Source organism: Flavobacterium pedocola (assembly GCF_053764385.1).
In genome coordinates this window covers 519043-575376 of record NZ_JBSNCR010000002.1, presented here as the reverse complement: position 1 = coordinate 575376, position 56334 = coordinate 519043, and the positions used below count along the sequence as shown (strand labels likewise).

59 protein-coding genes and 2 tRNA genes (1 of these 61 only partly in view) are annotated in these 56334 nt (G+C 41.6%); 31 read left to right on the top strand and 30 right to left on the bottom strand.

The features are described 5' to 3' along the window. The 4 genes from ACWPKD_RS06645 to ACWPKD_RS06630 all read right to left on the bottom strand — a co-directional run. Positions 1-138, bottom strand: partial view of a nuclear transport factor 2 family protein gene (locus ACWPKD_RS06645; RefSeq protein ID WP_455411882.1) — the 5' portion only. 363 nt of this gene lie to the left of the window's left edge; 138 of the gene's 501 nt are visible here — the first part of the coding sequence; the start codon lies at positions 136-138; the stop codon falls past the left edge of the window. A gap of 13 nt (positions 139-151) precedes the next feature. After that, positions 152-1438 (bottom strand): NAD-dependent succinate-semialdehyde dehydrogenase, encoded by a 1287-nt coding sequence (locus ACWPKD_RS06640; RefSeq protein ID WP_455411881.1) that lies wholly within the window; start codon positions 1436-1438, stop codon positions 152-154. Between the two features lie 176 nt (positions 1439-1614). Further along, on the bottom strand, positions 1615-1914 hold the full coding sequence (gene trxA / locus ACWPKD_RS06635; protein WP_455411880.1) for a thioredoxin: 300 nt from the start codon (positions 1912-1914) through the stop codon (positions 1615-1617). A gap of 3 nt (positions 1915-1917) precedes the next feature. Continuing rightward, positions 1918-2109 carry a hypothetical protein gene (locus ACWPKD_RS06630; RefSeq protein ID WP_455411879.1) on the bottom strand — a complete coding sequence of 64 codons (192 nt, stop codon included), beginning with the start codon at positions 2107-2109 and terminating at the stop codon, positions 1918-1920. A gap of 274 nt (positions 2110-2383) precedes the next feature. On the opposite strand from ACWPKD_RS06630, the gene ACWPKD_RS06625 reads away from it, so the two are divergent. The 4 genes from ACWPKD_RS06625 to ACWPKD_RS06610 all read left to right on the top strand — a co-directional run bounded on the left by ACWPKD_RS06625 (position 2384) and on the right by ACWPKD_RS06610 (position 5173). Further along, a complete protein-coding gene (locus ACWPKD_RS06625) occupies positions 2384-2605 on the top strand; it encodes a lmo0937 family membrane protein (protein ID WP_455411878.1) in 222 nt (73 codons plus the stop codon). A 71-nt stretch (positions 2606-2676) separates the two neighbouring features. Beyond that, the gene (locus tag ACWPKD_RS06620) at positions 2677-3114 is read left to right on the top strand and encodes a hypothetical protein (RefSeq protein ID WP_455411877.1); all 438 of its coding nucleotides are present in this window, start codon (positions 2677-2679) and stop codon (positions 3112-3114) included. 583 nt (positions 3115-3697) lie between these two features. Continuing rightward, complete coding sequence (locus tag ACWPKD_RS06615; RefSeq protein ID WP_455411876.1) at positions 3698-4813, top strand: DEAD/DEAH box helicase; 1116 nt, start codon at positions 3698-3700, stop codon at positions 4811-4813. A gap of 114 nt (positions 4814-4927) precedes the next feature. Then, positions 4928-5173, top strand: a complete 246-nt coding sequence (locus ACWPKD_RS06610; RefSeq protein WP_455411875.1) for a hypothetical protein — start codon at positions 4928-4930, stop codon at positions 5171-5173. A 67-nt stretch (positions 5174-5240) separates the two neighbouring features. Here the strand turns inward: ACWPKD_RS06610 and ACWPKD_RS06605 are convergent. From ACWPKD_RS06605 to ACWPKD_RS06590, 4 genes are all read right to left on the bottom strand, one after another. Beyond that, positions 5241-5314 (bottom strand) — tRNA-Asn (locus tag ACWPKD_RS06605). Positions 5315-5351: 37 nt separating this feature from the next. Then, positions 5352-5425, bottom strand: a tRNA-Asn gene (locus tag ACWPKD_RS06600). Positions 5426-5497: 72 nt separating this feature from the next. After that, the gene (locus ACWPKD_RS06595) at positions 5498-7090 is read right to left on the bottom strand and encodes a site-2 protease family protein (RefSeq protein WP_455411874.1); all 1593 of its coding nucleotides are present in this window, start codon (positions 7088-7090) and stop codon (positions 5498-5500) included. A gap of 75 nt (positions 7091-7165) precedes the next feature. Next, on the bottom strand, positions 7166-9088 hold the full coding sequence (locus tag ACWPKD_RS06590; RefSeq protein ID WP_455411873.1) for a M1 family aminopeptidase: 1923 nt from the start codon (positions 9086-9088) through the stop codon (positions 7166-7168). 175 nt (positions 9089-9263) lie between these two features. On the opposite strand from ACWPKD_RS06590, the gene serS reads away from it, so the two are divergent. From serS to mgtE, 6 genes are all read left to right on the top strand, one after another. Continuing rightward, entirely contained in the window at positions 9264-10535 is a 1272-nt protein-coding gene (serS, locus tag ACWPKD_RS06585) for a serine--tRNA ligase (protein WP_455411872.1), read from the top strand. A gap of 76 nt (positions 10536-10611) precedes the next feature. Next, positions 10612-12390 carry a tetratricopeptide repeat protein gene (locus ACWPKD_RS06580; protein ID WP_455411871.1) on the top strand — a complete coding sequence of 593 codons (1779 nt, stop codon included), beginning with the start codon at positions 10612-10614 and terminating at the stop codon, positions 12388-12390. A 79-nt stretch (positions 12391-12469) separates the two neighbouring features. Continuing rightward, positions 12470-12781, top strand: a complete 312-nt coding sequence (locus ACWPKD_RS06575; protein ID WP_455411870.1) for a DUF4286 family protein — start codon at positions 12470-12472, stop codon at positions 12779-12781. Between the two features lie 24 nt (positions 12782-12805). Beyond that, positions 12806-13108: a hypothetical protein gene (locus ACWPKD_RS06570; protein ID WP_455411869.1), complete on the top strand. Its 303-nt coding sequence runs from the start codon at positions 12806-12808 to the stop codon at positions 13106-13108. A 5-nt stretch (positions 13109-13113) separates the two neighbouring features. Beyond that, a complete protein-coding gene (gene rsmA / locus ACWPKD_RS06565) occupies positions 13114-13893 on the top strand; it encodes a 16S rRNA (adenine(1518)-N(6)/adenine(1519)-N(6))-dimethyltransferase RsmA (protein WP_455411868.1) in 780 nt (259 codons plus the stop codon). Then, positions 13883-15235 carry a magnesium transporter gene (gene mgtE / locus ACWPKD_RS06560; RefSeq protein ID WP_455411867.1) on the top strand — a complete coding sequence of 451 codons (1353 nt, stop codon included), beginning with the start codon at positions 13883-13885 and terminating at the stop codon, positions 15233-15235. Before rsmA ends, mgtE begins: the two co-directional genes overlap by 11 nt. Before the next feature lie 15 nt (positions 15236-15250). Here mgtE and ACWPKD_RS06555 read toward each other — a convergent pair whose 3' ends face one another. From ACWPKD_RS06555 to ACWPKD_RS06545, 3 genes are read right to left on the bottom strand one after another with little or no spacing between them, the layout of a single operon-like run. Next, positions 15251-16504, bottom strand: a complete 1254-nt coding sequence (locus ACWPKD_RS06555; protein WP_455411866.1) for an aspartate kinase — start codon at positions 16502-16504, stop codon at positions 15251-15253. A gap of 45 nt (positions 16505-16549) precedes the next feature. Further along, positions 16550-17023 (bottom strand): N-acetyltransferase family protein, encoded by a 474-nt coding sequence (locus ACWPKD_RS06550; protein ID WP_455411865.1) that lies wholly within the window; start codon positions 17021-17023, stop codon positions 16550-16552. A 4-nt stretch (positions 17024-17027) separates the two neighbouring features. After that, the gene (locus ACWPKD_RS06545; RefSeq protein WP_455411864.1) at positions 17028-17867 is read right to left on the bottom strand and encodes a M48 family metalloprotease; all 840 of its coding nucleotides are present in this window, start codon (positions 17865-17867) and stop codon (positions 17028-17030) included. A gap of 132 nt (positions 17868-17999) precedes the next feature. Between ACWPKD_RS06545 and fbp the strand changes: the two genes are divergently transcribed. After that, on the top strand, positions 18000-19007 hold the full coding sequence (fbp, locus tag ACWPKD_RS06540; protein ID WP_455411967.1) for a class 1 fructose-bisphosphatase: 1008 nt from the start codon (positions 18000-18002) through the stop codon (positions 19005-19007). An 89-nt stretch (positions 19008-19096) separates the two neighbouring features. Here fbp and ACWPKD_RS06535 read toward each other — a convergent pair whose 3' ends face one another. Continuing rightward, the gene (locus ACWPKD_RS06535) at positions 19097-19528 is read right to left on the bottom strand and encodes a TerB family tellurite resistance protein (RefSeq protein ID WP_455411863.1); all 432 of its coding nucleotides are present in this window, start codon (positions 19526-19528) and stop codon (positions 19097-19099) included. Positions 19529-19753: 225 nt separating this feature from the next. On the opposite strand from ACWPKD_RS06535, the gene ACWPKD_RS06530 reads away from it, so the two are divergent. Genes ACWPKD_RS06530 through ACWPKD_RS06520 form a run of 3 tightly spaced genes read left to right on the top strand, consistent with a single transcriptional unit; the run spans position 19754 to position 22384 of the window. Next, positions 19754-20347 (top strand): HupE/UreJ family protein, encoded by a 594-nt coding sequence (locus ACWPKD_RS06530; RefSeq protein ID WP_455411862.1) that lies wholly within the window; start codon positions 19754-19756, stop codon positions 20345-20347. A 6-nt stretch (positions 20348-20353) separates the two neighbouring features. Then, positions 20354-20782 carry a deoxycytidylate deaminase gene (locus ACWPKD_RS06525; RefSeq protein ID WP_455411861.1) on the top strand — a complete coding sequence of 143 codons (429 nt, stop codon included), beginning with the start codon at positions 20354-20356 and terminating at the stop codon, positions 20780-20782. After that, positions 20783-22384 (top strand): S41 family peptidase, encoded by a 1602-nt coding sequence (locus ACWPKD_RS06520; RefSeq protein WP_455411860.1) that lies wholly within the window; start codon positions 20783-20785, stop codon positions 22382-22384. It begins immediately after the preceding gene. Positions 22385-22393: 9 nt separating this feature from the next. Here ACWPKD_RS06520 and ACWPKD_RS06515 read toward each other — a convergent pair whose 3' ends face one another. From ACWPKD_RS06515 to ACWPKD_RS06505, 3 genes are all read right to left on the bottom strand, one after another. Next, the gene (locus ACWPKD_RS06515; protein WP_455411859.1) at positions 22394-23002 is read right to left on the bottom strand and encodes an FAD-dependent oxidoreductase; all 609 of its coding nucleotides are present in this window, start codon (positions 23000-23002) and stop codon (positions 22394-22396) included. A gap of 82 nt (positions 23003-23084) precedes the next feature. Continuing rightward, positions 23085-23282 (bottom strand): hypothetical protein, encoded by a 198-nt coding sequence (locus ACWPKD_RS06510; RefSeq protein ID WP_455411858.1) that lies wholly within the window; start codon positions 23280-23282, stop codon positions 23085-23087. Positions 23283-23417: 135 nt separating this feature from the next. Next, a complete protein-coding gene (locus tag ACWPKD_RS06505; protein WP_455411857.1) occupies positions 23418-23993 on the bottom strand; it encodes a MarC family protein in 576 nt (191 codons plus the stop codon). A 176-nt stretch (positions 23994-24169) separates the two neighbouring features. Here ACWPKD_RS06505 and ACWPKD_RS06500 point away from each other — a divergent pair, with 176 nt between their 5' ends. The 9 genes from ACWPKD_RS06500 (at position 24170) to ACWPKD_RS06460 (ending at position 34844) form a co-directional block, all read left to right on the top strand. Continuing rightward, entirely contained in the window at positions 24170-24874 is a 705-nt protein-coding gene (locus ACWPKD_RS06500; RefSeq protein ID WP_455411856.1) for a DUF4412 domain-containing protein, read from the top strand. A gap of 62 nt (positions 24875-24936) precedes the next feature. Further along, complete coding sequence (locus ACWPKD_RS06495) at positions 24937-25503, top strand: DUF3109 family protein (protein ID WP_455411855.1); 567 nt, start codon at positions 24937-24939, stop codon at positions 25501-25503. 267 nt (positions 25504-25770) lie between these two features. Further along, on the top strand, positions 25771-26748 hold the full coding sequence (locus ACWPKD_RS06490; protein WP_455411854.1) for a ribonucleotide-diphosphate reductase subunit beta: 978 nt from the start codon (positions 25771-25773) through the stop codon (positions 26746-26748). Positions 26749-26818: 70 nt separating this feature from the next. Beyond that, entirely contained in the window at positions 26819-29221 is a 2403-nt protein-coding gene (locus ACWPKD_RS06485) for a ribonucleoside-diphosphate reductase subunit alpha (protein WP_455411853.1), read from the top strand. Between the two features lie 117 nt (positions 29222-29338). Next, positions 29339-29563 carry a hypothetical protein gene (locus ACWPKD_RS06480; RefSeq protein ID WP_455411852.1) on the top strand — a complete coding sequence of 75 codons (225 nt, stop codon included), beginning with the start codon at positions 29339-29341 and terminating at the stop codon, positions 29561-29563. Positions 29564-29578: 15 nt separating this feature from the next. Further along, the gene (locus ACWPKD_RS06475) at positions 29579-30283 is read left to right on the top strand and encodes an AAA family ATPase (protein WP_455411851.1); all 705 of its coding nucleotides are present in this window, start codon (positions 29579-29581) and stop codon (positions 30281-30283) included. Between the two features lies 1 nt (position 30284). Next, positions 30285-30731 (top strand): GNAT family N-acetyltransferase, encoded by a 447-nt coding sequence (locus ACWPKD_RS06470; protein ID WP_455411850.1) that lies wholly within the window; start codon positions 30285-30287, stop codon positions 30729-30731. Between the two features lie 16 nt (positions 30732-30747). Further along, entirely contained in the window at positions 30748-32088 is a 1341-nt protein-coding gene (locus ACWPKD_RS06465) for a deoxyguanosinetriphosphate triphosphohydrolase (RefSeq protein ID WP_455411966.1), read from the top strand. Positions 32089-32165: 77 nt separating this feature from the next. Beyond that, positions 32166-34844 carry a T9SS-dependent M36 family metallopeptidase gene (locus tag ACWPKD_RS06460; RefSeq protein WP_455411849.1) on the top strand — a complete coding sequence of 893 codons (2679 nt, stop codon included), beginning with the start codon at positions 32166-32168 and terminating at the stop codon, positions 34842-34844. A gap of 69 nt (positions 34845-34913) precedes the next feature. Here ACWPKD_RS06460 and ACWPKD_RS06455 read toward each other — a convergent pair whose 3' ends face one another. Together ACWPKD_RS06455 and greA are read right to left on the bottom strand one after the other, a co-directional pair. Further along, positions 34914-35303 carry an HIT family protein gene (locus ACWPKD_RS06455; RefSeq protein WP_455411848.1) on the bottom strand — a complete coding sequence of 130 codons (390 nt, stop codon included), beginning with the start codon at positions 35301-35303 and terminating at the stop codon, positions 34914-34916. A gap of 32 nt (positions 35304-35335) precedes the next feature. Continuing rightward, a complete protein-coding gene (greA, locus tag ACWPKD_RS06450; RefSeq protein ID WP_455411847.1) occupies positions 35336-35812 on the bottom strand; it encodes a transcription elongation factor GreA in 477 nt (158 codons plus the stop codon). Between the two features lie 164 nt (positions 35813-35976). On the opposite strand from greA, the gene ACWPKD_RS06445 reads away from it, so the two are divergent. Then, a complete protein-coding gene (locus ACWPKD_RS06445; protein WP_455411846.1) occupies positions 35977-36402 on the top strand; it encodes a hypothetical protein in 426 nt (141 codons plus the stop codon). Between the two features lie 60 nt (positions 36403-36462). Here the strand turns inward: ACWPKD_RS06445 and ACWPKD_RS06440 are convergent, their stop codons facing one another. The 5 genes from ACWPKD_RS06440 to ACWPKD_RS06420 form a co-directional block, all read right to left on the bottom strand. Next, entirely contained in the window at positions 36463-38691 is a 2229-nt protein-coding gene (locus ACWPKD_RS06440) for a TonB-dependent receptor (RefSeq protein ID WP_455411845.1), read from the bottom strand. Between the two features lie 277 nt (positions 38692-38968). Next, positions 38969-39370, bottom strand: coding sequence for an alternative ribosome rescue aminoacyl-tRNA hydrolase ArfB (arfB, locus tag ACWPKD_RS06435; RefSeq protein WP_455411844.1), 402 nt, complete (start codon positions 39368-39370; stop codon positions 38969-38971). Between the two features lie 2 nt (positions 39371-39372). Beyond that, entirely contained in the window at positions 39373-40935 is a 1563-nt protein-coding gene (locus ACWPKD_RS06430; RefSeq protein WP_455411843.1) for a DUF4301 family protein, read from the bottom strand. Further along, positions 40902-41519 (bottom strand): nicotinamide riboside transporter PnuC, encoded by a 618-nt coding sequence (gene pnuC, locus ACWPKD_RS06425; RefSeq protein ID WP_455411842.1) that lies wholly within the window; start codon positions 41517-41519, stop codon positions 40902-40904. Before pnuC ends, ACWPKD_RS06430 begins: the two co-directional genes overlap by 34 nt. 9 nt (positions 41520-41528) lie before the next feature. Next, positions 41529-42239, bottom strand: a complete 711-nt coding sequence (locus ACWPKD_RS06420) for a geranylgeranylglyceryl/heptaprenylglyceryl phosphate synthase (RefSeq protein ID WP_455411841.1) — start codon at positions 42237-42239, stop codon at positions 41529-41531. A gap of 161 nt (positions 42240-42400) precedes the next feature. Here ACWPKD_RS06420 and ACWPKD_RS06415 point away from each other — a divergent pair, with 161 nt between their 5' ends. Beyond that, complete coding sequence (locus ACWPKD_RS06415) at positions 42401-42688, top strand: hypothetical protein (protein ID WP_455411840.1); 288 nt, start codon at positions 42401-42403, stop codon at positions 42686-42688. A 15-nt stretch (positions 42689-42703) separates the two neighbouring features. On the opposite strand, the gene ACWPKD_RS06410 is transcribed toward ACWPKD_RS06415, so the two are convergent. Continuing rightward, positions 42704-43357, bottom strand: a complete 654-nt coding sequence (locus tag ACWPKD_RS06410; RefSeq protein ID WP_455411839.1) for a 4'-phosphopantetheinyl transferase family protein — start codon at positions 43355-43357, stop codon at positions 42704-42706. 143 nt (positions 43358-43500) lie between these two features. Here ACWPKD_RS06410 and ahcY point away from each other — a divergent pair, with 143 nt between their 5' ends. Then, entirely contained in the window at positions 43501-44817 is a 1317-nt protein-coding gene (ahcY, locus tag ACWPKD_RS06405) for an adenosylhomocysteinase (protein WP_455411838.1), read from the top strand. A gap of 118 nt (positions 44818-44935) precedes the next feature. On the opposite strand, the gene ACWPKD_RS06400 is transcribed toward ahcY, so the two are convergent. The 3 genes from ACWPKD_RS06400 to rplU all read right to left on the bottom strand — a co-directional run bounded on the left by ACWPKD_RS06400 (position 44936) and on the right by rplU (position 46455). Beyond that, complete coding sequence (locus ACWPKD_RS06400) at positions 44936-45616, bottom strand: hypothetical protein (RefSeq protein ID WP_455411837.1); 681 nt, start codon at positions 45614-45616, stop codon at positions 44936-44938. Between the two features lie 194 nt (positions 45617-45810). Further along, entirely contained in the window at positions 45811-46071 is a 261-nt protein-coding gene (gene rpmA, locus ACWPKD_RS06395) for a 50S ribosomal protein L27 (protein ID WP_023573269.1), read from the bottom strand. 24 nt (positions 46072-46095) lie between these two features. Further along, complete coding sequence (gene rplU / locus ACWPKD_RS06390; RefSeq protein ID WP_455411836.1) at positions 46096-46455, bottom strand: 50S ribosomal protein L21; 360 nt, start codon at positions 46453-46455, stop codon at positions 46096-46098. A gap of 189 nt (positions 46456-46644) precedes the next feature. On the opposite strand from rplU, the gene ACWPKD_RS06385 reads away from it, so the two are divergent. Then, complete coding sequence (locus ACWPKD_RS06385; RefSeq protein ID WP_455411835.1) at positions 46645-47970, top strand: M16 family metallopeptidase; 1326 nt, start codon at positions 46645-46647, stop codon at positions 47968-47970. Positions 47971-47989: 19 nt separating this feature from the next. After that, positions 47990-50041: an insulinase family protein gene (locus tag ACWPKD_RS06380; RefSeq protein ID WP_455411834.1), complete on the top strand. Its 2052-nt coding sequence runs from the start codon at positions 47990-47992 to the stop codon at positions 50039-50041. Between the two features lie 137 nt (positions 50042-50178). Here the strand turns inward: ACWPKD_RS06380 and ACWPKD_RS06375 are convergent, their stop codons facing one another. Beyond that, complete coding sequence (locus tag ACWPKD_RS06375; protein ID WP_455411833.1) at positions 50179-51048, bottom strand: DMT family transporter; 870 nt, start codon at positions 51046-51048, stop codon at positions 50179-50181. A gap of 102 nt (positions 51049-51150) precedes the next feature. Here ACWPKD_RS06375 and ACWPKD_RS06370 point away from each other — a divergent pair, with 102 nt between their 5' ends. Then, positions 51151-51540, top strand: a complete 390-nt coding sequence (locus ACWPKD_RS06370; RefSeq protein ID WP_455411832.1) for a heavy-metal-associated domain-containing protein — start codon at positions 51151-51153, stop codon at positions 51538-51540. A gap of 71 nt (positions 51541-51611) precedes the next feature. Here ACWPKD_RS06370 and gldD read toward each other — a convergent pair whose 3' ends face one another. From gldD to mutY, 3 genes are all read right to left on the bottom strand, one after another. Next, positions 51612-52178: a gliding motility lipoprotein GldD gene (gldD, locus tag ACWPKD_RS06365; protein WP_455411831.1), complete on the bottom strand. Its 567-nt coding sequence runs from the start codon at positions 52176-52178 to the stop codon at positions 51612-51614. Positions 52179-52258: 80 nt separating this feature from the next. Further along, complete coding sequence (locus tag ACWPKD_RS06360; RefSeq protein WP_455411830.1) at positions 52259-52708, bottom strand: single-stranded DNA-binding protein; 450 nt, start codon at positions 52706-52708, stop codon at positions 52259-52261. 43 nt (positions 52709-52751) lie between these two features. Beyond that, complete coding sequence (gene mutY, locus ACWPKD_RS06355) at positions 52752-53792, bottom strand: A/G-specific adenine glycosylase (protein ID WP_455411829.1); 1041 nt, start codon at positions 53790-53792, stop codon at positions 52752-52754. Positions 53793-53916: 124 nt separating this feature from the next. Here mutY and ACWPKD_RS06350 point away from each other — a divergent pair, with 124 nt between their 5' ends. Further along, positions 53917-54222: an HU family DNA-binding protein gene (locus ACWPKD_RS06350; protein ID WP_455411965.1), complete on the top strand. Its 306-nt coding sequence runs from the start codon at positions 53917-53919 to the stop codon at positions 54220-54222. 389 nt (positions 54223-54611) lie between these two features. Beyond that, entirely contained in the window at positions 54612-56159 is a 1548-nt protein-coding gene (locus ACWPKD_RS06345; RefSeq protein WP_455411828.1) for an Rne/Rng family ribonuclease, read from the top strand. Positions 56160-56334: the final 175 nt, after the last annotated feature.

The following is a 56334-nucleotide window of genomic DNA, read 5'->3' as shown; positions in this document are numbered from 1 at the left end:
TTTGAAGTTGGCCTCTGCGGCGGCTTTATGCCAGTCGTCCAAAAGTGTAATAATGGCTTTTTTTTCAGGTGATGTTTGAGCTTTGCCGGTATATGCAGACAAAGTGAGAACGGTAAGTACTAAAAACAGTTTTTTCATGAGTGAGGGTGTGTTATTTGTTAATTACGACAGTTTTGATGTTGACGAATTCCTTAATGCCTTCTTCGGACAGTTCTCTTCCGTAGCCTGATTTTTTGATGCCGCCAAAGGGTAACCTCGGATCGGATTTGACCATTTCGTTGATGAAAACGGCGCCTTCGTTAAAGTCCGGGATGTGTTTTTTAAGCGATTCGATGTCTTGGGTAAAAACCGAAACACCTAAGCCAAATTCCGACTGATTGCTAATGGCGATGGCTTCTTCTATGGTGTCAAAAGAAAGCAAAGCAGCAACGGGCCCAAAGGTTTCTTCTTTGAAAACTGGCATGTCGGGCGTGATGTTGGTCAGTATCGTCGGGGCATAAAAAGCCTTGTCTCTTTTTCCTCCTAAAAGTACTTTGGCACCCATTGCTATGGATTTGGAGACTTGTTTTTCAAGGTCTTCCGCTAAATCGATACGGGCCAGCGCGCCAATTTGGGTTTCAGGATTCATGGGGTCGCCGGTTTTCAGTTGGCTCACGGCTGTTTTGTATTTTTCTGTAAAAACTTCGAATATGGGCTGCTGGATCAAAAAGCGTTTGGCAGCAATACAGCTTTGTCCGGCATTCTGCATGCGCGCGTTGACGGCTACGGCTACGGCTTTGTCCAAATCGGCATCTTGGCAAACAATAAAGGCATTGCTTCCGCCTAGTTCCAGCAGGGATTTCTTCAGGTGTTTTCCGGCCTGTGCGGCAACAGCACTTCCTGCGGCTTCACTTCCGGTGAGCGAAACGGCTTTGATTTCCGGATGCGCAATCACTTCGGCTACTTTATCGCTGGAAAGATGAAGGTTCTGGTAAACGCCTATGGGAAAATCGCTTTCCAAAAACAAAGCTTCAATACTTTCGGCCGATTGCGGAACATTGCTCGCGTGTTTGACCATCACGACATTACCCGCCAGTAGGGAAGGAATCGCAAAACGGAATACTTGCCAAAACGGGAAATTCCAGGGCATGACCCCTAATAAAACCCCTAAAGGCTCATAGGAGATAAAGCTTTGGAGGGTTTCTGTTGTAATGGTTTTTGGCTGCAGTAAACGGGCTGCGTTTTCAGCATAATACTCACATAAGAGGCCGCATTTGTCCACTTCGGCCAGGGATTGGGTAATGGGTTTGCCCATTTCCCGGGTGATGATGGCTGCGTAGTGCTCCCGGTTTTGATGAAGCACCTGTTTAAGTTCCCTGATATAGGCAATCCGTTGTGTCAGCGGAGTGGCTTTCCAGTATCCGAAGGCTTCCTGAGCAGTATTTATCTTGGTTTGCATACCTGTAGTGTTGTGAAACGTAAAGTTAAGGTATTCGTGTGAAAAACACTTCGATTTTGTAGGGTTTAATTGTTAGGCTTTACACGGACTATGTAAGGCTTTGGCATGGCTTTAGCATGGCTTTACTATGGAGTAAGTACGGCTTTGTGTTATAGTTTACTAAGTTTGGGTTTCGATTATTGGCCGTGTTGGCGAATGAGGGAAATGAGGTCGTTTTTGGAAAGCAATCCGGATTGGCGCCAGACCTGTTTTCCGTTTTTGAACAGCAACAGAGTCGGAACACTGCGGACCTGGAACTGCGCTGCAATGGCCGGGTTTTTGTCGATGTCTATTTTAATGATGGTTGCCTGGTCACCCAATTCGTCTTTGACCTGTTTCAGTATGGGACTCATGGTCTGACAGGGCCCGCACCAGGTAGCGAAAAAATCAACCAGCACCGGATGTTCTTTGTTTACGATTTCAGAAAAAGTACTCATAGGTTATTGTTTTTGATTGGGAAGGTTGCAGCCTCTGTTGTTGCAGCCGAAATTAAACACGGCCTGAACCAAAAAGAATATTGCGAACAGGTAAAATACCCATTGGTCAGTTTCCCATGCCTGCCAGGCTGAAAAAATGGCCAAAGCCAGCCGGAAAAAGCGCATAAAGTGCCAGTGTTTTAAATTTTTGTTCATGATGTTAAAAGTACTAAATTCAGGAAAATGTAGTGCAACTTTTGTTACGATTGAAGATGTAATAAATGGCAGTGTTTGTTTTTGAATAATTTCGGCCCCTTTGGGCGTTTTAAAAAGGGATTTATTGATGCAGTAAATTAAACCGTGTTTTGTGTTGTTTCTAGCTGGAATAGCCGTACCTTTATAAAGGAGCAGTTTGTGAGCTCCATTACTTCAATTGATAATCACCTCTTCATAGTGTTTAGCTGACAGTTTTTTGATGGTATAGACGGAAATGTTGGGATTTTTCCAATATTTGGATATTACGCAGTATAACTTAACAATAAACATCATGAAAATTTTTTATAACAGTATTGCAATACTACTTATGATTTTATGGGGGATTAGTTTCTTTATGGGCAATATGAGTTCCCTTATACACTTATTGCTGGTTCCAATGGCTGTAATTTTAGTTTTTGATTGTATCGGAATTTTTAGACTTCTGCATAAGACGTAATAGATTGGTTTTTTGAAATTGGCGGTATTGTTTAGCGTCAATGCTTTTTTGTAACATGAAGTAGGTATAAAATGAAAACATTACACAGTATATTGTCTGAAAAGATATTTTCCTTAACGGAGAAAATCCACGAAAACTTTCCTGCGCTTTATGAGCATTTGAGTGAAACACCTTTTTCTTTGAAAGTTTACAATGGACATGAAGTTGAGGATGTTGACCTGATTCATTATTTAGAGGAGTTGGTTTTTCAAATGAACTTTTGCAAGAAAATGGCTGTTGAGTGTAAAGACAACACAACAGCTTATAGTTTAAAAAATTTAAACGACACTTCGGAATCCCAGAATGAAAACTGGGGAGAGCAAAAGGAGAAATTATTGGAAAGGTATTCCGCTTTGAGTGAAACAGATTTGTTTTTTTTAGAAGGGAAAAAAGTAGAAATGCTCGAGAAAGTCCGAAAAATATTATGCCTGACAAAAGAAGAACTTAGGTTGGTACTCTCCAGGTTTTAATTTTTAAGGATTGTGCGATAAGAGAAAAGCATCAGCAGAACTGGTGCTTTTTTGTTGTTTTATTTTTGAACTATCTGATTTTCAACGAGTTTTTATAGTTGAAATTATTATTTTTTTGAAGTTTTGTCCTCAAAAAAGGCTTTCTTAAATATATTATGTCTAGCTTTGTCGCCTATTGGTTTTCTGCCAGTGCTTGTTCTGATCTGTAAATTTGTTGTCTTTTTCTCTTCAGTTTGGCGTTTCAGTTGCCGTTTTATTAATTTAAACAAATTTACATCATGAACTTTTGCGGGAGTATGAGATGTCATAACTTCAGCAATTCAATTCCCTGATTTATTTAGTGTTGTATACTAAAGGAGGTACTCCGACAAAAATAATCACGGCCGATTTTCTGACTTGCAGGATGTATAGTCCGGTGTGCTGTTCTGATTGATTCTCCAAAGACCTTTGGTATTTCACTGCCTTTTACAATCACCCAAAATCGAACCATTAAGCATGAATTAGTGCTTTTAACAAAACGTCAAAACTTAAGAAATGAATTTTGACATTAAAAAGCTGGTCAACAGCTACTAAATTTTACATTATGACATTTGAAAACTTAACTATAATACCTCCCATACTCAAGGTGCTTGAGCGGGAACACTATTTTTCCCCCACACCTATACAAGAGCAGGTTATTCCATTGATTTTGCAGGGTAAGGATGTGTTGGGATGCGCACAAACAGGAACAGGAAAAACAGCTGCTTTTGCTTTGCCTGTTTTGCAGCAATTGGCACTTCGACAAGCGGGACAGCCCAAAGCTATAAGAGTATTGGTACTGACACCAACAAGGGAGTTGGCAATTCAGGTAGGGGCTAATTTTGCCTGTTATGGAAGTCACCTTAATTTAAGATGTGCGACAATTTTCGGCGGGGTGTCACAGTTCCATCAGGTAAAAGCCCTGAAGGCTGGTGCCGATATACTCGTGGCGACCCCTGGACGCTTACTGGATTTGATGAGCCAAAAGCTGATCAATCTTTCCCATTTGGAAATTTTTGTGCTGGATGAAGCCGACCGAATGCTGGATATGGGCTTTGTGCATGATGTGAAGAAGGTTGTGGCCTGTCTTCCAGTTAAAAGACAAACACTTCTTTTTTCAGCTACTATGCCAAAATCCATACAACAACTTGCAGACAGCCTGCTGAAATATCCGGTTTGCGTTAGTGTTGATCCGGTGTCTTCAGCTTCACAAGCCGTTACCCAGTCGGTATATTTTGTGGAAAAGAACGAGAAGGAACAATTGCTTTCCTCCCTGCTGAATGATTCCGGAATTTTGAGATCGTTGGTTTTTACCCGCACCAAGAGAGGGGCAAATCAGTTAGTGAAAAAGCTTAACAGCCTGGGGATTTTGGCAGCGGCTATCCATGGTAATAAATCCCAGAATGCCCGTCAGAAAGCGTTGGAAGATTTTAAACAAAATGCTTTACGTGTGCTGGTGGCTACGGATATTGCGGCAAGAGGTGTTGATATAGACGATTTGCCTCATGTGGTGAATTATGACCTTCCGGACATTCCCGAGACCTATGTGCACAGGATTGGACGAACAGGCCGCGGCGGTAAAAGCGGTACAGCTGTTTCTTTTTGCAGCAGAGAAGAAAAAGCAGATCTTAAAAGTATTGAAAAGTTAATAGGGGTAACTCTTTCCGTTTCCTGCATTTAATGCGGGATTATAGCTGTTGAAAGTCTTGTCGAAACCCATTGGCAATTATGTCAATTAGTTGATAAGGCTATGATAAACAGTACAAATTATTGATAAATTTAAAATAGCAGACTTATGGCAGATTCTTTTTCAAAAAAAGAAAACAAAAAGAAGAAAATATTAAAGAAGAAATCCAAAGACCAGAAAAAGGAAGACCGAAAAGTAAATAACAATAAAGGGAAAGGGTTTGAAAGCATGCTTGTATACGTGGATGAAAACGGTCATTTAACATCAACACCGCCCGAAATTAAGAAACCTGTGGAAACGAAGGGAAATCCTCCGATTATGGCAAAACCGAAAGACAATAGTAAAGTAGGTTAGCGGGAATGGGTTGTTGAAGATTGGTTATAAAAGAAAAAGGCTTCGCATTACTGCGAAGCCTTTTTTGCTCCCCCTCTTGGGCTCGAACCAAGGACCCTCTGATTAACAGTCAGATGCTCTAACCAACTGAGCTAAGGAGGAATCACCTTAAAAGGTTAATATGTTTGCTAAAAAGTTGCTCCCCCTCTTGGGCTCGAACCAAGGACCCTCTGATTAACAGTCAGATGCTCTAACCAACTGAGCTAAGGAGGAAGATTAATATCTTTTTAGCGAGTGCAAATATAATTGAATTTTTATATCCGCAAATAAAAAATTACGTTTTTTTTAGAAAAATTTATCGGAAATAAGTTCGAAAATATCTTTCCCGAAGGTTAATGCCATTAGACTCAGCAAGATAATCATACCGCCGGTTTGAACATGTCCCATAGCTTTTTCACTTAAAGTTTTGCCGGTAATCATTTCAGCAATGGTAAATAAAGCGTGACCGCCGTCCAGTCCCGGTATCGGTAAAAGGTTCATGAACGCCAATCCGATGGAGAACAAAGCAGTGAAATTCCAGATGAATTCCCAGTCCCAGTGTTCCGGTAAGGCACGAGCGATACCGATTGGGCTTTTTACGTGTTTGTACGCTTCGGTTTTAGGACGTAAAATAAGTTTGAATTGTTTTACATTGTAAATAATCAGTTGCCATGATTCTTCGACAGCAGCCGTAACCGCATTCCCGAAGCTCATTTTGTTTACGATTTCGTAATCAGGTGTCGAAGCGGATTTCATTGCGATACCCAGCTTGCCGTTCTTGCCAATAGTGGCCTGCAGCGTTAACGGTTGTTCGTTGCGGACGATGTTAAGGGAAATCTTTTTCCCGGCTTCCTTTTTAATACCCGCTTTAAATTCGTGGAAATAGGTAAAGGTTTGGTTGTTGAATCCTACAATCTTATCGTTTTCCTGCAGCTTGATGTTCTCTGCTTCGGAGTCCGGTGCAACTACTTTTATAGTCGATTGGTTCAGTAGATGAACCGGGGCTATATATGTTTTTTCGTCGAAACCTGTTTCCCCTTTCTTATCGGCTTTTAACGTGACGGTAAGCGGTTGTCCGTTGCGAAGGATGTCCAGTTGTACGTCTTTTCCTTTGTTTTGACGCATTTCCTGGGAAATCTCATCAAGATAGGTGGATTTTTTTTGGTTCACCCCGACAAGGTAATCGCCTGCTTTTAACGGAAACGGTTCTTTTTTGGAACTTACCACACTGTCAATAACGATGTCTTTCAGAAGGTTTCGGGCGCCGACAAATTCTTTTCCTTCTTTGCTGATGATTTCGGCCTTGTTTTCGTCGGTCAGTACAATAGTCTGTTTGGCACCGTTGCGCTCAATTTCCACTTTGTCGCCTAATAAAACATTCAGTACCATGCGGTTGAAACGCGGCTGGTATACACCGTCTACAGCTAAAATTTTATCGCCGTTTTCAAAGCCTACTTTATGGCCAACTGCTCCGAAGGCCAATCCTTTTTCCTGGATTTTCTCGGTAGAGATGTATTTCTGGCCGTATGTCATGTAAACTACAGTGTAAATAACCCAGGCCAATAATACATTGACAATGATTCCTCCCAACATGATGATTAAACGTTGCCAGGCCGGTTTGGAACGAAATTCCCACGGTTGCGGTTCGTTTTTCATTTGTTCGGTATCCATGCTTTCGTCGATCATTCCGGAAAGTTTCACGTAGCCGCCAATGGGAAGCCAGCCGATGCCCCATTCGGTTTCCCCGATTTTTTTCTTTAAAAGGGAGAATCCGGCATCCATGAAAAGGTAGAATTTCTCGACACGTACCTTAAACCATTTTGCAGTGATATAGTGACCGAATTCGTGAAGAATTACCAATACCGATAATATGAAAAGGATTTGTCCTACTTGAATCATTTTTGTTTATGCTTTTATTTTAAACGACAAAAGTAAGGTTTTCGCCTTACTTTTTGCCATCTTATTGAGTATTGCCTATTTTTTTATAAAATTTTTGTGAATTGTACCTTCCGAAGTGCTGATTTTTACAAAGTGAACGCCATTGGAAAGTTTTTCAATATTGATTTCGGTTTGGTGCTGCACCGTGATTAGCTGGCCTAAAGCATTATAGATTTCCGCTTTTTCAAAAATCACGTTCGAAGGCAATTGAATGTTGATTCTTTCATTGGCAGGATTCGGATACAGTTTCACGGCTTCTTCAAGGGTGAAAGAAGTATTGCCTAACGTAGCCGTACTGTTTTTTGAAATGAGGTGTTTGTTAGGGTCGAACTGCACGCCTGTAACGGTGAATGGCGCAGCCACAGTGAACAATTCGTTGTTTACGGTATTGTTCAGTACCACATCGTGCGTTAATCCTCCGGCGCCTAATAACCGAACCGGCACCGGCATTTCGAAAAACGGTACCGAAACATGCGACGATGACTGTGTTAATCGAATAGAAACCTGTCCCGGCGCAACATTGCTTGCTGTAACGGTGTAAGTTGGGTAGCCCTGCATGTATATCCAATCGTTAAAGAACTCGTCTAAATCCATGCCGGAAACGGCTTCCAGATGGTTTTGAAACTGCGGTGTTACTGCGTAACCGTAAGACAATGCCGGATCGTTCAGGTAATTGCGTAAAGCCTGAAAGAAATTCGCATCGCCTAGTTTAAAACGAAGCATGTGGGTTACCATAGAGCCTTTGTCGTAAGACAATCGGCTGCTGAAAATACGGTTTACGTCCAATGCCTGAGCATCGGTTAAATATAAGTTACCGCCTGCCTGAGAGGTGATGTTACTGATTTTTCCGTTTTTCCAGGAAACGAAATTGGAAGCCCCGTCGAAATTTTCCACTACCAGGCCGGATAAGTATTCGGTGATACCTTCGTTTAACCAGATGTCTTTCCAGGTGCCGCAAGTGATTTTATCGCCAAACCACTGATGGGCCATTTCGTGGGCAATCAAACCTCTGGACCAGCCGCCCATAAAAGAAACCGTAGTGTGTTCCATACCGCCGCCCCAGCCAAACTGTGCGTGTCCGTATTTCTCATTGCGGAAAGGGTAAGGCCCAACTAACGTTTCGTATAAATTGATGATATTAGGGGTTACGGCTAAGCTGGTTTGGGTAGACGTAGCCGATTCCGGATAAATATAGTTGACAATAGGGAAGTAGGGACTTTGTGCCGTGCCTAAGCCGCCCTGCTGGTTGTAAATCTGATAATTCGTAACCGCTATGGCAATCAGGTAAGCCGGGATTGGATAGCCGTGGTGAAAATGTGTGGTTTTATTAGCGCCGTTAATTACTGCCGATTGTTGCAAACCGTTTGAAACGCTGGTGTACGTGGAGGGTGCCGTGATGTAAACATCGATGGATTCCACTTTGTCGTTTAAGTCCTGTTTACAAGGCCACCAGTCTCTGGCTCCGAAAGGTTCGGATAAGGTGTACAGTACCGGTGTTCCGCCGTGTGTGTCTGTTGTAAAGGCAGATTCGCCTGTTGCCGGTGCTCCGGAGTAGGTGATTTTAACCGTTCCGGAATTTCCGGTTGTTAAAGTGGAAGGCAGTGTAATGACTAATTCGTTGTTGGCGTTCTGGACAAATGTTAAATTCGTTGCTCCTTGAACCACACTGCTGACTGTAAGTTGATTGGTTAAGTCAAAGGTTACTGTTGTCATGTTGGACAATGCGGTAAAAGTAGTGGTTACAACACCTGCTATGGCATAGTTGGCCGGATTGACCGTAAATTCTAATTTGTGGTAGGTTACGTTGTAGTTTTGTGTGTTTGGATTTGCACGGAAATTCATTTTGGAAGAGGCAGCTTTCATCTCCGCTTCCACCATGTGATGGTAATCTTCGTCATGATGCTGTGCCATGCTGAAGAGTGTTATGAATAATGCAAAAAGTAGGGCAGACTTTTTCATAGTTGATAAAAAATTTCCCAAATGTAAAAAAATATATAACATATTGTTATCGTTTTGTTGATTATTTAGCGAATTTTAATTTTGCATCTTTTGCACTTTGCTTTTAAGTTTTAAATAGGTAAGAATTTTTAGAAAACAAATGCTTAAATTTGCTCACTTTTAAAAATATAACCGTATGTTACAGATAGCCGTAATCAGAGAAAATCAGGAAAAAGTTATCCAGGCATTGGCCAAACGTAATTTGGATGCCAGAGCTTTAGTGGAAGGTGTAATCGCTTTAGATGAAAAGCGTCGTTCGCTTCAGGTGGAATTGGATAATCTTAAAGCGGAATCGAACAAGCTGTCCAAAGACATCGGGGAATTGATGAAAATCGGCGAAAAAGCAAAAGCCGAAATCCTAAAAGAAAAATCCGTACAGTTCAGAGAGCGCGACAAAGAAATCACCGAGGTTTTAAATGCCGTAGCGGAAGAGCTTACACAGGAATTGTACAAATTACCGAATACGCCGGCTGCTATTGTGCCACAAGGTAAAACGGCCGACGACAACGAAAATATATTTCAGGAAGGCGACATTCCGGTATTGTACGAAGGTGCTTTGCCGCACTGGGACCTGATCAAAAAATACGACATCATCGATTTTGAATTGGGAACGAAAATTACCGCACCGGGCTTTCCGGTATACAAAGGAAAAGGCGCCCGATTGCAACGCGCTTTGATTTCGTATTTTCTGGATAAAAACACCGATGCCGGTTATCAGGAATACCAAGTGCCGCATTTGGTAAACGAAGCGTCAGGCTACGGAACAGGACAATTACCGGACAAAGAAGGGCAGATGTACCACGATGCCAAAGACGATTTGTACCTGATCCCGACTGCCGAAGTGCCGGTGACCAACATCTTCCGCGATGTTATTTTACAGGAAAACGAATTGCCGGTTTTGGCCACTGCTTATACACCGTGTTTCCGTAGAGAAGCCGGTTCTTGGGGTGCACACGTTCGCGGGTTGAACCGTTTGCACCAATTTGATAAAGTGGAAATCGTTCGCATTGAGCACCCGGAGAAATCACACGAAGCTTTGGATGGTATGGTGGAGCACGTGAAAGAAATCATGCGTGAACTGAAATTGCCGTTTAGAATTTTACGTTTGTGCGGCGGCGATATGGGATTTGCATCGGCATTAACGTACGACTTCGAAGTGTTTTCAACTGCTCAGGACCGTTGGCTGGAGATTTCTTCCGTATCGAATTTTGAAACGTTCCAGGCCAATCGTCTGAAATTGCGTTTCAAAGGAAAAGACGGAAAAACACAATTAGCCCACACCTTAAACGGAAGTTCCCTGGCGTTACCGCGCATCCTTGCGGGTATCCTTGAGAACTATCAGACACCGGAAGGAATAGTGATTCCGGAAGTGTTGCGCAAGTACACCGGATTCGACATCATAAATTAACAAAATCTTAGGTATAGTAACGATGTACTAATTGGCTAAAAAATGGCTACATTAGTACATTGTTTTTTTAAGGCCGATGAAACATCTTTTTTGTGTCATAGTAGTTTTCTTTTCGCTGACTGTTTTTTCCCAGAATGAACAGTTGGCCCAGAATTATTATGACCGCGGGGAATTCGAAAAAGCCATAACGGTTTACGAAGATGTTATCAAGGCACAACCGTATAATTATCAGGCGTTTCAGAAAGCTATTGCCTGTTACCAGCAGTTGCAGCAGTACGAAAAAGCCGAAAAAGCCCTGCTCGACCGTTTGCAGAAAATCAGACAGGACAATCTCTATGTCGAATTGGGATACAATTATCAGCTTCAGAAAAACCAAAACAAAGCCGATAAGTATTATCAGACTGCGCTTGATAAAATAAAAGAAAATCCCAATAATGTTTACGGCATCGCTTATGCATTCGAGCAGAAGGTTTTGGTGGAAAGAGCAATTCAGGCCTATGAAATCGGTAAATCGATAAACCCGTCTTTTAATTTTGATTACCAGTTGGCGCTCCTTCAGGGACAGTTGGGCAATATGGAAGGCATGACCGATAAACTTTTGGATTACGCCTATACCAACCCGGAAAACCTTCCGATGGTACAAAACCAGTTGATGCGTTTTCTTAATGAGGATGCGCAGGAAAGTTTCAACGCCTATCTGAAAAAAGCTTTATTGCTCAGAACCCAAAAAGCGCAGGATATTTTCTGGAACCAGTTTTTAAGCTGGTATTTTGTGCAGCAGAAAGATTATGGAAAAGCATTCGTTCAGGAAAAAGCCATTTTCAAGCGCAGTCCCGATAATTTTTACAATTTCATCAACCTGGCCAAGCTGGCAATCGATGAAAACGAGAACACTACGGCTACGGAAATCCTGAATTTTATACTGGCCAATACCCAGGATCTGGAACTGCAGATGGAGGCGCATTACCAGTTGGTTTCCATGGAAATCCAGAAAGCGACTTCAAAGGAATATCCGGCGATAAACGACAAACTGGAACTGCTTTTGAAAAAATACGGGGTGTCACCTTATTCAGTACACCTTCAGATTCTGAAAGCCCATTTCACGGCGTTTTACATGAAGCAATTTGAACCGGCCAAGCAAATGCTGACGACCGCTTTAGACCTTCCGCTTAATAAATACCAGAAAGCCGAAATCAAATCGGAACTGGCGGATGTCCTGATGCTGAATGAAAAATTCAATCAGGCGATTATTTATTACGGTCAGATTGAAGACGACCTTAAAAATGACGAAGTAGGGCATCAGGCGAGTTTTAAAATGGCAAAGGCAAGTTACTTTAAAGGGGATTTTCAGTGGGCGCAGAACCAGTTTAAAGTACTGAAATCGTCCTCTTCGCAATTAATCGCCAATGATGCATTGGAATTATTCCTGCTGATCAGCGACAATACTGTGGAAGACAGTACGCAGGTGGCCCTGAAGAAATTCTCCAAAGCTGATTTCCTGATGTACCAAAACAAAACCACGGAAGCCTTGGCGCAGTTTCAACTTATTCTGGATCAGCACAAAGGCCAGAGTATAGAAGACGAAACGTTGTTGAAAGTTGGCCAGCTCTATGAAAAGCAAAACGATTTTCAGAAGGCGCTAACGGTTTACCAGCAAATTCTGGACCGACACAAAGAAAGCATTTATACGGACGAAGCGTTGTTCTATTCCGCTGAAATCTATCGCAAGCAGTTACAGGACAATGAAAAAGCCAAAAGCCTGTATGAAAAAGTGATTTTCAACCATCAGGACAGTATCCATTTTGTCGAGGCAAGGGCTAACTTCAGGAAACTTCGTGGGGATACGAATCTTTAATCAGTTTGTAGTCGCAGTCGCAGTCACAGTTTGCAGTTTTTCAAATAACCGAATAATCAAATACACAAATTATCAAGAGATGATCATATACAACGTAACCATCAACATACACGAAAGCGTTCACGACCAATGGATGGACTGGATGCAGAACAAACACATTGCAGACGTTTTGGCTACCGGGAAATTCACTTCCGCACGCATGGTAAAAGTTTTGGTGGAAGAAGACATGGGAGGGATAACCTATTCGGTACAATATACGACTGACTGCAAGGAAACGTTACAACGCTATTATGACGAAGATGCGCCAAGACTGCGTGAAGAAGGACACAGGTTGTTTGGAGATAAAATGTTGGCTTTCCGCACGGAACTGGAACTGATATCAGAGCATTAATAGTTTGCCATAATGCAAAATGAAATGACAGATTTTCAGATTTTGCTGAGAGGTCAACTTCTGGTGAATTTGCCAGTAACTATACTTATAATAGGAACTTCGATTTTGCTAAGTGTATTTTTAAATGATTCTAGAGGGACACTTTTTATTGGATGTGCTCTAGGGTGGATTTGTTGGAAAATAATGACTCCGAAATGGATTTTATGGGCAGTAAAAAACGGTGTGGATAAGGAAAGATTGTATACTATAGGTAAAAGCGGCTTATTAGTATGGAGTAAGCAGTATGTGGAAGATGTGGTTGAAAATAATAAAAGACCTTGGATTTAACAATTATGGATAAAGTAAAAGCAAAAAAACACTTAGGGCAGCATTTCCTGAACGACGAAAACATCGCGCAGAAAATTGGTGATGCCCTTACCTTGGAGGGGTACAAACGCGTATTGGAAATTGGGCCGGGTATGGGTGTTTTGACCAAGTATTTGTTGGAGAAACCTATCGAAACCTACGTGATTGAAATCGATACGGAATCGGTGGACTATCTGAATACACATTATCCGAAACTGCACGGTAAAATCATCTCCAAGGATTTTCTGAAATACAATTTAAAGGAAGTTTTCGGGGACGAGCCTTACGCCATCATCGGGAATTTCCCCTATAATATTTCGTCGCAGATCGTTTTCAAAACACTGGAACTTCGCGACCAGATTCCGGAATTTGCAGGGATGTTCCAAAAAGAAGTAGCCGAGCGTATCTGTGAAAAAAAAGGCAGTAAAACCTACGGGATTCTTTCGGTATTGACGCAGGCCTTTTACGACACGGAATACCTGTTTACAGTATCGGAACATGTGTTTACCCCGCCACCTAAGGTGAAATCCGGGGTGATGCGCATGAAACGAAAAGCCGACTACAAATTGCCTTGTGATGAACGATTGTTCTTTACCGTGGTGAAAACCGCTTTTAACCAAAGGCGAAAAACATTGCGAAACAGCCTAAAATCGTTGAATTTGTCGGATAATTTACGAGAAGATAGTATCTTTGGCCTCCGTCCGGAACAAATTTCGGTGGAAGATTTTATAACCCTTACCCAAAGAATCGCAGCCGATGGAGTTTAAAATCAGCAGAGAATTCATTGCTCAGATCGAGCAACTCATAAGTGAAAACCGTGCGCAGGAACTAGAAAACCTGTTGCAGGACATTCACTTTGCTGATATTGCCGACATCATGGACGAACTTGACGATTACGGGGCAAGTTATGTCTTTAAAGTCCTGGATTCCGAAAAAACAGCTGAAGCGCTTTTGGAGTTGGACGAAGAAGTGCGTGAAAAAATCCTCCGCAACTTATCGGCCAAAGAAATCGCTGAAGAGTTGGATGAGTTGGATACTGATGACGCGGCAGACATTATCGCGGAACTTCCGCAATCCAAAAAAGAAGAAGTAATCTCCGAGTTGGAGGACGTGGAGCACGCCAAAGACATTGTGGAGTTATTGCGCTACGATGAAGACACCGCCGGAGGTTTGATGGGGAAGGAACTCGTGAAAGTAAACGAGAACTGGAACGTACTTACCTGTGTGAAAGAAATGCGTTTGCAGGCGGAACACGTAACCCGTGTGCATTCGATTTACGTAGTGGACGACGAAGACCGATTAAAAGGCCGTTTGTCCTTAAAAGATCTTTTGACCACTTCGACCAAAACCCCGATCAGTGAGGTGTATATCAAAAAAGTAGATTACGTAAAAGTAGATACTCCCGACGTTGAGGTAGCCCGTATCATGCAGAAATACGACTTGGAAGCCATTCCGGTAGTAGACGAAATGGGCCGTTTGGTGGGAAGGATTACCATTGATGATATCGTAGACGTAATCAAGGAAGAAGCCGACAAAGATTACCAGTTGGCAGCCGGTATCTCGCAGGACGTTGAGGCGGATGATAGCATCCTGGAACTGACGCGTGCGCGTTTACCCTGGTTGGTGTTGGCCTTGTTGGGTGGTTTTATCAGCGTGAAAGTTTTAGGGCTTTTTGAACCCGCCATGGAAGGGCATAAAGCCTTGTTTTTCTTTACGCCTTTAATTGCCGCAATGGGCGGAAACGTTGGGGTGCAGTCTTCGGCGATTATCGTTCAGGGTTTGGCGAACAATGCCATTACCGGAAGTATTCTTCAGCGTTTGTTAAAAGAATTGTCCCTGAGTTTGCTGAACGGCTTGATTTTATCAGCGATCTTGTTTGCGGGAAGTTATTTTCTGCTGGGCTATGAGATCCATATCGGGGTTACCGTGACCATTGCACTTTTGTCGGTCATTATTATCGCTTCGCTTAACGGGACGTTTATTCCCATCATTCTTAATAAGTACGGTATTGACCCCGCATTAGCTACGGGGCCGTTTATTACTACCAGTAACGATATCCTCGGGATTTTGATTTACTTTTCGATTGCCCGAATGATCTTAGGTTTTTAACCGAAGGTTGTTGCCTTATTCTTTTGTAACGATCTGCATCGTTTCGCGGCTCATCTGTTTTACCAGTACCGATTTGTCTTTCTCTACCATTTTGATGGCTTTGTCGCTAAAATGACGGATGGTGTACAACGACACATTTTCATTATACGAGATTTTGAATTTCTTCGCCAGCACGCTTTTAAGATCGCTGAAGTGGTTGAATTTGTCTTCAATGCAAACCGAAAAGCTGATGGCCGAATTCTGGATCAGGCTCACCTTCATTTTATACTTGTGCAATAAAGCGAAGATCTCACTGATGTTCTCTTCCATGATGAAAGAGAAATCAATCGAGGAAAGTGACAGTAACAATTGGTTTTTCTTTACGATGAAACACGAGGTTTCCGGCTCTAAGTGTGCGCCTTTTGAAACACTGGTTCCTGCCAGTAAAGGATTGATAAACGATTTTACGTACAAAGGGATTTCTTTGCTCTGTAACGGTTGCAGGGTTTTCGGGTGAATAACCGAAGCGCCGTAAAACGCCAGCTCGATCGCTTCACGGTACGAAATCTGATTCAACAGGGTTGTGTTCTCAAAATAACGAGGATCGGCATTTAAAACGCCCGGTACGTCTTTCCAAATGGTAACGCTTTCGGCATTTAAACAATAAGCGAAAATCGCCGCGGTATAATCGGAACCTTCACGGCCTAAAGTAGTGGTAAAGCCATTTTCGTCTGAACCTAAAAATCCTTGCGTAATGTTCAGGACTTTCTTTTTGATGTTTTTGGAAATGGTTTTTTGGGTTACGTCCCAATCCACGATGGCATCACGATAGGTGTTGTCGGTTTTGATAAGGTTGCGCACATCCACCCAAGTGTTTTTTAATCCCACATGGTTGAAATAATGGCTCAGAATCGTAGTGGAAATGATTTCCCCCATGCTCACGATCTGGTCGTATACGAAATTGTAATTCGGGGATTTGTTGGCTGCCAGAAAGTTTTCCAAATCGGTGAAATGCCTGTTAACGGCAGCAAAGACAAGGTGTTTTTCATCGTCGAACAAATCCAGCAAAATCTGATTGTGGTACTTCTTGACTTCCTGGATGGACGCCTTCAGTTCGGCTGATTTTTCAAAATAGTTCTTGATTACCACTTCCAGTGCATTGGTGGTTTTTCCCATCGCGGAAACTACCAGTAAAACATCTTCGTGGCCTACCTGCTGTAAAACGCTGTACACGTTACGGATTCCATCTGCATCTTTAACGGATGCTCCTCCAAATTTGAAAATTCTCATGTTGTTTAAAATGTCAAAACCTTGTTCTGTTTAGGTCTTGAGTTGTTAGCTATTGTTTAAAAAAGTATGTATTCCTTCTTCGGTCATTTGTACCACACGCCAGTCCTCCAGTATTTTGGCGCCAGATTTTTCATAAAAATCAATAGCGGGCTGGTTCCAGTCCAGTACATTCCATTCTACCCTTCGCACGCCGTCGGCTTTTCCCTGTTTCATGATTTCGCTGTACAAAGCCATGCCCAGACCAGTGCCGCGCATTTTTTCCTTAACGATTAAATCTTCCAGATGGATGGTCTTTCCTTTCCAGGTGGAATAACGGTAGTAGTATAAAGCCATGCCTACAATCTCGCCCTGAACTTCTGCAATAAAAGTGTGGAACAAGGGATTCTCTCCAAAACCATCCCGCAGCAAATCGTCTACGGTGACCACAACGGCATCAGGTTCTTTTTCAAAAAGGGCCAGTTCCCGAATCAGATCAAGTACGGCGGTCATATCTTCTGGGGTTCCTTTACGGATGTGCATGGGTTTATTTTTTCTTTTTCTTAGTTGTTTTTTTAGCAGCCGGTTTAGCAGTTTGCTTTACATACGGTTTGTATAGCCCGTCTTTTTCCGCTCTTGCTTTAGCTTCTGCAGCTCTTGCTTTGGGATCCGGGTGGGAGCTCAGCATCTTCTCAAAGAAAGACGCTTCTTTGCCTTCAGTAAGTTTGGCCAAGATGTTGAAGGCCGATTCCACCGCGTTTACGTTGTATTTGTTGCGCTTCATGAACTCATAGGAGAACATGTCTGCTTCGGATTCCTGTTTTCTGCTGTAACGGCTGTCGATTACGGCATGCCCTATTTTACCGATTTGGCTGTCTGTTAAGGTGGCCACTTTATCCGATTGGGAAGAAACTGCGTCTACAAGAGCCTCTTTTTTATAGGCTTCTTTGATGGCGTCTCTTGTGTCGTGGTTGGCTACGTGTCCTATTTCATGCCCGATTACGGCTAATAATTCGTTGTCGTCCATCAGGTCCATCAGTCCGGAATATACGCGTACGCTTCCGTCGGCACAGGCAAAAGCATTTACTTCTTTCAGTTTGTAAACTTTGAAATTAAGCGTCATCCCGTTTTCATTGATGTGTTTTGCGAAAACCCTTTTCAAGCGGATGGTATAAGGATCTTTCTCATCGGCTACGGGATTTTCTTTGTCCATTTTAGCCACGGCTTCATGGGCAAGTTTGGCGGCATCCTCATTGCTGAAGGTAAAACCCGCGATGCCTTTTTGTACGGCACCCATTGCTTTTTCACCCAGGTTGATTTGGGAATGCCCGTTTAAAGCCGTTAGTACTGTAACAGCTGCGGTTATAAGTATGGTGTTTGTTTTCATGGTGTAAATTTTGATTCAAATATAAAATAACTTTACGGGAGATTTTTCTTTGCGAACGATTTTATGTTTCAGATTTAGTGAAAATCAAAAATTATGAATAATATTTGCATACGAATAAACAACACAGAAATCATGGAGCAACGCAACAAGACCTTAGGGGAATTTATCATACAGAAACAGGAAGAATTCAAGTATTCCTCGGGGGAATTGTCCCGCATTATCAACGCAATCCGTCTTGCGGCTAAAGTGGTGAGTTACAAGGTGAACAAAGCCGGTTTGGTCGATATCGTAGGAGCGGCTGGAGAGCAGAATGTGCAGGGAGAAGACCAACAGAAACTGGATGTGTATGCCAATGAGGTTTTTATTCAGACGTTGATCAACCGTGAAATCGTTTGCGGGATCGCTTCGGAAGAAAATGACGATTTTATCTCCGTACACGGAAAGGCAGGTGATAACAGCAATAAATATGTGGTGTTGATGGATCCGCTTGACGGGTCTTCCAATATCGATGTGAATGTTTCGGTAGGGACTATTTTCTCAGTGTACCGAAGAGTAACGCCTCAGGGAACACCGGTTACTTTAGAGGATTTTTTACAGCCGGGCGATCAGCAGGTGGCAGCAGGTTACGTGATTTACGGGACCTCTACCATGTTGGTGTACACTACAGGACACGGAGTGAATGGTTTTACTTTAAACCCGGCCATCGGAACCTTCTATTTGTCGCATCCGAACATGCAATACAGCCCGGACGGAAAAATTTATTCGGTGAACGAAGGGAATTACATTCATTTCCCGCAGGGAGTGAAAGATTATATCAAATACTGTCAGCTGGAAGAAGGCGATCGTCCGTACACTTCCCGTTATATCGGAAGTCTGGTGTCGGATTTCCACCGTAACATGATCAAAGGCGGGGTTTACCTGTATCCTACAAGTTCCAAAGCACCGAACGGGAAATTGCGACTGCTTTACGAATGCAACCCTATGGCTTTTATCGCAGAGCAGGCTGGAGGAAAAGCTTCGGACGGTTACGGAAGAATCATGGAAATCAAGCCAACGGAATTGCACCAACGCGTACCGTTTTTCTGCGGAAGCCGAAACATGGTGGCCAAAGCGGAAGAATTCATGGCGAAATACAAATAGTTGTTGTATAACAGCGTATAAAAGAAAAGGCGAAAAACATGTTTTTCGCCTTTTCTTTTTGGTTTAATTTTATGGCAATATCAATTTTATTATTTGTTCATGTGCTGCATTTCGTAAACAAAAGTGTCCAGATCGACATGCAGGATCAGTAGGGAAAGTGCTTTTTCCACAATCAGGCTTACGTTGGCCGGCGTGAATCCCAGGGCCAGTACAAACTTGCTCAGGATTTCTTTCTGTTTCGGGCCTAATACCTGATCGACATACACCATTCGGGACAAATCATACAAACGCTCCAGTCGCTGGATGTATAATGAAGGGGCATTGATGGGATATTTCAAAGGGTTCTCTAAAATTTCCTCGTACTCGTCCGGAGAGATTTCCAGCTGAAAAGCAAGCTTGTCAAGGAATACTTTCTCTTCAGCACTTAAAGCGCCATCGGCAATGGCTACCCGAACAATGGCAGAAAAATGTCCTTTGTTGCGGGCTTTGAATTCACTGTCGTATAAATCTAATAATGACATAGTTAGATGTTTTAACAAACTCAAATTTACGATTTTTCTTCCTTTGTTAAAACCGATGTAAGGCAAAAAATCGTTCAGCAGTTAAAAAATCAGGTCAATTTCGGTTCCGCCGATTTGTAGGATCGTTTTGATGAACTGGAAAAAATGATAAGCTTTTCTTAACGAAAATCATCCGTTAGCAAAATAAATTGTAAGTTTGAGAACCCAATCTAAAAAACAGTTGTAATGTCGGAGTTCCTTACGTATTTCAATATAGGTTTGCGTCATGTCCTGGATATCAAAGCCTACGATCATGTGTTGTTTTTAATGGCTTTGGTAACGCCGTACGCTTTTAAAGACTGGAAGCGCGTTTTGATTTTAGTGTCTCTTTTTACCTTGGGACATACGTTATCGTTGCTGCTTTCCGTTTACGGAGTAGTGTATGTGCAATCCGATTTGATTGAATTCATGATTCCGATAACCATTTTGGTGACCGCTCTGTTTCATCTGTTTACCGCCGGAAAATCGGGTAAAAATGAAAGCATTACGTTTGTAGCCTTGGTGACGCTGTTTTTCGGGATCATCCACGGGCTTGGGTTTTCGAATTATTTCAAAGCCATACTGCCGGGCAGCACTTCGGATAAATTAGTGCCGTTGCTGGAATTTGCCCTGGGGATTGAAGGGGCTCAGATTATAGTAGTTCTCTTGGTTTTGATAGTGTCTTATATCGTTCAGACTTTTTTCCGATTCTCGAAACGCGACTGGACGTTGGTCATGTCGGCTTTTGTAGTGGGAGTGGTTTTACCGATGATACTTCAAAACGGGATTTGGAACCGATAAAATACCATGAAAGAAAAGAAAAAAGCAAAATACGATAAGGCTTATCTGCGCATAGCCAAAGAATGGGGGCAGTTGTCCTACTGTAAACGAAAACAGGTTGGCGCGATAATTGTGAAAGACAGAATGATCATCTCTGATGGCTACAACGGAACGCCTTCCGGATTTGAAAACTGTTGTGAAGACGACGAAGGTCTGACCAAATGGTACGTACTCCATGCGGAAGCCAATGCGATTTCAAAAGTCGCCCGTTCGACACAGTCCTGTGAGCATGCGACCTTGTACATTACGCTTTCCCCGTGTAAGGAGTGCAGTAAATTGATTCACCAGTCGGGTATTAAGCGCGTGGTGTATTTTGAAGGCTACAAAGACGATTCCGGACTGGAATTTTTGCGAAAAGCCGGTGTTGAGGTAGATCACATAATTGATTTAGAGTAGATGAAAATAAAAAGAATATACCTGCCAATAATTATTGCCACTGCCATCGCGGTCGGAGTGCTTATTGGCGGCTATCTTAATTTTTCAGGGCCACGCTCCTCCGGGTTTACCGCTAATTCCAACCGAAGTAAACTCAATAAACTTATCGAACTGATCGAAAACGAATATGTTGATGATGTCAATTCCGATTCCATAGTCGATTTAACCGTTAACGGCATTCTGGAAAAACTCGATCCGCATTCGGTTTATATCGCCAAAAATGAAATGGAGCAGGTTTCCCAGAACATGAAAGGTGATTTTGTGGGGATTGGGGTGAATTTTTACATGTATAAAGATTCGGTGGCAATCATAAAGCCTATTCCGCAAGGTCCTTCTGAGAAAGCAGGACTGAAAGCAGGCGACCGTATCCTATATGCTGGAAATTCTAAACTCTTCGGACGAAAATTGCCTACCGACAGCCTGTTTTCCAAACTGAAAGGTGAAGAAGGCTCCAAGGTGAATCTGACCATTTTCCGAAAATCGGAGAAAAGAACCTTCAAAGTGAATGTCACCCGCGATATCGTTCCCATTAAAAGTGTGGACATCGCCACCATGCTGAACAAAAGTACCGGTTACATCAAAATCAACCGATTTGCCGAAACAACTTATAAAGAATTCAAGACCGGCCTGATGGAGCTGAAACGTCTGGGTATGACCGAACTGATTGTGGATGTGCGGGATAACGGCGGAGGTTATATGGAAATGGCCGCTCAGATTGCAGACGAATTCCTTAAAAACAAGGAGTTGATCGTGAAAACCAAAAATAAAAAAGGCAAGGTCGAAAGTACCTATGCCACGGATCAGGGTAATTTCGAAAACGGGAAGCTGTATATCTTAATCAATGAAAATTCCGCATCGGCTAGTGAAATTCTTGCCGGGGCGATTCAGGATAACGACAGAGGCACGATTGTCGGACGCCGTTCTTTCGGAAAAGGACTGGTGCAAAAAGAAATGCCCCTTGGTGACGGTTCGGCTGTCCGCCTGACGGTGGCACGCTATTATACGCCTTCGGGACGTTCCATTCAGAAACCCTATGATCACGGGACCGACGAGTATTTCAGTGATTTCGAAAAGCGTTTTGTCAGCGGGGAACTTTTCGCGGCAGACAGTATAAAAGTAGCCGACAGCCTTAAATTCAAAACCAAAAAAGGGCGCATCGTGTACGGCGGCGGCGGGATTATTCCGGATAAATTTGTTCCGATTGAAGGCAGTCACGGCGATGAAATGCTTTCATTATTGATGCAGTCCGGGCTGGCCAGTTATTTTGTTTTCGAGCAATTGGATAAAAACCGAATAGTCTTCCAGAACCTGAATCTTCCTCAAGTATTGGACAAACTGAATACAACCGATGTCTATTTCAATAACTTCAAAAGCTATATCGCTAAAGGCGGTTTGGTCTTAAACCTCGAAGGCAATAAAGACCGGGTGAAACGCTATATGGCTGCGGAATTTGTGCGTCAGTTGTTTGATGAAAACAAATATTTTCAGATCGTTCTCAAAGAAGATGCGATGGTTAGAAAGATCTTGGGGGAAAAGAGCCAAGCGCCAAGCATCAAGAAATAATCGTTTGGGTTATTTTCTTATGCTGTCGTGTGAATGGGTTTCCACGCCGTTGTTCCACAAAACCAATATATCGGTAGCTACTGCTGCACCACTTCCGGCGGCAATGGAAAGCTGACTGCGATGACCGGCCAGAGTTCCGCAAACGTAAATGCCTTCGGTAACTTTGTGGTCGTGGTTTTTCAGCTGGATCCTGTTTTTTTCCGCTAAAGATTTCTGATGGGGTTCCAGAAACTGGTTTAAGCCTTCAATGTCAAAAAGGTTAGACGATCCAATACCGATCACGATAATTTTTGAGGTATAAACATTCTTGTTGGTTGTGATGGTAAAGTTTCCGTAAGCGCCACTGACGGAAAGTACTTTTTCGTCCTCAAATTGTTCAATATGCGGATATACTTCTGAAAGGTGCTGCGTGCTTTCGGTTAAAAGCTCGCTGCCCAGTTTCCCGTTGGGTATTCCGTAGGCATTGTGAAAAATAGCGTCCTGCAGGGAAGAGGCCTTTTGGTGGGTGATGATTCCGATTTTCTTATCGGCCGCAAACCCTTTTTTGTGAGCAGAGCCTAAAATCAAAGCACAGGAAACCCCTGAAACTCCGCCGCCAATAATCAGAACATCAAGCATTCTAGTTGAGGATTAAAAGATTGTAAGATTAAAGAATTGATAAATTTCCTAATCGGATAAAATGTAATTTAGTAACTACTGGCTATTCCTTTGTTTTTTCGTCAATCATCTTAGACATTCTGAAAATCAACAAAATGCAGACCGCGCAAAGGGAAGCGGCAATGCCGATTAAAGCTACCATACTGTTTCCTTCAAAAAGATTTTTGAAATCCAGCAGGGTGATGTTGAAAATAATCAGACCCAAAGCCAGGGCAATCAGAATGTATGTAAAAACTCTCATTTCATTAATTTTATTTGTTATAGGTATTCGTTGCAGTTCGCAAAAATCATCTTCATTGGCATTGAAAAACTTTAACTGCTCGTGTCATCTCATTAAAATTTATCGAAACACGGTGTAAAACTACTAAAAATAGGGCTAAACGAATAATCCTTTAACATTAGCGGCAAATAATTTAACAGCAATCGCCAACAGGATAACACCGAATACTTTTCGGATCACGCCTAAACCGTTTTTACCTAGTGCTTTTTCAATTTTAGAAGACGATTTTAGCACGACATACACGATGATGATGTTGATAAGTATGGCAACCACGATATTAATGCTCTCGTATTGTGCGCGAAGCGATAGTAAAGTGGTCATGGTTCCGGCTCCGGCAATCAGTGGGAATGCCAATGGGACAATGGAAGCGGTACTGGGTTCTTCGTCTTTGTAAAGCGTGATGCCTAAAATCATTTCTAAAGCCAGAAAGAAAAGAATGAAAGAACCTGCAACAGCAAAGGATTTTACGTCAACACCCATGAACTTAAGGATTCCTTCTCCCACAAATAAAAAAGTAATCATGATAAGCCCGGAAACCAAAGTGGCTTTTTCGGATTGAATGTGACCGACCTTACTGCGTAAATCCACAATAATCGGAATGGTTCCCACAATATCGATTACTGCGAAAAGCACCATACCTGCCGTTAAAATCTCTTTTAAATCGAAGTTCATAGGATGTAGTGTTGTTTGAGAAGTTGCAAAATTATCGGTTTTCCTACGAAGTTAGCTAATAAATTGATATTTTTCCAAGTATGGAGATGAAATTTCTGATGGATTCCTGTTGTAAATCAAGTGCTTAATTGAAAGGAATTTTTAAATTTGTGGAAACACCAAAAAAAAATAGAACCATGAAATCAAGATTTACCTTAATTGCTTCTGTACTTTTTATGTTAGTTCAAACGATGGCTTTTGCACAAGCGCCCCAAAAAGGTCAATTTGAAATGCCGGCCAAAGTGGATGCGTCCAAAATACCGGCTTCGTATGCCTTCAGCTGGAAATATTCCATGGAAATAAAAGCTAAGGACGGGAAGTCGATGATAGCGGATTATTTCCTGCAGCCCAAAGCAGGGTATTTCGCGTTTAATATGGCGGCCAAAAAAGACATGATCATGATTATGGATACCAAGCAAAAACTAATGATCAGTGGTTTTGGCGGCGGCGCATCCAAAATGGCCAGAGCTTCGCAAATACCGGATTATTCAAAAATGAACAAAAAACAAGGGGCAGCGTCTAAATTCAAATACAAACCGCTTCCCAATAAAGTAATCATGGGTTTCAATTGCAAAGGCGTGGAAGCTACTAACGACGAATATGTAATGACTTTTTATTATACCAACGAGGCTAAAGTAAGTTTCGGTGATTTGTTTAAGTCACAACAGGATCAGGGTATGTCTTCGGCTTTTGAAGGGTTTTTAAAACCGGGTGAAAATGCATTGATGATGTCTATGGATGCTAAGAACCTGAAAGACAAATCCAAATCCACTTCCATGAAATGTGTCGGTTTGGAAAAACAGGCCTTCACTTTCAAAAAGGCAGACTATAAGTTTATGTAGGCATTTAGGTTTTTTATGATTTGTTTTTGAAAAACAAGCCACAGAAACCCTATCTTTGCCACATGTTTCAGTTAGGAAAAACCATAGTATCAGAAGAGATTCTGGAAAAAGAATTTGTATGCAACCTTTCGGCTTGTAAGGGTGCTTGTTGCGTAGACGGAGATGCCGGTGCGCCGCTATCGGAAGAAGAAACCAAAATTCTGGAAGAGATTTTTCCAAAGATAAAGCCGTTTTTGCGACCTGAAGGTATTGCAGCCATCGAGGCGCAGGGAACCTGGGTAATCGGGGAAGACGGCGAACTGGAGACAACGTTAATTGACGGAGCGGATTGCGCTTACGTTATTTTTGATGGTAAAACCGCGCTTTGCGGTATTGAACAGGCTTATAATCAGGGGATAGTCGATTGGAAAAAACCCGTTTCCTGTCATTTATACCCTATCCGTGTAAAGGAATATTCCGAATTTTCCGCGGTGAATTATCATAAATGGCATATTTGTGATGATGCCTGCTCGCTTGGAAAAGAACTGGAAGTTCCGGTCTATAAATTTCTTAAGGAATCGTTGATCAGAAAGTTTGGAGCCGCATGGTATACCGAATTGGAAAAAGTAGCCGACGAGCATAAAAAGTAATCCCTTTTTTCTATTTTTTTAATCGGCTTTGAGCTAGTTATTTTACTGCTGTTCTAATTGAATTTGTAGGATTTTTAGTATTTGTAAAATATTGAAAATCAAAGACTTGGTAAAAATAAAATTTTTACAACGGAAAATCGACATTGTTAAAAACTCGGTCAAATTGTGAATAAGTTTGGCTTTCTTTTTACAATTCAAATGACAATCTTTGTAAACCCCAATCTAGTTAAATAATCATTTTTTTAATCGTATAAAAGTCAAGGAACTATGTCTGTAGTCGAACCGATATTGCAAGAAAACAAAGACCGCTTTGTTATTTTCCCGATCAAACACCATGATATCTGGGAATGGTATAAGAAATCACAGGCCAGTTTCTGGACAGCTGAAGAAATTGATTTACATCAGGACTTAACCGACTGGAATACCAAGTTGAATGATGACGAGAAATACTTTATCAAACACATTTTGGCATTTTTCGCCGCTTCGGACGGAATCGTAAATGAAAATTTAGCTGAAAATTTTGTAAACGAGGTACAATATCCGGAGGCAAAATTCTTCTACGGTTTTCAGATCATGATGGAAAACATCCACAGCGAAACCTATTCGTTGCTGATTGATACGTATGTAAAAAACGAAGAAGAGAAAAACCAGTTGTTCCATGCCATTGAAGTATTCCCTGCGATTAAGAAAAAAGCGGAGTGGGCGCTAAAATGGATCGAATCCGATTCGTTTGCGGAACGACTAATTGCGTTTGCGGCAGTGGAAGGGATCTTCTTCTCTGGAGCGTTCTGTTCGATCTTCTGGTTGAAAAAACGTGGTTTGATGCCGGGCTTAACCTTTTCTAACGAGTTGATTTCCCGTGACGAAGGTGTACACTGTGATTTTGCGGTACACTTACACAATAACCACTTGGTGAACAAAGTTTCTAAAGAACGTATTACGGATATCATCACTGATGCTTTAAATATTGAAAGAGAATTTATTACGGAATCATTACCGGCAAGTTTGATCGGTATGAATGCCGGATTGATGACACAGTATTTAGAATTCGTAGCCGACCGTTTGTTAGTGGAATTAGGCTGTTCTAAAGTGTATAACTCCAATAACCCGTTCGATTTCATGGATATGATTTCGTTGCAGGGGAAAACGAATTTCTTCGAGAAACGTGTTTCGGAATACCAGAAAGCAGGGGTGTTGAACAAAGACACCGATTCGCAGAAAATCAGTTTTGACGCTGATTTTTAATCGGATATAATATAGAAAATTCACGGCCTTGGGCCAACAATAAATAACTAACCTTCAAAACAGTAACAGTATGTATGTAGTAAAAAGAGACGGAAGAAGAGAGCCGGTAATGTTCGATAAGATTACCGACCGAGTGAGAATTTTGTGCTACGGATTAAACGATTTGGTTGATCCGGTAAAAGTTGCCATGCGTGTTATTGAAGGTTTATACGATGGGGTAACCACTTCGGAGTTGGATAATTTAGCAGCGGAAACGGCGGCTTCCATGACGGTAACCCATCCGGATTACGCACAATTGGCGGCTCGTATTGCTGTTTCCAATTTGCATAAAAATACTAAGAAATCGTTCTCGGAAACCATGGCGGACATGTACCACTATGTGAACCCAAGAACAGGACAGGCTTCTCCGTTACTGTCGGATGAGGTATATGAAGCGATCATGGCCAATGCGGAGACTTTGGATTCGTCCATCATCTACAACCGTGATTTCAACTACGATTATTTCGGGTTTAAAACCTTGGAGCGTTCGTATTTGTTGCGTATCAACGGGCATATTGTAGAGCGTCCGCAGCATATGTTGATGCGTGTTTCCGTGGGGATTCACCTAAACGACATCCCTGCCGCGATTGAAACGTATGAGTTGATGTCGAAGAAATTCTTCACGCATGCCACGCCAACGCTTTTCAATGCCGGAACACCAAAAGCGCAAATGTCTTCTTGTTTCCTTTTAACGATGCAGGACGACAGTATCGACGGAATTTACGATACCCTAAAACAAACTGCTAAAATCTCACAATCGGCGGGAGGAATCGGTTTGTCTATTCATAATGTTAGAGCAACAGGTTCTTATATCCGCGGTACCAACGGAACATCAAACGGAATTGTGCCAATGTTACGTGTCTTCAACGACACCGCGCGTTATGTAGACCAAGGTGGTGGAAAACGTAAAGGAAGTTTTGCGATCTACGTAGAGCCATGGCATGCGGATATTTTCGACTTCTTAGACCTGAAGAAAAACCACGGAAAAGAAGAAATGCGTGCGCGTGATTTGTTCTATGCGATGTGGATGAACGACTTGTTCATGAAACGCGTTCAGGAAGATGCACACTGGACCTTAATGTGTCCGAACGAGTGTCCTGGATTGTACGATGTATACGGCGATGAGTTCGACAAAATGTATCTTGCTTACGAAGAAGCCGGAAAAGGAAGAAAAACCATCAAAGCGCGTGAGCTTTGGGAAAAAATATTAGAGTCGCAAATCGAGACCGGAACGCCATACATGTTGTACAAAGACGCGGCGAACCGTAAATCGAACCAGAAAAACTTAGGTACGATCCGTTCTTCGAATTTGTGTACTGAGATTTTAGAATATACCTCTGCCGATGAAATTGCGGTGTGTAACCTGGCGTCGATTTCCCTTCCGATGTTTGTGGAAAACGGTCAGTTCAACCACCAGTTGTTGCACGATGTAACCAAACGTGTAACCCGTAACCTAAACAAAGTAATCGACAGAAATTACTATCCGGTTAAGGAAGCGGAAAATTCCAATATGCGTCACCGTCCGGTAGGATTAGGGGTGCAAGGTTTGGCCGATGCCTTCATCTTGTTGAGAATGCCGTTTACTTCGGATGAAGCTAAAAAATTAAACCAGGAAATCTTCGAAACCATCTATTTTGCAGCGGTAACAGCTTCAATGGAAATGGCAAAAGAAGAAGGACCCTATTCAACTTTCAAAGGTTCACCGATTTCTCAGGGAGAATTCCAGTACAACCTTTGGGGTTTAAAAGACGAAGAATTATCCGGAAGATGGGATTGGACTTCGCTTCGTAAAGAGGTTATGGCCAACGGGGTTCGTAACTCGTTATTGATGGCGCCGATGCCGACAGCTTCAACGTCACAAATCTTAGGAAACAACGAAGCGTTTGAACCGTATACTTCTAACATTTACACGCGTCGTGTATTGTCCGGAGAATTCATTGTGGTTAACAAGCACTTGTTGCACGATTTAGTGAGTTTAGGTTTGTGGGACGAGAACCTGAAACAGGAGATCATGCGTGCCAACGGTTCGATTCAGGATATCGATGTTATTCCACAGGATATCAAAGAATTGTATAGAACGGTTTGGGAAATGAGTATGAAAGATATCATCGACATGTCCCGTCACAGAGGTTATTTTATCGATCAGTCACAATCCTTAAACCTGTTCATGGAAGGGGCAACGTTCTCTAAATTGACATCGATGCACTTCTACGCTTGGCAGTCCGGTTTGAAAACAGGTATGTATTATTTGAGAACGAAATCGGCAGTAGATGCGATCAAGTTCACCTTGAACAACGACAAAAAAGCAGAACCAATCGCTGTGGCAGCAGAAGTAGCCAACGAAAACGAGGAAATGACCGCAGAAGAATTCCGTGCGATGTTGGAGCGTTCTAAAAACGCCGGTCCGGAAGACTGTGAAATGTGCGGATCATAGTTAATAAGAATTTGATTTGTAGTAATAGAGGAAAGCAGCCGTCATTTTGATGGCTGTTTTTGTTTAGCAGCAAATCGTTTTGGTCTTCGTACCTTTGTGGTTTAAAAAAGTAAAATTATGTCAAAAGACAAGAAAAAAGGTGTCTATACCGGAATTATCGAAAAAGATGAAAACGGCAATTATTTCTGTGGCGAATATCTGTTGGATTATCAATATACCGAAGCAAATTTCAAATTGGGCGATGAAGTGAACATCAAATCGGTAATCGAAAACCCAAGTGATAAGAGTTACGACAAATACCCTAAGAAATCCCGTAACTTCTTTTTAGCCAACGATAAATAATTTAAAAGGGAATTCTTGAGCACGTTATATTTCACCGACCGAAGCAACATTAATCTGGAAGATGTGGTTTTCAACGAAGCCGTGTCCAAACAAATCAATCAGTTCCTGAAAGAATACCAGTTTCGGGAAGTGTTGGAAAAGTACGAACTTCCGGTAATCAATAAAATGCTGTTGTATGGCAAAACCGGCTGCGGTAAAACCATGACGGCCAAAGCGATTGCCAAAAAACTTGATAAGAAAATCATCATTGTCAACCTGGCGAGCATTGTTTCTTCGAAATTGGGGGAAACCGCTAAAAACATAGAAGGTTTGTTCAAGGAAGTGAATTACGAAAGCGCGGTTTTGTTTTTTGATGAATTTGATTCGCTCGGGCAAATCCGCGATTACGACAACAAAGACAATAGTGAGATGAAACGCGTGGTGAATGCGATTCTGCAATTGATTGACCATTTTCCGAAGAAATCCATCCTGATAGCGGCTACCAATCAAATCCAGATGATAGACGAAGCCTTAGTGCGCCGTTTTGAACTGAAACTGGAATTTACATTGCCTTCCAAAGAAGTTTTGGATAACTATTACGACAGTTTGTTGGCGAAATATCCGCCGGAATTCACGAAATTAGAGCGCCTTTACGAGGTTTCTTTTGCCGAAGCCAAAAACCATGTCTTCAAAGAAGTGAAAAACAACATCATTCAGGCGGAAATCAATAAATTACACTAACATGCAGTTGTTGCGAACCACCTCGGACCACCAGGATTTTCAAATGCTGACACAATTGTTTGACACCTATCTGATTGATATCGACGGAGAGGAAAAGGACTTTTTTGCGCAGTACAACCGGATTTATATTCCGAATGTGGTGGTTTGTTATCAAGACAATGTTGCGGTAGGTTGCGGTGCCATTAAAGAATACGATGCCGAAATGGGAGAAATCAAGCGCATGTTTGTGCATCCCGACCATCGGAACAAAGGAATCGCTAACGCTATGCTCACGGAATTGGAAACCTGGGCAAAAGAACTAGGGTTTGCGGCCTGTCTTTTAGAAACGTCCGTTAAACTTGAAAATGCCATTGCGCTCTATAAGAAATTCGGATACCAGTCCATACCAAATTATGGTCAGTATGTCGGCGTGGCCAGCAGTGTGTGCATGAAAAAAGAATTATCCTAAAACCTTATACCCTATGATGAATTGGGAACAGCTTTTGTCGCTGAAACGACAAGGCGATACAAGCAAACGATTACGAAAAGAGCAGGATGACACCCGTTTGGGTTTTGAAGTCGATTACGACCGTATCATCTTTTCCTCTGCTTTCAGAAGCCTGCAGGACAAAACGCAGGTCATTCCCTTGTCTAAAACGGATTTCGTCCATACGCGTTTGACGCACAGTCTGGAAGTTTCCGTGGTAGGGCGTTCGATAGGGCGATTGGTCGGGAAAAAGATTCTGGAGAAGTATCCGTACCTGAAAGAAGTGCACGGCTATCACATGAACGATTTCGGAGCGATAGTGGCTGCGGCTGCTTTGGCACACGACATTGGAAATCCCCCATTTGGGCATTCGGGAGAAAAAGCAATCGGTGAGTATTTTAAAACCGGAAACGGACAACAATACAAAGGGAGCCTATCGGATAAAGAATGGCAGGATTTAATCGATTTTGAAGGAAATGCGAACGGCTTTTCGGTTTTATCCACATCGCGTCCGGGTGTGGAAGGAAGCTTGCGTTTGACCTACGCGACTTTAGGGGCTTTTATGAAGTATCCGAAGGAAAGTCTGCCGAAGAAACCGACTCCGAATATTTCCGATAAAAAATACGGGTTTTTTCAACAGGACAAAGCATTTTTCAATGACGTGGCCAAAGAATTGGGCATGATTCCGAATAAATCTGAGGGAAATGTCGGTTTCGAGCGTCATCCATTGGCATTTCTGGTGGAAGCTGCCGATGATATCTGCTACACCATCATCGATTTTGAGGATGGCATCAACCTAGGCCTGATCCAGGAAGAATTTGCATTGGAATATCTGATCAAATTGGTAAAAAATAATATCGATTCTGATAAATACAAATCGTTAACGACCAAAGAAGACCGTATCAGTTATTTGCGCGCTTTGGCTATCGGAAGTCTTATCAACGATGCGGTAAATGTGTTTTTGGAAAACGAAGAGCTTATTCTGAAAGGGCAATTTCATTCGGCTTTGACCGATAAAAGTCAGTTTAAGGCCCAGATGAACGATGTTATCAAAATCAGTGTCAAAAATATTTATCAGAGCAAGGAAGTTATTGAAAAAGAAGTGGTGGGGTACCAGGTGATCAATACGCTTCTGGATAAATTCTGTACCGCTTATAACCACAAATTCGATGGAAAATCCAGTAATTATGATGATTTGATCCTCAAATTGCTTCCGGAAAAATTCGTGACCGAGAAAATGAGTTTATATGAAAGACTGATGCATATCTGTCATTTTGTTTCGATGTTGACAGACGGAAAAGCGGTTCAACTTTTTAAAATAATTAATGGGGCTAGTTAAAAAAGTGTTATTTTTTTGTTAATTCAACTAAAATGTTAATTTTGTGAGACTTAACTAAAAAAACTAACCAACAACCCATGAAAAGAATTACTTTTTCTTTGCTCTTTTTGGTGCCGCTATTGGGATTTGCCCAGAATCCACTGGAAAAAATCAAAGAATACGCGACGGCAAACCGAGCCAAGTTTTTGCTTACCCAGCAGGACGTGACCGATCTGGTTATTGTGAACGAATTCAGTTCCGAGTCCACAGGGATTAACAACTATCATGTTAAACAGCGTTATAACGGGATAGAAGTTTTTAATTCCGATTCCAATTTTTGGATGAAAAACGGTGCAATCATTAACGGCGGGGATGCTTTTATTCCCAATATTGCCCAAAAAGTTAATGCGACTGCACCAAGTTACAATGTTCAGGAAGCCCTGCGCCTAGTTTTGCCGGCATTGGACGGGCCTTCACAGCTAACAATCGACGTGCTGGAATCCAATGGTTACGATTACAAATTGACCAACGGCGCTTTAACAGAGTACCCTATCCGTGCGGAATTGGTCTATTTCAAAGAAGACGGGGAAAACGGGCTGAAACTGGCCTGGGATTATGAGTTTTATTCTCAGGATTTCAACCATCTGTGGAACCTTAAAGTGGATGCGGTAAATGGTAAATTATTGGAAAAGAAAGACATGGTTATTTCCTGTCACTTCGGTTCTAATCATGCTAATCATAATCATACCCGTGCCATTAATTTCAGCAGTAAGGTTTTTAAAAACGACGCTTCAACGGTTTTATTAACCCCGGGAACCACACAATACAGAGTTGTGCCCTGGAATTATGAAAGCCCGAATCATAGCGCACGTCAGTTGGTTACCAACCCGGAATCAACAACTCCATTAGCTCCGCTTACGGCAGCTGCTTCACCAAACGGCTGGCACAATACAAACGCTGCAATCGGAGGAGGTTCCGGAACTACCCAGTATAATTATACCAGAGGGAACAACGTATACGCAAAAGATGATACCGACAGCAATAATTCAGCCGGTGTTTCTCCGACAGGCGGTACTTATCCTTCTTTGGTATTCGATTTTCCTTATCCCGGGACCATAGTAGATCCGGGAAGTTATCTTCCGGCTGCAACCACAAACCTTTTCTACATGAATAACATCATGCACGATTTATGGTATCAGTACGGTTTTAATGAATTGAATAAAAACTTCCAGATTTCAAATTATGGAAGAGGAGGAACAGGGAATGATGCCGTAATTGCAGAAGCGCAGGACGGTTCAACTCTTACGACGCCTAACATGAACAATGCCAACTTTGCTACTCCAAGTGATGGGAGTGCGCCAAGAATGCAGATGTATTTATGGGATTACGGCCCTCAGCCGACGTTGACCATTAATGCGCCGGCATCTGCTGCTCAGACTTATACGTTAAGAGATAATAATTTTCAGCAAGGCCATATAGAATTACCGGATCCGCCGGATGGGATTACTGCTAATTTGGTTTTATTTGACGATGGTACAACTGATAACACGGATGCTTGTACGGCTTCTGCTAATCCGACCTTGTTGAGCGGTAAGATAGCGGTAATCCGAAGAGGAACCTGTACTTTTGTTCAAAAGGTACTCAATGCACAACAGGCAGGTGCTGTTGCGGCGGTGATCGTAGACAATCAGCCAAACGGAACCGTGATTATGGGAGGATCGGATGCAACCATTTCCATACCGGCTTTGACCATGAATATGGCAGATGGTGAAGCGTTGATTGCGGCTATGAGCAGTGGTGGTTTTAACGGGACTTTGGCGAATCCGAATATTGTGTTCTTAAATACCGATGGGGATTTCGACAATGGGATCATTTCACACGAATACGGTCATGGGATTTCCACAAGGTTATCCGGAAACTGTCTGGGAGGTTCTGAACAAATGGGAGAAGGATGGTCGGATTGGTTTTGGTTAATGATGCAGATCAAACCGGGTGATACCCGTAACGATGCCCGTGGAATCGGAACATTTGCTACCTATGAACCAACTGACGGAATGGGAATCAGACGCTACAAATATTCGACCAATATGGCGGTTAATCCGCATACTTACGGAAGTACGAATGCTATGGTGACCTCGGCTAACACGGTGGACAGTCACTCGGTAGGATCGGTTTGGTGTGTGATTTTATGGGATTTAGCCTGGAATTATATCGACCGTTACGGTTACAGTTCAAATATTTACAACGGAACAGGCGGAAACAATAAAGTAATGCGTCTGGTTTTGGATGCTATTAAGCTTGATGGGTGTAACCCGACCTTTGTTACAGCAAGAGATGCTTTAATTGCTGCCGATCAGGCCACTACCGGCGGACAGAATTATTGTATGATTTGGGAAACCTTTGCCAGAAGAGGTGTTGGGGTTAATGCTTCGTCCGGTAACAGTAATAGTGGTACGGCCGGGATCCAGGATCAGGTGGAAGATTTTAGTGTTCCTCCTACTTGTGCTATGGGTGTAGGCGAGTTTACGAATCAGAACTTAGTTAGAATTTACCCTAACCCTACAAGAGGTATCTTGAACATTGCTATTCATAATTATGTGGGCAAACTTTCCGTGCAGGTTTACGATTTGAACGGGCGTCTTGTTTTTGATGACGAAACCGTTAATTTCTCTTCAGAGCACACGGCAAGACTTAACGGACTTGAAAACGGCGTGTACCTGATCAAACTTAAAGGGGAGAATTTAGAATATACCCAAAAAATAATCATTGCTAATTAATTTTGGTGATTGACAATAAAAAAGGAGGATCCATTCGGATCCTCCTTTTTGTTATAACTGTTTTCTTTTTTATAAATTGGATTGGATTGTAGTAGCCAGTTGGTTGAATTCTTCCGGAGTAAGGCTGGTTTTGCGTTCAAAACGCATATCGTCCATGTCCTGAAGCGGAATCAGATGTACGTGGACGTGTGGCACTTCCAAACCTACCACGGCAACACCGATCCTTTTACAGGCTACGCTTTTTTCTAATGCCTTGGCTACTTTTCTGGAGAATTTCATCAGGGCTAAGTAATGCTCTTCTTCCATGTCGAAAATCTTGTTGATTTCCTGCTTCGGAACACAAAGTGTATGACCTTTCGCATTTGGATTTACATCCAGAAATGCAATGAAATTATCATCCTCCGCTACTTTGTAACAAGGGATTTCACCATTAATGATTCGTGTGAAAATTGAAGCCATGTTGTTTAGAATTTGAGTTTGGTTTTAATTCGTTAGTCGCGGGAAATTTCAAGGATTTCAAATTTCAAAGTCCCGTTCGGTACACTGATTTCGGCTATTTCACCAACGCTTTTTCCTAAAAGGCCTCTTCCGATTGGGGAAGTAACGGATATTTTTCCGGTTTTTAAATCGGCTTCGCTTTCCGCAACCAAAGTGTATTTCATTTCCATGCCGTTGGTTTGGTTTTTGATCTTAACGGTTGATAAAACCAATACTTTGGATACATCCAATTGCGACTCGTCAATCAGGCGGGCGTTCGCAACGACATCTTCCATTTTGGAGATTTTCATTTCCAACAGCCCCTGTGCTTCTTTAGCGGCATCATATTCAGCGTTTTCCGATAAATCCCCCTTGTCACGTGCTTCCGCAATTGCTTCAGAGGCTTTAGGACGCTCCACGCTTTTTAAATGGTCCAGTTCGTCCTTTAATTTTTTTAATCCTTCAGCTGTATAATACGATACTTTACTCATAATTTCATTGTTTATATAAATAGAAAAAATCCCATCGGGACGGGATTTCTTTCCACAAAGATATTGTTTTTTATTTTAATTCGTTTTTTTGCATTTCAATATGCGTATGTCAAAGTTAATTAAATTAAATTTGTTTATCAATATGTTTTTCCAATTTATTTAAGATGAGAAAATTCGCAGCACTTTTTTTTCTGATGGTGGTTTTGAGTTGTGACAAGGACAGCAACGTAAATGATAATAACCCATATTTACCGAATTATCCGGTGAATGTACAGCTCAATCTGAACCTACCGGAATACAACGGTCTGAACTATGTAAGTAATCCTGTTTATGTGAATCTTGCCGGTTCCGGAATACGGGGGCTGATTGTTATGAAAACCGGTGAAGGCATGTACAATGCGTTTGACAGGGCTTGTCCGAACCAGGCGTTAAGCGATTGCTCAACCATGACCATTAGCGGGATCAATGCGCTTTGCCCTTGTGATGAAAAAGAATACAGTCTGTATAGCGGACAGGCGGCAGGAGTGCAGTATCCAATGAAAAAGTACCGTGTGGAGTTGATGGGGAATTACCTAAGGATATTCAATTAAAAATCCCTGAAAGAAAGTATTCCTGCAGGGACTTTTGGCATTCTATATTAACTAAACACTTTAAAATTTAAGGGTAGCTCCAACAAGGAAGTTGATACCCGCCTGCGGAAAATACCCGGCTCCCTCCAAAGTTGTAACCTGAGGAGGATTAGACCAGTTGTCGTCGTAGGTGTAAAAGTACCCGTTCGACTCAAATTCCTGATTGAAAACATTGTTCACCAATCCTGAGAATAGGATTGATTTTATGCCTTTGTTGATGTTCCACTGATAAGTTAGATTCACATCGGAAAACGAATAAGCATCCAAGGTGGAATTTTCCGAATCAATATTACCCATATACTGTTTGCTTACAAACTTGGTTAGCAGGGATACGTTTAAGTTCTTAACAGGGACGTAAGTAATTGCATTGCCCGCAACCACATTTGGGGAGTAGGCTATGTTGGTGTTGCCAAGGTTTTTTAACTCGCCGTCACGCTGAAAGTAGAAATCAATGTTCTTGTTTTGGCTCAGGGCAACATTCGGGCGCCAGATTAGTTTATCAGTTACTTTAACCGTGGATTCTACCTCGAGGCCTAATCGGTAACTGTCACCGCTGTTGGTGAAAATAGGAGCCCCTACATCATTTAAAGCCCCGGTCATTACCAATTGGTCTTTGTAACGCATGTAGAAAACGTTGGCATTGATACTTGCTTTTTTACCGCTGTGTTTCCATCCTAACTCATAATCCAGTAAGCGCTCTGGTTTTGTACTTCCGTTTTCGTAATCGTCACGTCTTGGCTCTTTGTTGGCGACACCAAAATATATATATACTAGGTTGTTTGAATTAAGCTGATAGTTGATACCCGCTTTCGGATTAAAGAAGCGGAAAACGTCGTTAACATCGTTAAATTTGGTACTGCTGGCCTGATAGAAAACCATACGGTACTGCATGTCGGCAAAAAGATTGAACTTTCCGAACATTTGCGAGGCTTTGGCGAAGAAATTCACATCGTCTTTGTTTCCGATGTTGTGGTAGTAAATTAGTCTGTCAGCCGCATTGTATTCCGACCAGACTACTTCACCGAAATGCCTGCCTAAATAACGGTTGGCTGCTCCTCCGAAAAGGATATCACTTTTGTTTTTTTTATAGTTCAGGTTGAAAGTCGCCCCGAAGAAGTCGTTTTTCAGCCATCTTTTTCGGATATAGTCTATGGAGGAAACCGTATTGCCATCTATAACAAGATCATTCAGTCCTAAGAAACTTAATTGGGAATCGGAAGCAAAGAGGATGTTGGAATAGTAATAGTCGTCCACATATTGTTTGTAATAGCCTTGTCCGATGGTATAATGCAAGGCAGTGTTGGATTGCCAGCTCTCGGATAGCTTCTGGTTCCAATGCAACTGAAAATGGTTTTGCTGATAATTGTCGGTTTCATCGTCGTAATACCCGGTTATTTCTCCCGCGGCATTCATTTGGATTCCGGCAATGTTATACGTACGGTCGTTATCCACTTTGTCCGGGTCTAATCCCAAAGCACCTAATGTGGCAGCATCTAAACCGTACCAGGCCTGATAGGTTTTTTCTTTTCCGCCAAAAACTATCGCTTTAATGGTGGTTTTGTCCGTGATGTAGTTTGCGTTGAAAAAATAACCGAACATGTCGCTGGAGGCTCTCTCCACAAAGCCGTCGGAATGAATGTTGGAAATTCTGGCGTTGATTTCAAAATTATCGTGCAGCCCGGTACCAAAAGCCAAAGTGTGTTTGCGACTGTTGAAACTTCCAACGGAATTAGAGATTTCAGCATAGGCTTTTCCCTGATAGGATTTGGTCTGCATGTTTAAACTCGCGCCGAAGGCGCCGGCACCATTGGTCGAAGTTCCTACCCCGCGCTGTAACTGAATACTTTCCAGTGAGGAGGCAAAATCAGGCAGGTTGACAAAGAAAGTACCCTGGCTTTCGCTGTCGTTAAAAGGAATGCCGTTTAGGGTAACGTTGATCCTTGAACCATCGGCACCGCGCACACGCATATAGGTGTACCCGATTCCCGCACCGGCATCCGTGGTAGTAACCATCGAAGGCAGGTAATTCAATAAAACAGGAATGTCCTGCCCTAAATTACGGGGTGCAATTTCTTCTTTTGAAACATTGGTGAACGTAATCGGGTTTTTGTCTTTGGCACGCACAGCATCTACTAATACATTGTCCAACTGATTGACTTTTACACTGTCTTGTTTAGGTTCTTCCTGTGAAAATCCAAGAGAGGTTTGCAGTAAACCTGCGACGGTAAAAATTTTAAATAAGGTTTTCATTCGTAATATAGCACGAATAAAAGGGGTAATTATTCTTTTTAAAAAATATTAAATCTGATATTCTGCTGAACGTTATTGACAAAAAACTTGCCTACCAGCCATCTGGCTCTTTCACTAAAAATGTACACTGTACATTTTCTTAACGTTCAGCCCTCCCTAAACAGCATTATCTGTTCCAGGTTCTACGGGTATAATCTCAGCTCGTTATTTAGAGCACCCCTTTGAGACGGGGCAAAGGTAAGCTTATAATTCCCAAAAAAAAAGTGCTGCGGTGAAATTACAGTTTCGGTTTTTGTCGTAACTGCTTAATATCGGACTGATTGCGTTTTTCTTTCAGTCGTTTCTCAATAACCGAACGCGGTAGTTTAGTGGCTTTCCTTTTTTTAGGAACCACAAGCGCCCCTTGAAGAATGGACAGGAACCGTTCAATGGCGATTTCCTTGTTTTTAAGCTGACTGCGGGTTTCGTCGCAATTTACTGTCAAAAGATGGTCTTTGGAGATTTTGTTTTCAAGTTTACAGAAAAGCAATTCTTTTTCTTCCCCGGTCAATCCTTCCGATTGCTGTACGTTGAAACTGAGAACAACTTTGGTCGAAACTTTGTTGACGTTCTGTCCGCCGGCGCCACTGCTTCGAACCGCCTTAAACTCGAGCTCGGTTAAAATTTTTACGCGATTCACTTTTATTCAGGTTGATGTGCCGGTTTCAGCAAATCGTTAACGGTTTTTACCGGATTAAAAGTTACCAGCGGAACTTCCACGAAAAGGGTAATCCAGTTCGCCATTGCTCCGTTCCAAAGCCCCGGTAATTCGTAAGCCCGGATGTCTTTGCCGTTTTTGGTCTTCTGGACGATAAACCCGGCATTGTGGTTTACGAAATCGGTAAGGTTGAAACGTTCTCCTTTGTAGTTTTTAACCCCGCACACTAAATCTACCGGGTTAAAATGGGTAGATCCGGCGAATATTTTTTTCTGGGTTTCGTTGTGTTCGTCTATCTGAGAGGATTCGACAATCTGCAGGGAAACCGCGCCGTTATCGTCGTTAACCCAAAAAGGACCTCCTCCCGGTTCACCTTCGTTTTTAACCATGCCACAAACCCGGATGGGACGGTTCAGTAACAGAAAAAGTTCCTGTTTTTGATTCTCAAAAGAGTATTTGTAAAAATCTTTCGGGACTACTACATTAAGTTTCTCTTCTGCAAAGGTTATGATGTTTTCCAGGCTTTCAGGGTTGTCGTTTTCCAGCTGGTGCAGGAAGTGGAAGATTTGATGTTGCAACTGGAACAGTAGACCGCCTAAGGCTTTTTTGTAAAAGACAATTTCTTCAAAATGATTGAAGGCCACATTGTCGATGTTTTTGATGAAAATGATGTCGCTTTCCAGTTGGCCCAGGTTTTCGATCAGGGCACCGTGGCCGCCGGGACGAAAAAATAAATTCCCGTCTTCCAGTCGGAACGGCTGGTTGTTCATATCGACGGATAAAGTATCGGTAGACAATTGCTGGAAAGAATACGAAACGTCTGTTTCATCCTTATTTTGGTTGACAATCGCTTTGAATTCGATCAAATGTTCTTCGGAAACCGTAAAGTGCAGTTTTTGCTTTCCTTGGCTTTCTGCATAGGCTTTGGTTTCGTTGAGATGTTTGATGATCGGGGAATCCATTTCGTTGTTGTATTTGTGAAACGGTAGGATTCCTTTAGGCTTGTTGGCAAAGTCAAACCCGTCCTGCGACAGCATGGTGCTTATGAAATAATAATATTTTTCGTCCTGTGAAAGTTCGTCGTAATTGTCATAGAGCGCTTTTACTTCCTCGAGAACCATTTCGTAAAACGGAAATTTTTCCAAACCCACCATAAATACCGAAAGTTCCAAAGATTTCTTTCTGTTGATGTAAGCATTGATGGTTTCCTGTTCGGCATTGAAATCGTTTATAAAATCAATCAGGAATTTAAACATGCGGCTGGCTGCTCCGGATGCCGGTACAAATTTTTCAATGGAGTAGTGGTGTTTGTTGGTTTCGAAATTCTCAGCAAGCAGTTGCATGTCTTCTTCCGAAAAAGAAAAAATACCGTCATTGGCCGTTGCAGCTCTGTTTAAGTCGATTTTGGCAATGCCATTTTCAAAAAAAGAAAGCTCCCGGCGGATTTTATCCATGGAAATACCATAGTCCTTAATGTGATTAAAATCAGATGCTGTAAAACCGTATGCTGCGGTTAAATAGTCTTTTGCTGTAATATCCTTCTCCATTCCAAATATGCCAAAATGGCTAACACCGTAAAAATTAAATACTGTAACGATAACATCCCCAGACCGCGATAGGCGTAAATAGGGGTTACGATAATATCCCCAATGATCCACAAGGTCCAGTTCTCTATTTTTTTGTGGGCCATATACCACATTGCCGTAAAGAAAATCCCCGAAGCGATTATGTCGATGTAGTTTTCTTTTCGGATTTCCTGCCCGGTCCAATTATAGATGCCGAAAACTACAACAATTGTCAAAAAAAACAATGCTGTTCCGATTATTTTTTCTTTAGAATTCGTTCTTGTGATGGGTAAATCCGTGTTGTTTTCTCTTTTTTTGTCCCAATTCCACCAACCGTAAATACTCATGATCGAAAAATATCCGTTGATCATCATGTCGCCAAAATACCCGGCTACCCAAAGCAGGTAGGTGGTGATGATGGTGGCAATCAAACCCGTCGGATAGACCAAAATGTTTTGCTTTCGGGCAAACCAGACACTGGCAATTCCAAAGACAAAGGCTGTGAACTCCAGAATAATCCGCAGCCAGGACGCGTCTTTATAAGCCTCAAAAAAGAATTCGATCATGCTGTTGGGTTAGGAATTGAAAAAATTGGAGTCGATTTCAAAAGCTGTACCGATTACGACCAAATCGGCTCCTGCTGCATACGCTTCCTCGATAGCTGTTTTAGACCTGATGCCGCCGCCTACAATTAAGGGGATGTTTGTGTTTTGGCTTACTTTTTGGATCATTTCCAAAGGAACGGCCAGTTTTGCTCCGCTGCCGGCTTCCAGATAGGTCAGTTTGTTTCCGATAAATTCTCCGGCCTGAGCGGTTTGCAGGACATACTGGGAATTGTTTCGGGCTAAAGGTTCTGTTTTGCTCACGCGTTCCACGGCGGTTTGGATGCCGCTTTCGATGAGGATATAACCGGTGGAAATAACTTCCAGGGTGGTTTTTTTTAAGATTGGCACGGCATTGACCTGATGTTCAATCAGATAATCCGGATTTCTTCCGGAAAGCAGCGTTAAAAACAGTATGCCGTCCGCTTCTTTTGAAATCTGTGAGGGGTTGCCCGGAAACAGTAAAATGGGAAGGGTCAGTTTTTTCTTCAGCTGAAGAATTAACTCGTCTATGATGTTGGCTTCCACAATGCTTCCGCCCACAAACACGTGCGTGGCTGGTGACTGATTGATTTTTTCCGCTAATGAGGCAACAGCTTCCAGGACGATTTTGTCCGGATCGAGCAAAACCGCCAGAAGTTTTTTTCCTTCTTTTCTGGCTGATAAGATATCACTGTAAATCATTTTTTGCGGAATATTTTTTAATTCAGTAAAAGTAGTTTTTTGGGAACAATCTTTGAAATATTCTTCTATAAATACTGAAATCTTTTTTAGTGTAACATGACTTTTATCATAAAATTAGCCTTCGTAGTGGGTGTAAATTTGTGGTATAAAATGACAAGATTATGACACTGTATCAAAAAACATTTCAGGATTTTCAAAGAGGCTATTTAGGGTTTACCACATTGGCCATCATAGGGCAAAGTTGTTTAGGAGGCGCGGCAGCCATGTATATACTGCAAAACGGTACTTCGGTACTTCAAATGATGCAACTGGCCCTGGTGGTTATTGCCTGCAGCTTTGTAAACGGCGCTATACTGGCCCAGCAAAAACCCAAATTGGTCTTCAATTTAATCATCGCCAGCGTGACCATCAGTATACTGATGATTGTACTGAACGTCTTCGTGGCCTAACGGAAGGTTGGTTGCTTAGGATTTTTGGGCACAAACCAAAATGTAGTGCTGATTGTTTTCTTCACCTTCAGCCGATAGTAATTCTTCAAAGTAAATCGTGTAATGCTCAATGGTATGGTTGATATGCAGTTGGGCATTGCACTTTTTTTCGTCCAGTTGGAAGGGATCCTCGAAAATATGATCCTGAAAACTGATGCCGGCTTCGTTTTTCAGTTTGAAAATGGCTTCCTTGACGCCCCAAATTACTGTTGCTTTTCGGGTTTGATCGTTTTCTGAAAGGTTTTTCAGGTGGGAAACCTCCATAAAACGTGGCGCAATCCGCAGTACTTTTTCTTTCACTTGTTCAATATCGATTCCGATATTGTTGTCGCTGATGGCCACTGCCGAAAAATCAAACGAATGCGAGATGGAAATGTGTTTTCCGTCGTTCAGGTGTGGTTTGCCGAAGTCGTCGTAATATAAATCAAAATCACTGTAGCCTAATTCCTGAAGCAACATGCGTACCGATAAAAAGCCTTTCTGGTGGCTTTCGGATTTCATGCCTTCCAGTCGGGCCAGCGAAACGTCCTTCAGCCGAACCGAACGGAACAATTCGTTGAAATCTTCGGTAATTTTCCAGAGAAAAACCTTAGTGCTGGTGTCTATTACTACAACTTTAAAAAACGGCATGTTATATTTTCTTGTTTATCAAAACATTACCATCCTGATCAAATCACAAAATATGTGAAATGCTATAGGAAAATAAAAGGAATTGCGTAATTTTGCATTCCGAAATTTATCGGATGATTATTAAAACAAATATACTAATATAGATGAGTACAACAACAATTCCATTTGTAGCTTACAAAGTAAAAGATATCAATCTTGCGGCTTGGGGAAGAAAAGAAATTGAACTTGCAGAAGCTGAAATGCCAGGATTAATGGCGCTTCGTGCAGAATACGGTGCAAGCCAGCCTTTAAAAGGAGCGCGTATTGCAGGATGTTTGCATATGACGATCCAAACGGCGGTTTTAATTGAAACTTTAATTGCATTAGGAGCTGAAGTTACCTGGTCTTCTTGTAACATTTTCTCTACTCAGGATCAGGCTGCTGCTGCGATTGCTGCTGCTGGAATCCAGGTGTATGCATGGAAAGGTCTTGATGAGGAGTCTTTTGACTGGTGTATTGAGCAAACGTTATTCTTCGGTGAGGAGAGAAAACCGTTGAACATGATTTTGGATGATGGTGGTGATTTAACTAACATGGTTTTTGATCGTTACCCGGAATTGATTCCTGGAATCAAAGGTTTGTCAGAAGAAACTACAACAGGAGTTCACCGTTTATACGAAAGAATGAAAAACGGAACCTTATTCATGCCGGCTATCAACGTAAATGACTCGGTAACTAAATCTAAATTCGATAACAAATACGGATGTAAAGAATCTGCGGTGGATGCTATCCGTCGTGCTACTGACGTTATGTTAGCAGGTAAAAGAGTTGTTGTGTGCGGATATGGAGACGTAGGTAAAGGTACTGCGGCATCTTTCCGTGGAGCGGGTTCTATTGTAACGGTTACTGAAATCGACCCGATCTGTGCATTACAGGCAGCTATGGACGGTTTCGAAGTGAAGAAATTAGACAGTGTTGTTGGTAATGCGGATATCGTTATCACTACAACAGGAAATAAAGATATCGTGGTTGGAAAACATTTTGAAGCGATGAAAGACAAAACCATCGTGTGTAATATAGGTCACTTCGATAACGAAATCGATATGGCTTGGTTGAACAAAAACCATGGTGCTTCTAAAATTGAAATCAAACCTCAGGTAGACAAGTATACTATTGCCGGAAAAGATATTTTGATCTTGGCAGAAGGACGTTTGGTGAACTTAGGTTGTGCGACAGGTCACCCGTCATTTGTAATGTCGAACTCGTTCACGAACCAGACATTGGCGCAAATCGAGTTGTGGAACAATTCGGCGAACTACAAAAACGAGGTTTATATGTTGCCGAAACACTTAGATGAGAAAGTAGCAGCATTGCACTTGGCGAAATTAGGTGTAGAGTTAGAGACTTTGAACGCGGAACAAGCGGCGTATATCGGTGTTGAGGTTCAAGGACCGTTTAAACCGGAATATTACAGATACTAATCCGTAAATAGAAATTAGTCGCTAGTAATTGGTGATTAATCAAAATAGCAAAAAACCCTTGCAGTGATGTAAGGGTTTTTTGTTTCTTATGATGCGGCTATGATGAGAAAGTTTTTGTTTAACGGAAATCAACGTTAAATTTAGAGGAAATGGCGTCGTAATCCTGATTGGTTAGCTTTCCTTTTTTGTTTCGTAACGCGATCAATGTGTCGCTTTTTTTGATGATTTCCCCGACAAATTCCCGGGTGTCTTTTGAGTAATTGAACGCGAGTTTATTCCAGTAAAAGCGGAGTATTGGCGATTGCATCCACATGAGAAAATTATTGATCCAGACATTTTCTCCGGTTTGGTCATATCTTCCGGTGGTGAGGAAATCCTCCATCGACTGAAATACTCTAAGGGAATAATACACTTCCAGTTGTTTTCTTTTGGTGCTGTCGTACTTTTGAGGCTGGGCGGTACCAAAATCGGCATCGGGTGTCATGCTGGAATACAGGAAATAGCCTTCCGGATAATTTTGAAGCAATTCTCTTTGCGGATCAAGCCAGTTGCGCTGAATGTTTTCTATGGTATTGTACGAAATTCGGTTTTCTTCGATTCTGTTGCTGGAACGTATGGATACGTAGATGTTGTAGATGATCAAAAAGAAGGAAAGTGATGCTAAAAGACGCAGCGACAGTTCGTATTTCTTGTCTACCGTGACCTCCAGTCTTCGGATTAATTCGTACCCGATTAAGTAGATCAGGATGATTATGATAAATATTATAATCACTTCGTTTTCTGAAAATGGATTTATCATAATTGTTTGTGATTAGATTCTGTACTACAAGTTACAAATTTATTATGAGAGTTTTGGTCTGGTTTGGGCGAATGATTGTGAATACGTTTGTTGAGAACTGTAGTTTTATCAAGCAGTGTGACGGGTTTAAAGTATTAAAAACAAAAAACCCGCTTCAGATGAAACGGGTTTTTAATATTATTTAAGAGTATTTCTTAAGCTTCGAATGGAACTACAGAAACAAAAGATTTGTTATCACCTTTTTTCTGGAATTTCACTACACCATCAACTTTTGCATGTAAAGTGTGATCTTTACCCATGTAAACGTTTTCACCTGGATTGTGTTTAGAACCTCTTTGTCTTACGATAATGTTTCCAGCGATTGCAGCTTGACCACCATAAATCTTAACACCTAAACGTTTCGATTCTGATTCTCTACCATTCTTGGAACTACCGACACCTTTCTTGTGAGCCATGACGTATTAGTTTTTAAATGTTAATTATTCTTCTGTAGCTTCCGCTTTTTTAGTCGCTTTCTTTTTAGCTCCACCGCCAACGATTCCTTCGATAACGATTTGAGTCAAAGATTGTCTGTGACCGTTTTTCTTTTTGTAACCTTTTCTTCTTTTCTTTTTGAAAACGATTACTTTATCACCTTTTAAGTGTTGTAACACTTTGGCTTCTACTGAAGCACCTTCTACAGCTGGGGCGCCTAAAGTTATGTTTCCGTTGTCGTCTAACAAAAGAACTTTGTCAAAAGAAACTTTCGCTCCTTCTTCAGACGCTAAACGGTGAACATAAACCTTTTGGTCTTTGCTTACTTTGAATTGTTGCCCTGCTATCTCTACGATTGCGTACATAACAATAATGTTTAGTTAAAATTTTAAGTGCGCAAATATACAACTATTTCTTTATTCTACAACTTCTTTTTGGAATTTTAGTCTTAAAAAACTAAAAATCAGCGCTGTTGAAAAAAAACGAAACCTACTTTGTAACAAATTCACGAAATTGCACACTCATTTATGAATTATAATTAACTAGTAATCCTTATGAAAAAATCTTTAATGGCTTTGGGTTCAGTGATGATGCTGGGAAGCGTTGCTTCAGCTCAAAAAGTAACATTTGAAGAATACAATCTGGATAACGGTTTGCACGTGATTTTACATCAGGACAAATCGGCTCCGGTAGTAATCACTTCCGTAATGTACCACGTAGGTGCAAAAGACGAACAGCCAAATCGTACCGGTTTTGCTCACTTTTTCGAACACCTTTTGTTTGAAGGAACAAAAAACATCGCTCGTGGGGAGTGGTTTAAAATCGTAACGGCTAACGGAGGTAACAACAATGCCAACACTACAGACGACAGAACGTACTACTACGAAGTATTCCCTTCCAACAACTTACAGTTGGCCTTATGGATGGAATCAGAGCGTTTGATGCACCCGGTAATCAACCAAGTGGGTGTTGATACTCAGAATGAAGTAGTTAAAGAAGAAAAACGTTTACGCGTGGACAATCAGCCTTATGGAAACCTGATCAAAGCCGTAAAACAGAATATGTTCAAAGTACACCCGTACAAATGGACAACCATTGGGGAAATGGAGCATTTGGATGCCGCTACTTTAGAGGAGTTCCAGGCGTTCAACAAAAAATTCTACATCCCTAACAACGCAGTTTTAGTAGTGGCGGGAGATTTCGATCCAACACAGGCTAAAGCATGGGTTAAAGATTATTTCGGAGCGATTCCAAAAGGAACTCCTGTGGCAAGACAGAAATTTGAAGAGGCTCCAATCGCGGAAACCATCAAAGCTACTTGGCAGGATCCTAACATTCAGATTCCGATGATGGTGGCTACGTACAGAACGCCGTCCATGAAAACCCGTGATGCAAGAGTGTTAGATATGATTTCGTCTTATTTGTCAGACGGTAAGAGTTCTAAATTGTACAAAAAAGTGGTTGATGATAAGAAAATGGCGTTACAAATCGGGGCGTTCAACTATTCTCAGGAAGACTACGGGATGTACATTCTTTACGGTTTACCAATGGGTGAAAACACTACCGCTGGTTTGTTAAAAGAAGTGGATGAGGAAATCGTGAAAATCCAAACCGACCTAATCTCTGAAAAAGACTTCCAGAAATTACAGAACAAATTCGAAAACCAATACGTGAACAGCAATGCAAACGTTGAGGGAATTGCTGAAAACCTTGCGTCTTTCTATTTGTTATATGGTGATGTGAACCTGATCAATACTGAAATTGATATTTACCGTTCGGTTACCAGAGAAGAAATCAGAGAAGTGGCGAAAAAATATCTGAACCCAAACCAACGTTTGATTTTAGATTACGTTCCTGCAAAAGACAAAGCACAAAACTAAGCTTAACGGACAACGAAATATGAAAAAGTACATTTATATAGCAGCAAGTTTATTTTTAGCAATAACTATGCAAGCACAAGACAGAACACAACCGAAACCAGGTCCGTCACCGGTAGTAAATGTTGGGAAACCGACAACATTCGTCCTTAAAAACGGATTGAAAGTTTTGGTAGTTGAAAACCATAAATTACCAAGAGTTTCTTACAATTTAACGATCGATTATGCGCCTTACGCAGAAGGTGATAAAAAAGGAGTGGCGGATTTAGCGAGCGCCCTGATCGGTAACGGAACTAAAAACATGTCGAAAGACGCGTTTAACGATGAGATCGATTTCTTAGGCGCGAACATCAACTTCAGCGCTAACGGAGCTTCTGCCAGCGGATTGTCGAAATATTCCGGAAGAATCATGGAATTGATGGCAGACGGGGCGCTAAACCCGATTTTCTCTCAGTCGGAATTAGACAAAGAAAAAGAGAAGTTACTGGAAGGCTTAAAATCTCAGGAGAAAAGTGTTACTGCTGTGGCGGGTCGCGTGGAAGACGTATTGGCTTTCGGTAAAAACCACCCAAGTGGAGAATACTTAAGCGAGGCTACCATCAAAAACGTAACCTTGAGCGATGTGGAATTGAACTACAATACTTACTATGTTCCTGGGAATGCTTATTTGGTAATCGTTGGGGATGTTAAGTTGAAAGATGTTCAGAAAATGGTGGAAAAACAGTTTGGTTCTTGGAAAAAAGCTGTTGCGCCTTCTTTAACTTATACAGATCCTAAAAACGTTCAGTATTCGCAAATCAGTTTCGTAGACATGCCAAACGCCGTACAATCGGAGATCGCTTTGGTAAATACTACGAATCTGAAAATGTCTGATAAGGATTATTTCGCGGCACTTATGGCGAATCAAATCCTTGGTGGTGGTGGAGAAGGCCGTTTGTTTTTGAACTTGCGTGAAAAACACGGATGGACGTATGGTGCCTATTCTTCAATCGGTGCTGATAAATACATCGGGAAATTCCGTTCAGGGGCTTCTGTTAGAAATGCAGTAACCGACAGTGCAGTTGTGGAATTCATGAGCGAATTGAGAAAAATCAGAACGGAGTTGGTGTCTGCAGAAGAGTTGAAAAACGCCAAAGCTAAATACGTGGGTAACTTCGTAATGCAGATCCAGAAACCGGGAACTATCGCTCGTTATGCCTTAAATATCGAGACACAAAAATTACCGGCAGATTTCTACGAAAACTACATCAAAAACATTAATGCGGTAACGGCTGAAGATATCAAAGCTGTGGCAAACAAATTCTTCTTGGCGGAAAACACAAGAGTAGTAATCGTTGGTAAAGCTTCTGAAGTATTGCCAGGTTTAGAGAAAATGAGTGCTAAGGAAAAATTACCGATCATGTTCTTTGATAAATTCGGTAATCCTGCTGAAAAACCAAAAGTGAGCATCGCTATTCCAGCCGGTGTAACTACTAAAACGGTTTTTGACAACTACATTAAGGCTATTGGTGGAGAGAAAGCTGTAAAAGCTGTAAAATCCGTTATGACGGTATCTTCAGGAACTATCCAGGGCACACCTGTGGAAATGACTACTAAAGTATCCGACAAAAAAATGATGACGGAAATGAAAGCGATGGGTATGTCCATGATGAAACAGGTTGTAGGGGATAAATCCGGGTACAGAGTAGTACAGGGACAAAGAAAAGAACTTACGGCTGAAGAGTTCAAAGAGCAGAAAGACGGTGCAGTTCCTTTTGAGGAATTGGTTTTAATGACCGGAACAACTGCAAAATTAGAAAGCATCGAAAACGTAAACGGAGTTGATGTTTATGTGGTAAAAGATGGTAAAACGACTTACTATTATGATGTGAAAACCGGTTTGAAAACGGCTGAAGCTAAAGAAATGGAAAGACAAGGTCAGAAAATGACACAAACCACTTACTACAGCAATTACAAAGAAGTAAAAGGAATCAAATTCCCGCACGAAATCGACATGAACATCGGTATCGACTTGAAATTGATGACTACAGATGTGAAAATCAACGAAGGCATCACTGCTGAAGATTTCAAATAAGATTTGATTAGTTATTAAAGAAAAAGGTTGTCTGTAACGGACAGCCTTTTTTTATGGTTTTATGTTTCGTGATGATGAAGTGCGCAAGGATGTTTAGAAGGCCTTGCAGATAATCTGTGATTGGCTAAAAGCGAAATTTATTGCTTTTTCGCAGCAAGATAAACGCCTCCTAAGATAATAGCGGCACCCAGTACTTGAACCATTGTCAGGATTTCCCCGTCCAGCAATCCCCAGAAAATAGCTACTACCGGGAACATATAAGCGGAAGAGGCAGCAAAAACCGGCGAGGTCATCTGAATCAGTTTGAAATAAAGAATGTTGGCAATTCCGGTTCCGATGATGCCTAAAATGGCTACAAACATCACGGAATGCTGTACTTTGGTTTCGTGCAATTGACTGAAAAAACCGGTGGAAATTAAAATGATCAAAGCCGGAAGCGCCATCACCACAAAATTTCCGGTTGTAATGCTGATCGGGTTAATGTCGGATAAATATTTTTTGATAAAATTTACGTTAGCGGCATAACATAAGGTGGCCACCACCACAAAAAGCGCGTAAAAATAATTCTGATCGGGATTGTGCGAAGCACCGCTTAAGATTAGGAGCAAACTTCCGGCCAAACCGATTACCACGCCTAAAAACTGATTCCGCTGAAAAGCCAAACCGAAAAAAGAAACCCCTAAAAGCAAGGTGTTCAACGGTGTTAACGAATTCAGGATCGCACTGATGGAACTGTCGATTTCGCTTTGCGCAATGGCGAACAGAAAAGCTGGGACAAAGGTTCCGGTAAAGGCGGTTAAAGCAATGTATTTCCATTTACCCAACGGAATTTTGGCTAGGCTCTTAAAGCCGAAAATCAGTAAAAAAGTGGTTGCGAAAAGCATCCGTAAAGAACCTACCTGAAAAGGTGTTAAGCCTACCAGTCCGCGTTTGATTAAGATGAAGGAACTTCCCCAGATCAGGGAAAGCAAGGCTAATAAAATCCATTTGAGCTGTTTCGATTCCATGCTGCACTTTTGATTTCCCAAAATTCTGTTATTTAAATGACAATCCGATGTTTTTTTGGGTAATTTTGCGGAAGTTTAATAAGTATTCAAAATCAAAACGATATGACCTTTTCAAAAACATTGTTGGTTTTAGCGGTAAGCGGATTGGCTTTAACCAGTTGTAAAAAAGAAGAAAAAACGGCTGAAGCAGCAGTAGAAGCAAATGCAACTACAGAAGTTGCCGCGCCTAAAAAAGAAATTGCTGTTAATGATTTACAATCGGCTTCTTTCGAAATTGAAGGAATGACCTGTGCAATGGGCTGTGCGGCGACTATTGAGAAAAAATTAGCTGAAACCGAAGGTGTAAAAGAAGCGAAAGTGGATTTTGAAACCAAAACCGCTACTGTTTCTTTCGATAAAAACGTGAACAACCAGGAAACGTTAACTGAAATTGTTGAAGGGGTTGCGGATGGTAAAACCTATAAAGTAACTAAGTATAAGGCTACTATCTGAAAAGAAAACACGTCAACGAATTGCTGGCCTGCTATAAAATAAAAAGGAACTCATTTGAGTTCCTTTTTTTATTACTTCCATTTAAGGGTTTCCATGATTTTTCGCATATCGTTTTTAATGTAAGCGGCAGCCGGTAAAATCGAATCGTAATTCGGTTTGGCATAAAAATATACCGAGCCTACTAAAAAGTGGCGCGTGCTGTCGGTTACATAAAACTGTGCGTTGGTTGCGGCATTTCCGCCTACCTGATAAAACATACCATAGGTTTTGTTGGTTGGGTTCAGGAAAGGCTGTTCGGCAATATCATCGGCTTTGATTACGTGCTCGTAGGTTAATTTTTGGGCATCGCGAAGTAATTGTTCAATGTTGCCTTTAACGGGTTTGTAATTTACGTACACGGTGGCTTTCATTTTTGGGTATTCCACTTCAAAACTGCAGTTTCCTTTGTTGTGTACATTCGCCGTTTCATTCACCTCAAAAGTAAACGGACAATTGTCACTGAAGTTTTTGTAGCCGGCCATAGGGTAATCCAGGCGGAGCTGACCTTTCGGTTTTGGAAGGATGTCGTCCTTGCAGCTCATCATCATTAGCGAAGCCGCCAGTCCGGTTAACAATATTGTTTTTCTAAAGTGTTTCATAGCAGAAAGCCTTACGCGGATTTTGGCGTAAAGATACAATGAGAAACGGAGTTTCTAAAGGATTATTTTGAGACCGTTGCTTAAAACGGCAGATCGTCGCCATCCAAAGTTGTTGGTGGTGCGTCGTACGACGGATTGCGTGACGGATCGCTGCCATGCGGAGCGAAACCACCCTGCTTTTGCTCAAATTCTTTTTTGGTGGTCAGGAAGGTGAATTCCGTTACCTGGATTTCGGTAGTGTATTTGGTGGTGCCTTCTTCGGTTTGCCATTGGCGGGATTTTATACGGCCTTCCACATAGATTTTATCACCTTTTGTAAGATACTTTTCGCAGATTTCCGCTGCTTTGTTGCGGACCACTAAGTTGTGCCATTCGGTGGAAGTGATTTTTTCTCCGGTAGTTTTGTTGATGTAAACTTCGTTTGTTGCAAGTGGAAAACGTCCAATGCAGTTTCCTCCTTCAAAGTAGTGCATTTTAACGTCATCTCCTAAATGTCCTATTAAAATCACTTTGTTTAATGTACCGTTCATGGCTTGTATGTTTTAGTAATACTCAAATATACTACTTTTCTGCTCACTTCAGCCAATGCTGTTCAATAAAATTGTGAATAACAATCGGGAACGGAAATGTTGTGATTTTCTCTGGTGATAAGGCATTGGCGACTTCTTCTTCGGTTTGGACTTCCCAAAAACGGATGTTCAGATGCTGGTGGGAAAGTTTGTGTACGATGGCCTTGTGATGCAATGGTTTGATGGTTAAAGCGTTAAAGTTGAAACCGTAGTCCTGAATTAGTTTTGAAGTTGTTTCAAAATCCGTTGGCGTTTCGGTTTCAATTAAAGGGAATTCATACAAATTGTGCCAGATGCCTTTGGTGGTTCTTTTCTGAATCAGTGCTTTTCCGTTTTTGTCTTTTACGATTAAATAATTGAAATAACGGTGAGTCACTTTGGTTTTCTTTAATTTGACGGGCAGCGAGGTAACTTTTTTGTTTTTAAGGGCCAGGCAGCTTCCGTTGAAAATGCAGTTGGCACAATCCGGGTTTTTCGGAACACATTGTAATGCGCCAAATTCCATCATCGCCTGATTGAACTCGGATGCTTTTCCTTTAGGTAAAAGTGTGGCGGCTAAGTCGAAGAATTCTTTTTTGGCTTTTGGGGATGAAATATCGGTTTCAATAGTAAAGTAGCGGGACAGTACCCGATAAACATTGCCGTCTACCACGGGAACAGCTTCGCCAAAAGCAATCGACGCGATGGCAGCTGCGGTATAATCGCCAACCCCTTTGAGTTTTTTCAGCTTTTCATAGGAGTGGGGGAATTCGCCGTTGAATTCATAGGCCACCGTTTTTGCTGTAGCATGTAAATTTCGGGCGCGGGAATAATAGCCTAAGCCCTGCCATAATTTAAGGACTTGCTCTTCATTGGCATCGGCCAGATCGAAAACGGTCGGAAAAGCTTCCGTGAAAGCAAAAAAATAGGGCATTCCCTGTGCTACTCGCGTTTGTTGCAGCATGATTTCCGAAAGCCAAATCGGGTAGGGGTCGTTCGTTTTTCGCCAGGGTAAATCGCGTTTATGCTGTAAATACCATGAGATTAACGAGTTAGCAAAATTCATGTTAAAAAAATTGGAAAACAAAAATAAAACTTTATGTGACTAAATTTTAATCAATTAGCTTGAAATTTTGTTTTTTTAATTACTATATTTGCGCACTCAAAAATTTGCACAACATATTAATAATATAAAAAGAAAGAAAATGACGAAAGCAGACATCGTAGCGAAAATTTCAGAGAAATTAGGCTTAGAAAAAGGAGACGTACAGGCAACAGTTGAGTCTTTTATGGACGAAGTTAAAACTTCATTGGAAACTGGTGACAACGTATACTTAAGAGGTTTCGGAAGCTTTATTATTAAAACTAGAGCTGAAAAAACAGGAAGAAACATCTCTAAAAACACTACAATCAAAATCCCTGCTCACAACATTCCAGCTTTCAAACCTGCGAAAATCTTTGTTGACGGAGTAAAAACTAACACTGAAGTAAAATAATTATTTATTAATCACTAAACACGTACACTATGCCAAGTGGTAAAAAAAGAAAAAGACATAAGGTAGCGACGCACAAACGTAAAAAAAGAGCGAGAGCTAACCGTCACAAAAAGAAAAAGTAGTCTAAAGCTACTTTTTTCTTTTTTTAATTGAAAAGTTCATTGACAACGGAAAATCAGTCCTCAGTCCCAGTCTCAGTCAACAGTTTGGCTGAAAACTGAAAACTGCGACTGTCTACTGAAATTCCATCGGGTAAAAAATGCCTGTAAAAAAATGTTTAATCCATCCTTGCGATTCAGTTATGAATTATGAGTTATGAGTTATTCAGTGCAAACTGTAAACTGTAAACTGCAAACTGCAAACTAATAGTCGGGATAAAAATGTACTGCATGAACAAAGAATTAATTATTCGTTCCAGTTCAGAAGCTGTAGATTTTGCCTTATTAAAAGATGGAAAACTAATTGAATTACACAAAGAAGAAGGGGGCGATGAAAAAGCCGGTTTTTCAGTAGGTGATATTTTTATTGCCAAAATCAGAAAGCCTGTTCCCGGTCTTAATGCCGCGTTTGTAAACGTTGGTTTCGAGAAAGATGCGTTTTTGCATTACCACGATTTAGGACCTAACCTTTCTTCGATGATGAAATTCATTAAACTTGTAAGCGCAGGTAAAATAAAAGATTTCACTCTCAAAAACTTTCCTTTTGAACCTGAAATTAACAAAGATGGTGCTATCAGCGACGTGCTGAGCGCCAATCAGTCAATTTTGGTTCAGGTTGTGAAAGAACCTATTTCCACCAAAGGCCCCCGAATCAGTTCGGAGTTGTCGTTGGCGGGACGATATGTGGTTTTAGTGCCTTTTTCGGACAGGGTGTCGGTTTCTCAGAAAATCGATTCCAAAGAAGAAAAAGACCGATTAAAACGCCTGGTTCAATCCATCAAACCTAAAGGATTCGGTGTTATTGTTCGCACAGTAGCAGAAGGCAAAAAAGTGGCCGAACTGGACAGAGACTTGCAAAACTTGATCGACAAATGGTCGGCAATGTGCAAACGAATACCAACCGCTCATCACCCGTCGAAAATCTTAGGGGAAGTAAACAAAGCTTCTTCCATTTTAAGAGACGTATTCAACGATACTTTTACCGGTATCCATGTGGATGATGAGGATTTGTATTACCAAACCAAGGACTATTTGCAAGAGATAGCGCCTTCAAAAGTCAACATCGTCAAACATTACCAATCGAAGGAACTTCCTCTTTTTGAGAAATATCACATTGAGCGACAAATCAAAACGTCTTTCGGGAAAACGGTTTCGATGAGCAAAGGAGCTTATCTGATCATCGAACACACTGAGGCTTTACACGTTATCGACGTTAACAGCGGTAACCGATCCAATAAAGCCACCAATCAGGAAGATACCGCTTTGGAAGTCAATCTGATAGCTGCAGCCGAAATTGCACGTCAGTTACGACTTCGCGACATGGGCGGGATTATTGTAGTCGATTTCATTGATATGCAAAATCCGGAAAACCGTAAAACATTATACGATTTTCTGAAGGAGGAAATGAGTGACGACAAGGCAAAACACAAGATCTTGCCTCCTAGCAAATTTGGATTGATTCAAATTACTAGACAAAGAGTCAGACCGGAAGTAAATATCAAAACAAGAGAAGAGGACCCTAATGAAAACGGGGAAATCGAAGCTCCAATCTTAATTGTAGATAAAATAGCGGCTGATCTTGAAAGAATTATCCGCGAGCACAAAAAAATCGTGTTGAATACACACCCTTTTGTGGCCGCCTACCTTACCAAAGGTTTTCCATCCTTACGTTCGAAATGGTTTTTCGAGCATAAGAAATGGGTGAAAATCATACCTCGTGACGCTTACACGTATTTGGAATATCATTTCTTCGACAAAGAAGGCAATGAAATTAAATAAATTTAAACCGCCCGTTGTGAAACGAGGCGGTTTTTTTATGGCTTGTTTTTAGGTTTTTGGAGCTTTTTCCCGCTGTCCGCTCTATCTTTTTGCCAGGGCATTTTGCTTTCAATCCAGAACCGGAAAGGCAAAAAGGATGCCGCTCCCATCGGGGCTAGGGAACTTTCGCTCGGAA

Excerpts from the sequence above, each read along its gene's own strand:
- ACWPKD_RS06485 (WP_455411853.1), top strand. The coding sequence starts at position 26,819 with ATGTATGTAGTAAAAAGAGACGGAAGAAGAGAGCCGGTAATGTTCGAT.
- ACWPKD_RS06385 (WP_455411835.1), top strand. The coding sequence starts at position 46,645 with ATGAAAAAATCTTTAATGGCTTTGGGTTCAGTGATGATGCTGGGAAGC.
- ACWPKD_RS06590 (WP_455411873.1), bottom strand. The coding sequence starts at position 9,088 with ATGAAAAAGTCTGCCCTACTTTTTGCATTATTCATAACACTCTTCAGC.
- trxA (WP_455411880.1), bottom strand. The coding sequence starts at position 1,914 with ATGAGTACTTTTTCTGAAATCGTAAACAAAGAACATCCGGTGCTGGTT.
- ACWPKD_RS06480 (WP_455411852.1), top strand. The coding sequence starts at position 29,339 with ATGTCAAAAGACAAGAAAAAAGGTGTCTATACCGGAATTATCGAAAAA.
- gldD (WP_455411831.1), bottom strand. The coding sequence starts at position 52,178 with ATGAAACACTTTAGAAAAACAATATTGTTAACCGGACTGGCGGCTTCG.
- ACWPKD_RS06505 (WP_455411857.1), bottom strand. The coding sequence starts at position 23,993 with ATGAACTTCGATTTAAAAGAGATTTTAACGGCAGGTATGGTGCTTTTC.
- ACWPKD_RS06525 (WP_455411861.1), top strand. The coding sequence starts at position 20,354 with ATGAAAGAAAAGAAAAAAGCAAAATACGATAAGGCTTATCTGCGCATA.
- ACWPKD_RS06455 (WP_455411848.1), bottom strand. The coding sequence starts at position 35,303 with ATGGCTTCAATTTTCACACGAATCATTAATGGTGAAATCCCTTGTTAC.
- serS (WP_455411872.1), top strand. The coding sequence starts at position 9,264 with ATGTTACAGATAGCCGTAATCAGAGAAAATCAGGAAAAAGTTATCCAG.
- ahcY (WP_455411838.1), top strand. The coding sequence starts at position 43,501 with ATGAGTACAACAACAATTCCATTTGTAGCTTACAAAGTAAAAGATATC.
- ACWPKD_RS06625 (WP_455411878.1), top strand. The coding sequence starts at position 2,384 with ATGTTGGGATTTTTCCAATATTTGGATATTACGCAGTATAACTTAACA.
- ACWPKD_RS06445 (WP_455411846.1), top strand. The coding sequence starts at position 35,977 with ATGAGAAAATTCGCAGCACTTTTTTTTCTGATGGTGGTTTTGAGTTGT.
- ACWPKD_RS06535 (WP_455411863.1), bottom strand. The coding sequence starts at position 19,528 with ATGTCATTATTAGATTTATACGACAGTGAATTCAAAGCCCGCAACAAA.
- ACWPKD_RS06520 (WP_455411860.1), top strand. The coding sequence starts at position 20,783 with ATGAAAATAAAAAGAATATACCTGCCAATAATTATTGCCACTGCCATC.
- ACWPKD_RS06460 (WP_455411849.1), top strand. The coding sequence starts at position 32,166 with ATGAAAAGAATTACTTTTTCTTTGCTCTTTTTGGTGCCGCTATTGGGA.
- ACWPKD_RS06465 (WP_455411966.1), top strand. The coding sequence starts at position 30,748 with ATGAATTGGGAACAGCTTTTGTCGCTGAAACGACAAGGCGATACAAGC.
- ACWPKD_RS06375 (WP_455411833.1), bottom strand. The coding sequence starts at position 51,048 with ATGGAATCGAAACAGCTCAAATGGATTTTATTAGCCTTGCTTTCCCTG.
- ACWPKD_RS06610 (WP_455411875.1), top strand. The coding sequence starts at position 4,928 with ATGGCAGATTCTTTTTCAAAAAAAGAAAACAAAAAGAAGAAAATATTA.
- ACWPKD_RS06545 (WP_455411864.1), bottom strand. The coding sequence starts at position 17,867 with ATGAAAACAAACACCATACTTATAACCGCAGCTGTTACAGTACTAACG.
- fbp (WP_455411967.1), top strand. The coding sequence starts at position 18,000 with ATGGAGCAACGCAACAAGACCTTAGGGGAATTTATCATACAGAAACAG.
- rpmA (WP_023573269.1), bottom strand. The coding sequence starts at position 46,071 with ATGGCTCACAAGAAAGGTGTCGGTAGTTCCAAGAATGGTAGAGAATCA.
- ACWPKD_RS06640 (WP_455411881.1), bottom strand. The coding sequence starts at position 1,438 with ATGCAAACCAAGATAAATACTGCTCAGGAAGCCTTCGGATACTGGAAA.
- ACWPKD_RS06360 (WP_455411830.1), bottom strand. The coding sequence starts at position 52,708 with ATGAACGGTACATTAAACAAAGTGATTTTAATAGGACATTTAGGAGAT.
- ACWPKD_RS06630 (WP_455411879.1), bottom strand. The coding sequence starts at position 2,109 with ATGAACAAAAATTTAAAACACTGGCACTTTATGCGCTTTTTCCGGCTG.
- ACWPKD_RS06495 (WP_455411855.1), top strand. The coding sequence starts at position 24,937 with ATGTTTCAGTTAGGAAAAACCATAGTATCAGAAGAGATTCTGGAAAAA.
- ACWPKD_RS06345 (WP_455411828.1), top strand. The coding sequence starts at position 54,612 with ATGAACAAAGAATTAATTATTCGTTCCAGTTCAGAAGCTGTAGATTTT.
- ACWPKD_RS06415 (WP_455411840.1), top strand. The coding sequence starts at position 42,401 with ATGACACTGTATCAAAAAACATTTCAGGATTTTCAAAGAGGCTATTTA.
- ACWPKD_RS06570 (WP_455411869.1), top strand. The coding sequence starts at position 12,806 with ATGACAGATTTTCAGATTTTGCTGAGAGGTCAACTTCTGGTGAATTTG.
- mutY (WP_455411829.1), bottom strand. The coding sequence starts at position 53,792 with ATGAATTTTGCTAACTCGTTAATCTCATGGTATTTACAGCATAAACGC.
- ACWPKD_RS06620 (WP_455411877.1), top strand. The coding sequence starts at position 2,677 with ATGAAAACATTACACAGTATATTGTCTGAAAAGATATTTTCCTTAACG.
- greA (WP_455411847.1), bottom strand. The coding sequence starts at position 35,812 with ATGAGTAAAGTATCGTATTATACAGCTGAAGGATTAAAAAAATTAAAG.
- rplU (WP_455411836.1), bottom strand. The coding sequence starts at position 46,455 with ATGTACGCAATCGTAGAGATAGCAGGGCAACAATTCAAAGTAAGCAAA.
- ACWPKD_RS06555 (WP_455411866.1), bottom strand. The coding sequence starts at position 16,504 with ATGAGAATTTTCAAATTTGGAGGAGCATCCGTTAAAGATGCAGATGGA.
- ACWPKD_RS06420 (WP_455411841.1), bottom strand. The coding sequence starts at position 42,239 with ATGATTTACAGTGATATCTTATCAGCCAGAAAAGAAGGAAAAAAACTT.
- pnuC (WP_455411842.1), bottom strand. The coding sequence starts at position 41,519 with ATGATCGAATTCTTTTTTGAGGCTTATAAAGACGCGTCCTGGCTGCGG.
- ACWPKD_RS06470 (WP_455411850.1), top strand. The coding sequence starts at position 30,285 with ATGCAGTTGTTGCGAACCACCTCGGACCACCAGGATTTTCAAATGCTG.
- ACWPKD_RS06510 (WP_455411858.1), bottom strand. The coding sequence starts at position 23,282 with ATGAGAGTTTTTACATACATTCTGATTGCCCTGGCTTTGGGTCTGATT.
- ACWPKD_RS06515 (WP_455411859.1), bottom strand. The coding sequence starts at position 23,002 with ATGCTTGATGTTCTGATTATTGGCGGCGGAGTTTCAGGGGTTTCCTGT.
- ACWPKD_RS06430 (WP_455411843.1), bottom strand. The coding sequence starts at position 40,935 with ATGGAGAAGGATATTACAGCAAAAGACTATTTAACCGCAGCATACGGT.
- ACWPKD_RS06410 (WP_455411839.1), bottom strand. The coding sequence starts at position 43,357 with ATGCCGTTTTTTAAAGTTGTAGTAATAGACACCAGCACTAAGGTTTTT.
- ACWPKD_RS06595 (WP_455411874.1), bottom strand. The coding sequence starts at position 7,090 with ATGATTCAAGTAGGACAAATCCTTTTCATATTATCGGTATTGGTAATT.
- ACWPKD_RS06440 (WP_455411845.1), bottom strand. The coding sequence starts at position 38,691 with ATGAAAACCTTATTTAAAATTTTTACCGTCGCAGGTTTACTGCAAACC.
- mgtE (WP_455411867.1), top strand. The coding sequence starts at position 13,883 with ATGGAGTTTAAAATCAGCAGAGAATTCATTGCTCAGATCGAGCAACTC.
- ACWPKD_RS06400 (WP_455411837.1), bottom strand. The coding sequence starts at position 45,616 with ATGATAAATCCATTTTCAGAAAACGAAGTGATTATAATATTTATCATA.
- ACWPKD_RS06615 (WP_455411876.1), top strand. The coding sequence starts at position 3,698 with ATGACATTTGAAAACTTAACTATAATACCTCCCATACTCAAGGTGCTT.
- ACWPKD_RS06530 (WP_455411862.1), top strand. The coding sequence starts at position 19,754 with ATGTCGGAGTTCCTTACGTATTTCAATATAGGTTTGCGTCATGTCCTG.
- ACWPKD_RS06580 (WP_455411871.1), top strand. The coding sequence starts at position 10,612 with ATGAAACATCTTTTTTGTGTCATAGTAGTTTTCTTTTCGCTGACTGTT.
- ACWPKD_RS06575 (WP_455411870.1), top strand. The coding sequence starts at position 12,470 with ATGATCATATACAACGTAACCATCAACATACACGAAAGCGTTCACGAC.
- ACWPKD_RS06380 (WP_455411834.1), top strand. The coding sequence starts at position 47,990 with ATGAAAAAGTACATTTATATAGCAGCAAGTTTATTTTTAGCAATAACT.
- ACWPKD_RS06550 (WP_455411865.1), bottom strand. The coding sequence starts at position 17,023 with ATGCACATCCGTAAAGGAACCCCAGAAGATATGACCGCCGTACTTGAT.
- ACWPKD_RS06500 (WP_455411856.1), top strand. The coding sequence starts at position 24,170 with ATGAAATCAAGATTTACCTTAATTGCTTCTGTACTTTTTATGTTAGTT.
- rsmA (WP_455411868.1), top strand. The coding sequence starts at position 13,114 with ATGGATAAAGTAAAAGCAAAAAAACACTTAGGGCAGCATTTCCTGAAC.
- ACWPKD_RS06370 (WP_455411832.1), top strand. The coding sequence starts at position 51,151 with ATGACCTTTTCAAAAACATTGTTGGTTTTAGCGGTAAGCGGATTGGCT.
- ACWPKD_RS06490 (WP_455411854.1), top strand. The coding sequence starts at position 25,771 with ATGTCTGTAGTCGAACCGATATTGCAAGAAAACAAAGACCGCTTTGTT.